Annotated in this window: 46 protein-coding genes, 1 tRNA gene and 1 pseudogene; 15 read left to right on the top strand and 33 right to left on the bottom strand. The window is 60.8% G+C overall.

All coding sequences use genetic code 11. From position 1 onward, the window contains the following. Window positions 1-132 precede the first annotated feature (132 nt). Window positions 133-209: transfer RNA gene (locus BMX92_RS23510), tRNA-Met, on the top strand. Window positions 210-315: 106 nt separating this feature from the next. Beyond that, entirely contained in the window at window positions 316-567 is a 252-nt protein-coding gene (locus BMX92_RS28180) for a hypothetical protein (RefSeq protein ID WP_256213579.1), read from the top strand. A gap of 240 nt (window positions 568-807) precedes the next feature. Here the strand turns inward: BMX92_RS28180 and BMX92_RS28175 are convergent. Next, window positions 808-1,860: pseudogene (locus tag BMX92_RS28175) on the bottom strand (recombinase family protein); the annotation flags it as partial. Window positions 1,861-2,119: 259 nt separating this feature from the next. Between BMX92_RS28175 and BMX92_RS23500 the strand changes: the two are divergent. Both BMX92_RS23500 and BMX92_RS23495 read left to right on the top strand, forming a co-directional pair. Next, window positions 2,120-3,106 carry an AAA family ATPase gene (locus BMX92_RS23500; RefSeq protein WP_093021099.1) on the top strand — a complete coding sequence of 329 codons (987 nt, stop codon included), beginning with the start codon at window positions 2,120-2,122 and terminating at the stop codon, window positions 3,104-3,106. A 10-nt stretch (window positions 3,107-3,116) separates the two neighbouring features. Continuing rightward, the gene (locus tag BMX92_RS23495) at window positions 3,117-5,456 is read left to right on the top strand and encodes a S8 family peptidase (protein WP_093021097.1); all 2,340 of its coding nucleotides are present in this window, start codon (window positions 3,117-3,119) and stop codon (window positions 5,454-5,456) included. A 61-nt stretch (window positions 5,457-5,517) separates the two neighbouring features. Here the strand turns inward: BMX92_RS23495 and BMX92_RS23490 are convergent, their stop codons facing one another. Genes BMX92_RS23490 through BMX92_RS28475 form a run of 4 tightly spaced genes read right to left on the bottom strand, consistent with a single transcriptional unit; the run spans window position 5,518 to window position 7,623 of the window. Next, window positions 5,518-6,441: a fused MFS/spermidine synthase gene (locus tag BMX92_RS23490; RefSeq protein ID WP_093021095.1), complete on the bottom strand. Its 924-nt coding sequence runs from the start codon at window positions 6,439-6,441 to the stop codon at window positions 5,518-5,520. Further along, window positions 6,438-7,103, bottom strand: coding sequence for a YoaK family protein (locus BMX92_RS23485; protein WP_093021093.1), 666 nt, complete (start codon window positions 7,101-7,103; stop codon window positions 6,438-6,440). The genes BMX92_RS23490 and BMX92_RS23485 overlap by 4 nt, the downstream gene beginning before the upstream one ends. After that, window positions 7,100-7,318 carry a hypothetical protein gene (locus tag BMX92_RS23480; RefSeq protein WP_093021091.1) on the bottom strand — a complete coding sequence of 73 codons (219 nt, stop codon included), beginning with the start codon at window positions 7,316-7,318 and terminating at the stop codon, window positions 7,100-7,102. The genes BMX92_RS23485 and BMX92_RS23480 overlap by 4 nt, the downstream gene beginning before the upstream one ends. Beyond that, window positions 7,315-7,623, bottom strand: a complete 309-nt coding sequence (locus tag BMX92_RS28475; protein ID WP_371262520.1) for a hypothetical protein — start codon at window positions 7,621-7,623, stop codon at window positions 7,315-7,317. Before BMX92_RS28475 ends, BMX92_RS23480 begins: the two co-directional genes overlap by 4 nt. Before the next feature lie 113 nt (window positions 7,624-7,736). On the opposite strand from BMX92_RS28475, the gene BMX92_RS23470 reads away from it, so the two are divergent. The 3 genes from BMX92_RS23470 (at window position 7,737) to BMX92_RS23460 (ending at window position 8,654) form a co-directional block, all read left to right on the top strand. Then, window positions 7,737-8,000, top strand: coding sequence for a helix-turn-helix domain-containing protein (locus BMX92_RS23470; protein ID WP_093021089.1), 264 nt, complete (start codon window positions 7,737-7,739; stop codon window positions 7,998-8,000). Window positions 8,001-8,026: 26 nt separating this feature from the next. After that, on the top strand, window positions 8,027-8,332 hold the full coding sequence (locus tag BMX92_RS23465) for an alkylphosphonate utilization protein (RefSeq protein ID WP_093021103.1): 306 nt from the start codon (window positions 8,027-8,029) through the stop codon (window positions 8,330-8,332). Between the two features lie 82 nt (window positions 8,333-8,414). Beyond that, entirely contained in the window at window positions 8,415-8,654 is a 240-nt protein-coding gene (locus tag BMX92_RS23460) for an acyl carrier protein (protein WP_093021087.1), read from the top strand. Between the two features lie 229 nt (window positions 8,655-8,883). Here the strand turns inward: BMX92_RS23460 and BMX92_RS27085 are convergent, their stop codons facing one another. After that, entirely contained in the window at window positions 8,884-9,450 is a 567-nt protein-coding gene (locus BMX92_RS27085) for a hypothetical protein (RefSeq protein ID WP_143066862.1), read from the bottom strand. On the opposite strand from BMX92_RS27085, the gene BMX92_RS28470 reads away from it, so the two are divergent. After that, window positions 9,417-9,956 (top strand): hypothetical protein, encoded by a 540-nt coding sequence (locus BMX92_RS28470; protein WP_177185221.1) that lies wholly within the window; start codon window positions 9,417-9,419, stop codon window positions 9,954-9,956. The two genes, BMX92_RS27085 and BMX92_RS28470, sit on opposite strands and share 34 nt — an antisense overlap. Window positions 9,957-10,262: 306 nt before the next feature. Here BMX92_RS28470 and BMX92_RS28465 read toward each other — a convergent pair whose 3' ends face one another. The 4 genes from BMX92_RS28465 to BMX92_RS23440 all read right to left on the bottom strand — a co-directional run bounded on the left by BMX92_RS28465 (window position 10,263) and on the right by BMX92_RS23440 (window position 12,272). After that, a complete protein-coding gene (locus BMX92_RS28465) occupies window positions 10,263-10,457 on the bottom strand; it encodes a DUF1660 family phage protein (RefSeq protein ID WP_143066861.1) in 195 nt (64 codons plus the stop codon). 508 nt (window positions 10,458-10,965) lie between these two features. Next, window positions 10,966-11,361, bottom strand: a complete 396-nt coding sequence (locus BMX92_RS23450) for a DUF4168 domain-containing protein (RefSeq protein WP_093021086.1) — start codon at window positions 11,359-11,361, stop codon at window positions 10,966-10,968. Between the two features lie 180 nt (window positions 11,362-11,541). Beyond that, the gene (locus BMX92_RS23445) at window positions 11,542-11,847 is read right to left on the bottom strand and encodes a hypothetical protein (RefSeq protein ID WP_093021083.1); all 306 of its coding nucleotides are present in this window, start codon (window positions 11,845-11,847) and stop codon (window positions 11,542-11,544) included. Window positions 11,848-12,071: 224 nt separating this feature from the next. Further along, a complete protein-coding gene (locus BMX92_RS23440) occupies window positions 12,072-12,272 on the bottom strand; it encodes a hypothetical protein (protein ID WP_093021080.1) in 201 nt (66 codons plus the stop codon). 203 nt (window positions 12,273-12,475) lie between these two features. On the opposite strand from BMX92_RS23440, the gene BMX92_RS23435 reads away from it, so the two are divergent. Continuing rightward, window positions 12,476-12,874: a hypothetical protein gene (locus BMX92_RS23435; RefSeq protein WP_093021078.1), complete on the top strand. Its 399-nt coding sequence runs from the start codon at window positions 12,476-12,478 to the stop codon at window positions 12,872-12,874. Between the two features lie 2 nt (window positions 12,875-12,876). On the opposite strand, the gene BMX92_RS23430 is transcribed toward BMX92_RS23435, so the two are convergent. From BMX92_RS23430 to BMX92_RS23325, 21 genes are all read right to left on the bottom strand, one after another. After that, window positions 12,877-16,620: a conjugal transfer protein TraG N-terminal domain-containing protein gene (locus tag BMX92_RS23430; protein ID WP_093021076.1), complete on the bottom strand. Its 3,744-nt coding sequence runs from the start codon at window positions 16,618-16,620 to the stop codon at window positions 12,877-12,879. Window positions 16,621-16,628: 8 nt separating this feature from the next. Then, window positions 16,629-18,053, bottom strand: a complete 1,425-nt coding sequence (locus tag BMX92_RS23425) for a conjugal transfer protein TraH (RefSeq protein WP_093021074.1) — start codon at window positions 18,051-18,053, stop codon at window positions 16,629-16,631. A gap of 46 nt (window positions 18,054-18,099) precedes the next feature. Then, window positions 18,100-18,666 (bottom strand): hypothetical protein, encoded by a 567-nt coding sequence (locus BMX92_RS23420; RefSeq protein ID WP_093021072.1) that lies wholly within the window; start codon window positions 18,664-18,666, stop codon window positions 18,100-18,102. A gap of 32 nt (window positions 18,667-18,698) precedes the next feature. Continuing rightward, window positions 18,699-19,580, bottom strand: a complete 882-nt coding sequence (locus tag BMX92_RS23415; protein WP_093021070.1) for a conjugal transfer protein TraF — start codon at window positions 19,578-19,580, stop codon at window positions 18,699-18,701. Beyond that, a complete protein-coding gene (locus tag BMX92_RS23410; RefSeq protein WP_093021068.1) occupies window positions 19,577-20,173 on the bottom strand; it encodes a S26 family signal peptidase in 597 nt (198 codons plus the stop codon). Before BMX92_RS23410 ends, BMX92_RS23415 begins: the two co-directional genes overlap by 4 nt. Beyond that, a complete protein-coding gene (locus tag BMX92_RS23405; protein ID WP_256213578.1) occupies window positions 20,145-20,993 on the bottom strand; it encodes a type-F conjugative transfer system pilin assembly protein TrbC in 849 nt (282 codons plus the stop codon). The genes BMX92_RS23410 and BMX92_RS23405 overlap by 29 nt, the downstream gene beginning before the upstream one ends. 25 nt (window positions 20,994-21,018) lie before the next feature. Continuing rightward, entirely contained in the window at window positions 21,019-22,113 is a 1,095-nt protein-coding gene (gene traN, locus BMX92_RS23400; RefSeq protein ID WP_093021063.1) for a conjugal transfer protein TraN, read from the bottom strand. Next, complete coding sequence (locus tag BMX92_RS23395; protein ID WP_093021061.1) at window positions 22,110-24,041, bottom strand: hypothetical protein; 1,932 nt, start codon at window positions 24,039-24,041, stop codon at window positions 22,110-22,112. The genes traN and BMX92_RS23395 overlap by 4 nt, the downstream gene beginning before the upstream one ends. Window positions 24,042-24,363: 322 nt before the next feature. Then, entirely contained in the window at window positions 24,364-25,377 is a 1,014-nt protein-coding gene (locus BMX92_RS23385; RefSeq protein ID WP_093021057.1) for a TraU family protein, read from the bottom strand. Beyond that, complete coding sequence (locus BMX92_RS23380; protein ID WP_371262522.1) at window positions 25,374-25,952, bottom strand: conjugal transfer protein TraW; 579 nt, start codon at window positions 25,950-25,952, stop codon at window positions 25,374-25,376. Before BMX92_RS23380 ends, BMX92_RS23385 begins: the two co-directional genes overlap by 4 nt. A gap of 70 nt (window positions 25,953-26,022) precedes the next feature. Then, entirely contained in the window at window positions 26,023-26,259 is a 237-nt protein-coding gene (locus BMX92_RS23375; protein ID WP_093021052.1) for a hypothetical protein, read from the bottom strand. Next, the gene (locus BMX92_RS23370) at window positions 26,256-26,633 is read right to left on the bottom strand and encodes a hypothetical protein (RefSeq protein WP_093021050.1); all 378 of its coding nucleotides are present in this window, start codon (window positions 26,631-26,633) and stop codon (window positions 26,256-26,258) included. Before BMX92_RS23370 ends, BMX92_RS23375 begins: the two co-directional genes overlap by 4 nt. Continuing rightward, window positions 26,630-26,959, bottom strand: coding sequence for a hypothetical protein (locus BMX92_RS23365; protein ID WP_093021048.1), 330 nt, complete (start codon window positions 26,957-26,959; stop codon window positions 26,630-26,632). The genes BMX92_RS23370 and BMX92_RS23365 overlap by 4 nt, the downstream gene beginning before the upstream one ends. After that, a complete protein-coding gene (locus BMX92_RS23360) occupies window positions 26,956-29,478 on the bottom strand; it encodes a TraC family protein (protein ID WP_093021046.1) in 2,523 nt (840 codons plus the stop codon). Before BMX92_RS23360 ends, BMX92_RS23365 begins: the two co-directional genes overlap by 4 nt. Further along, on the bottom strand, window positions 29,475-30,143 hold the full coding sequence (locus BMX92_RS23355) for a TraV family lipoprotein (RefSeq protein ID WP_256213576.1): 669 nt from the start codon (window positions 30,141-30,143) through the stop codon (window positions 29,475-29,477). Before BMX92_RS23355 ends, BMX92_RS23360 begins: the two co-directional genes overlap by 4 nt. Beyond that, entirely contained in the window at window positions 30,143-31,498 is a 1,356-nt protein-coding gene (locus tag BMX92_RS23350) for a TraB/VirB10 family protein (protein ID WP_093021044.1), read from the bottom strand. The genes BMX92_RS23355 and BMX92_RS23350 overlap by 1 nt, the downstream gene beginning before the upstream one ends. Continuing rightward, window positions 31,495-32,202 carry a type-F conjugative transfer system secretin TraK gene (locus tag BMX92_RS23345; RefSeq protein WP_256213580.1) on the bottom strand — a complete coding sequence of 236 codons (708 nt, stop codon included), beginning with the start codon at window positions 32,200-32,202 and terminating at the stop codon, window positions 31,495-31,497. Before BMX92_RS23345 ends, BMX92_RS23350 begins: the two co-directional genes overlap by 4 nt. A 112-nt stretch (window positions 32,203-32,314) precedes the next feature. Next, window positions 32,315-32,950, bottom strand: coding sequence for a TraE/TraK family type IV conjugative transfer system protein (locus tag BMX92_RS23340; protein ID WP_093021040.1), 636 nt, complete (start codon window positions 32,948-32,950; stop codon window positions 32,315-32,317). A gap of 5 nt (window positions 32,951-32,955) precedes the next feature. After that, a complete protein-coding gene (locus BMX92_RS23335) occupies window positions 32,956-33,222 on the bottom strand; it encodes a type IV conjugative transfer system protein TraL (RefSeq protein WP_014076300.1) in 267 nt (88 codons plus the stop codon). Window positions 33,223-33,353: 131 nt separating this feature from the next. Further along, on the bottom strand, window positions 33,354-33,668 hold the full coding sequence (locus BMX92_RS23330; RefSeq protein ID WP_093021038.1) for a hypothetical protein: 315 nt from the start codon (window positions 33,666-33,668) through the stop codon (window positions 33,354-33,356). Window positions 33,669-33,840: 172 nt separating this feature from the next. Further along, window positions 33,841-34,677 (bottom strand): DsbC family protein, encoded by an 837-nt coding sequence (locus BMX92_RS23325; protein ID WP_256213575.1) that lies wholly within the window; start codon window positions 34,675-34,677, stop codon window positions 33,841-33,843. A gap of 314 nt (window positions 34,678-34,991) precedes the next feature. On the opposite strand from BMX92_RS23325, the gene BMX92_RS23320 reads away from it, so the two are divergent. The 6 genes from BMX92_RS23320 (at window position 34,992) to BMX92_RS23300 (ending at window position 39,414) form a co-directional block, all read left to right on the top strand. Next, on the top strand, window positions 34,992-35,429 hold the full coding sequence (locus BMX92_RS23320) for a hypothetical protein (protein ID WP_093021034.1): 438 nt from the start codon (window positions 34,992-34,994) through the stop codon (window positions 35,427-35,429). Between the two features lie 151 nt (window positions 35,430-35,580). Further along, on the top strand, window positions 35,581-35,988 hold the full coding sequence (locus tag BMX92_RS23315; RefSeq protein ID WP_093021032.1) for a helix-turn-helix domain-containing protein: 408 nt from the start codon (window positions 35,581-35,583) through the stop codon (window positions 35,986-35,988). Between the two features lie 18 nt (window positions 35,989-36,006). After that, window positions 36,007-36,621, top strand: coding sequence for a GntR family transcriptional regulator (locus BMX92_RS23310; protein WP_093021030.1), 615 nt, complete (start codon window positions 36,007-36,009; stop codon window positions 36,619-36,621). Window positions 36,622-36,796: 175 nt separating this feature from the next. Continuing rightward, window positions 36,797-36,931 carry a benenodin family lasso peptide gene (locus tag BMX92_RS27075; RefSeq protein ID WP_143066860.1) on the top strand — a complete coding sequence of 45 codons (135 nt, stop codon included), beginning with the start codon at window positions 36,797-36,799 and terminating at the stop codon, window positions 36,929-36,931. Between the two features lie 57 nt (window positions 36,932-36,988). Then, window positions 36,989-37,663 (top strand): lasso peptide biosynthesis B2 protein, encoded by a 675-nt coding sequence (locus BMX92_RS23305; RefSeq protein WP_093021028.1) that lies wholly within the window; start codon window positions 36,989-36,991, stop codon window positions 37,661-37,663. Then, window positions 37,660-39,414, top strand: a complete 1,755-nt coding sequence (locus BMX92_RS23300; RefSeq protein WP_093021026.1) for an asparagine synthase-related protein — start codon at window positions 37,660-37,662, stop codon at window positions 39,412-39,414. Before BMX92_RS23305 ends, BMX92_RS23300 begins: the two co-directional genes overlap by 4 nt. Before the next feature lie 30 nt (window positions 39,415-39,444). On the opposite strand, the gene BMX92_RS23295 is transcribed toward BMX92_RS23300, so the two are convergent. Next, entirely contained in the window at window positions 39,445-41,568 is a 2,124-nt protein-coding gene (locus BMX92_RS23295; protein WP_093021024.1) for an Atxe2 family lasso peptide isopeptidase, read from the bottom strand. After that, entirely contained in the window at window positions 41,569-42,474 is a 906-nt protein-coding gene (locus BMX92_RS23290; RefSeq protein WP_093021022.1) for a TonB-dependent receptor domain-containing protein, read from the bottom strand. It abuts the gene before it with no gap. Between the last annotated feature and the right edge of the window lie 79 nt (window positions 42,475-42,553).

Genomic DNA, 42,553 nt, shown 5'->3' with positions numbered 1-42,553 from the left:
CTGCGCCAATGGTACTGTGGCTCAAGCCCCGGAAGAGTAGGGCGTCGCCAGGCATTATAGCTCGCGCTTTGTTACACACGCACAAAACCCATTCATTTTCTTATATCGCCTCATTGAGGCGACATATGTTGGCGCGGGATGGAGCAGCCCGGTAGCTCGTCAGGCTCATAACCTGAAGGTCGTAGGTTCAAATCCTACTCCCGCAACCACAGAAACCGACATACCGGACACCCCCGACGCGAAAGCGCCGGGGGTGGTGTCGTTTTTAGCGGATTCGCGCCGCTCCAGCCATTCGAGGATCGTCCCGAATTCTCCGTGCAGCATGGCGTTGACTTCACCCCGCTTGGCTCCTGGCGTCAGAACGATGCGCTCGATAAGCGTACGAAGCGCATCGGCCGCCTCCTGCCGCTCCTCTGGATGCGCCAGGGCTTGGGCAAACCGCTCCACCTTGCGGCAATAAATCTCCGAGATATTCGGATGAATGTCCGGGACATCGGCGGGAGCCGCAGCGAGCCGGGCGCGAATTGCGTCTTCCTGCGCCTCGAGTTCGAGCAGTTGATCAACTAGCGAGCGCGTTCCTTTGCCTTCCGTTGCGAGCGTCACCAGTCCCTTGATCGCCTTCAGCACCTTGTCGAGCTCAGCCCGATCTGCGCTGTCTGTGGCACGGCGCTGGCGATTGAGGCGATTGGTTTCTTCGATGCAGGTGTGAATGGCTTCGGCGGCAACTTCGGGGCTCATCAACCGGTCACGCAAACCATCAAGAACACGCGCCTCCAGCTTCTCGCGCGCAATGCTGTTTCCGTTCGAACAGCTTCTCGTGTCTATGTGATTCGAACATGCAAACCGCCCCTGCCCGCGAAGGGTATAAGACCCGCCGCAGCAACCGCAGTAAACAAGGCCGGACAGCAGGCTCCTCGGGCGATGAGTCCGGTTCATCGCATTATGGGCCGAGCGCGTCGCTTCGATGACGCCGGCATATTGGATCGCGATATCTTCCTGTCGCGCTTTTGCGGCCTGCCAGAGTTCGTCGTCCAGGATCCGCAGATGAGGCACTTCGGTAACGATCCACTCGGACTGCGGATTGATACGGGAGACACGCTTGCCGGTCTGGGGATTCTTCAGATAGCGAAGGCGGTTCCAGACCAGCCTGCCGATGTAGAGCTCATTATTGATCAAACCTGTCCCACGCTTTGCGTGACCCCGGACCGTGGTCGATGTCCAGAGCTTGCCGGTCGGTGCGGCTATCCCCGCCTCATTGAGGCGGCAGGCAATTGCATGCGGGCTGAGACCATTGGCGAACTGCCGGAAAACCTGACGTATAACTTCCGCTTCAGCGTCGTTGATCGTGCGCTCGCCGTGAACTGCCTCACCTTCGCTGGAAAAACGACGCACGACATCATAGCCATAGCAGAGGCCGCCGCCCGATTTACCCTTCTCGACACGCCCGCGAAGACCGCGATGGGTCTTCTTGGCAAGATCCTTGAGGAAAAGCGCGTTCATCGTGCCCTTGAGGCCGACGTGCAGTTCTGAAACCTCCCCCTCGGCCAATGTGACGATCTTCACGCCCGCAAACTGAAGGTTCTTGTACAATGTCGCGACATCGGCCTGATCGCGGGACACGCGATCGAGCGCCTCAGCGAGCAGTACATCGAAGCGGCCCATCTGAGCGTCCTGAAGCAGCGCCTGAATGCCGGGCCGTAGGATGACACTCGCACCCGAGATTGCGGCATCCTTGTAGCTACCGACGATGCGCCAACCTTCTCGAGCAGCCTGTTCGCGGCAGATCAAAAGCTGATCCTCGATGGAAGCAGGGCTCTGCTTGTCATCGGAATAGCGGGCGTAAAGCGCTGCGCGGGTCATTTCTGTCTCCTGGATGGGAGAAAACTAACATGATCTGCTTTGGAGGCCAAATATGCGTTGGTTGAGACCGCGAGCACTCGCGGCGATCTGAAGCCCCGGCCCTCTCCACAAGGGATCAATTCCGAACACTGGCTTATCAATGCGCTTACTTTGCTCCGAAATCCATCGTTCCGGAAAAGAGCCTGAGGCTTGCCGGAACATATGGCGAAATTCCGCAAACCAGCTATGCTCCCTTGGAGCAAATATACGGCAAGGAACGATGGCGCGCGGTGAGTTGATGAAAAAGCTGCTGGCAAGCTACGGACGGGAGGAGGAATTCCGCGCCGTCGCCGAAGAAATTATCGGTGAAGAGGAAAAGAAGAACAACCGTGTCCTGGCTCGTTCGCTTCGCCGATCCCTCGATGCTGGCCCAGCCCGTTCTTCCCGTCCAAAAGCCTTGGCGCCGCTCATTCCGTTCCCAGAAGCGGCGGGTGATTTCGTCGAATTGGTGGAGCCGACGCACAACAAGCAGGACATCATCCTGTCTCCGGAAAATATTCGTATTTTTCTTGGGCTGCTGCGTGAATCCCGGGCTGCGGACACGATCCGCCGGCGGGGTCTTGCCGTGCGTTCAAAGCTCCTCTTCTGCGGACCGCCCGGTTGCGGCAAAACGCTGTGCGCTGAAATCTTCGCCGGCGAATTGGGGCTGCCTCTCTACATCGTAAAGCTTGACCGGCTGATCTCCTCCTATCTGGGGGAAACGGCCACCAACGTTCGCAAGATTTTCGAGTTCGCCCGCAAACAACCTTCCGTCCTGTTTTTTGACGAGTTCGATGCTCTGGCCCGCGCACGCGATGAGGATGGTGAGCACAATGAACTGCGGCGCGTCGTCAACAGCCTGCTAATCTTCATCGACCGAATTCAACCCAAGGGCTTTGTGGTCGCTGCCACCAATCTCGACCAATCGCTAGACCCGGCCATCTGGCGCCGCTTCGACGAGGTGATCTGGTTCGATCGCCCTGACACGAGGATGATCGCGCGCTTCCTCAAGATGCGTTTCAAGAATGTTGCTGTGAGCTTCGAGCCGGAAGCGCATCTCGCCGAGCTTGAGGGCTATTCCTACGCTGAACTGGAGCGTCTGTGCCTTCAGGCGATCAAGGCCTCGATCATCGATAAAAGAAAACTCGTCAGGGAGAGGGACTTTTTGGATGCCATTGCCGATGAGCGTCGCCGCCGACGCCGGACTTCCCGCATGACCGCTGTCTGATTCGCCCCGAGTGGCACAATATGATCATTTGCAGCTTGTCCGCTTGCCCGAGCGGATGCCGCGCCGAAAAACTGGCGGTGGTGGCCCGCCGCCGGCGCGCAATCCTGGTGGGCATAGTGAACGCCTAGGGCAGGAACTCAATCAGGCAGTTGCGGTTCAGCAACGTCGGCGCCGCGCCGATGCTGTCGATCCTGCATTGATCCTCCGGGTTCAGATGAGTGGGCCGCTGCTCGAAGAGGAATGGAATAAGGTCGGCCTCACGGTTCTCTCGATCGACGAGGATCGTACGCTGGTTCTGTTCTCTACCAGTGACGAACTGACCGCCTTCCGCGGTAAGCTCGAAAGCTACGGCAGAGGCACTCCGGCAGGGCAGCAGAACCCCTCCTTCGCCGGGTTTATCGCCAATATTGAATCTATCGGCGACGTGGCCCCCAGAGACCGGATCGGCATGCGGGCGCGCGAAGCTGGACTGGTCGATGTCGAGGATTTCCAGCCAGGCCAATCCTATGTCGTCGATATCGAACTATGGGATCTCGGACGCCGCGATCTGCGTGAACGCAAGATCGACGATATCGTGGCCTATGCCGAAGCCCGCGACGGCGAGGAACTCGACCGGCACATCGGGCCTAACCTGACTTTGGTCCGACTTCGCTGCGATGGTGGGCTTGTGCGAGCACTACTGACGATCGAGGAGATCGCGGAAGTGGATTTACCCCCAGAACCCGATCTCCTCACCGCGCAGAATATCGATCTCACTATCGCCGAACTTCCCGACCCGGAAGCACTCGACGATGACGCACCGCTCATCGGCATCATCGATAGCGGAGTAAACGACCATCCGCTGATTGAAGATATCATCGTCGGTTCTATCGCCATTCCCGATACTCTGGGTACTGCGGACGATCATGGCCATGGAACCTTCGTCGGAGGGATTGCTACCTTCGGCGATCTGCGTGCCCAACTCAGCACTCCCAGTTTGGTGCGCCAGGCCCGACTCTGTTCGGCAAAAGTCATCGACAACACCGGCAATTTCCCCAGCAGCCGCCTGGCCCCTCGCCTCATGCGTGAAGCCATCACCCGGCTGAATGAGGAGTTCGGATGCCGGATCTTCGTCATCGCACTGGGCGATCGTACCAAGGTGGTTGAAGGCGGCAAGGTTGGTCCGTGGGCACAGACGCTCGATGAGCTCGTCCGCGAACTTGATGTCGTCATTGTTGTCGCCGCAGGAAACCGCCAACCGCGGCGAGGAATGCGGATCGAGGAAGCCGTCACCAACTATCCAGCCTATCTGATGGAGGATGCCAACCGATTGTGCGAACCGGCCGGCGGCATGAACATCGTGACAGTTGGAGCGATCGCGCATGGCAATGGACTTAGTCGACGCGCCCAAGACAATGTTGGGGTGCGGCCTATCACCGATATGTTCGAGCCATCGCCTTTCTCCCGCGCAGGACCGGGAGTGCGTGGCGCGATCAAGCCGGATTTCACCGACGTCGGCGGCACCCTGATCTACGACGGGCCGACCGCTTCTTTACAAGGCGGCGAAGTTCGCCCCGAGGCCGGTGTCATGTCGCTTCATTACCGTCCGGTCGATCGTTTGTTTGCGGCCCGCTCAGGTACGTCACATGCGGCGCCGCTGGTAGCCTTCAAGGCCAGCCAGATTTTGGCCCGCTTTCCTGATGCTTCAGCCAATCTCGTGCGCGCGCTCCTGGCCGGAAGTGCATCCATCCCGGACGAGAGCACACGGCGTCTCGCAGGCCTTGGTGACGGGGCAGAGCGGGCCTTGTGCGGCTATGGCCGAGTGGACAGTGAGCGGGCGGCTTTCTCCGATGATGCGCGCGTTGTCCTCTACGCCGAGGATGCCCTGTCGATCGATCATTTCGCGGTCTATCAGATTCCAATACCTGAACCATTCCAGACCGAACGGGGCCGGCGCACGATTCGGATCAGTCTCGCTTATGATCCGCCGGTGCGGCACAGTAGGCTGGATTACAACGGCGTCTCGATGAACTTCCGGCTCATTCGCGGTTGCGCGCCAGACGACATCTTCGAGCATTTTCGCCGACGAACGGTAGCGGAAGGCGCCGTGCCCGACATGGCGTCGCGCTTCAACTGCAAGCTTTTGCCCAGTTCGACCCTTCGGGAGAAGTCGAGCCTGCAAACCGCTGCCGTGACCTTTTCACGCGACATCAGCACCTATGGCGACACCTATTATTTGGTGGTGCGGTGTGCAGGAGGGTGGGCGGGAGACGCCGGGCAGCAAGATTTCGCAGTCAGCGTCGAGATATCGCATGAAGCCGAGGTCGCGCTCTATGAGCGACTCCGGCAACGCGCTCGAGTGCGAGTCTGATATCGATGGTTGGGGTCCCTGTGCCACTCGCCCACATTCTGTATCTGTCTGATCCGTGTAGTTAACAGGGGTTCGGGAAATTTTGCCCCTGCGGATTATTCACAATCCAGCGGCGGAGTGCTTGTTTGATCCGCCTAGCTTTGATCGAGTAATTGACTCTGTCGGTAAGGCGAAGACGTTGGGCTGCACTGTCAATTATCTCCAGCGAGGGTGGAAAGCTGGCTTCGGGACTGGCGAAGACGACGCGATTGCCTCTCTTTTCCGCTGGGATTGCGATCGCCCGACCATCGAAACTTGCAGCTATGCGACGCACAAGTGTCGCAAAGGCCGTGGAGTTGTCGCAGAGGTTGGCGACCAGTAAGCCATCAGGGTCGAGTCGTGCGCGGCAGCTATCGTAGAAGGCTTGATGACTTAGTGTTGGGGAAAGGCCTTTGCTGTCGAAACCGTCGACGAACAGGATATCCGGCTTGCCAGTGGACGCAGCGATATAGTCGGCGCCGTCGGCACATATCACGCGAAATCTGTGATCGTCCGGCGGGATGTGGAAGTGCCGTCGCAGGGCAATCACCTCCGGATCGATCTCGATCACCGTGATGTCGCAATCCGGAAGCGAGCGATAGCACGCCTTGGCAAGCGATCCGCCGCCCAAGCCGATCATCTCGATATGCTTTGGCGCTGGCCTGAACAGCCTGAAACCCATCATCACGCGCGTATAATCGAACAGCAGATGATCTGGATCGCTGACCCGCATGCCGCTTTGAACGGTTGACCAGCCGAACAAGAGCGAGAGTATGTCTCCAAAGCGAAACAACATTGGGCCGGTTGGGCCGAAGGGGGCATCCAGCGAAACCGGAATATGGCTGGCGCTGCCAAAACGGTCAGGGAGAGTTGACCCAGGATCCGGACGTTCGAGGCGCAAACCAAAAACGACATCGTAAAACATGTCGAGATCGATGTCGGCAGAGCGCGGGATCCCGTCTGTCATTTACCCGCTCTCCTGATCGGACCTGCGAGCGGGACGGGCCGGTGATGAAGCCATGACGCCAAAAGCAATGCAGCGCCCGCTGCTACCCAGATCGCAAAGTGCCCTACAAGCCGATAGCTCAGAGCACCCAGGATGGCGCCCGATACCAGGCCAATCCATAGCAGCAGATAGGGCAACCACCCCAAGCGATCGCCACCCATCAAAGCGGAAAGCAGGTGCTGCCCGAACTTCACAAGCGTGCCGGTCATATAAGTGAGGCCGATCTGGACCTCTCCATCGCGCTCGAAGAGCGCGTTCTCCGCGCCCATCGCCATCGCCAGCACGGCGGCGGCTGCCCAATTGGCGCCGAACATGGCGAGCAGCGCCGCCGCCGATAGCATGACCGCGATGAGATATATCAGCGCGCTATGCCTGGAACGCTGAATCACACGGCCACAAAACGAACCCAGCATCACGCCGACCACAAACGATCCGATCAATCCGGCCGCCGTCGCCGCGTCCGACAAATGCGTACTCAGGCCGACCGCAAGCCGCGTTGAGTTGCCGCTCATAAAAGAGACGAAAAAACCTCCCAGATAGAGGAAGCCCAAGGCATCGACATAGCCTGCAAGAGCGGCGAAACACGCTGCAACCCCCCATATTTTCCGGCCATACCGGTTCATTCGGCGTGATCTTTACCAAACGGCTTGCTCACGCCGCCACTCGAAAGATCCCTGTCCCACCGGGCAATTTCCTGAAGATTCAGGCTTGCTACCCGGTGCAGGCGCGCGGCGTCCTCAGTTGCGAGCGATCGATTAGCAAGGCCATGTCTGATGAAATCCTTCAGCATCATGTTCTGGAGCAAAAGGAACCCCCTGAATCGCTCTCCCAGCTTCATGACACCTCGCCTGCCTGTCGGCTATCCACGGTTCCGAGGCAGGCTATGGTCATCGCAAACAGCGCCTCTTCCGCCCGTTCGCGGAGTAATGGATCCGAAGAAGCCAGATCGGAACGCAGCCATTGCGGCAACCGCTTGAGCAGCCTGTGAACGGCTTCTCCCTGTGTCGCATCGGGCATGTCTGCGCCCTCAATCGGGGCCAATCCATCTGAATCATTACTTATACTCAACGCAGCCTCTGGCATTCGAACCGTCAATGCGCCTTCGTTCGTAAATCGGGTTTCATCGCTCAGCAGAACGTTCACGGCTCACGTCCCCGGTTCACGAACGAAGGCACATGAACACGAACGCTCACCTAACATACGCATCATGAATTTGTAAGATTGAATTCTGATGTCTGAAGCATCATAAAAGGGGGATGATTACATCACAGCAGCTGCGGGCGGCGCGCGCCTTGCTCGGGATCGACCAGAAAGAATTGGCGGCGCTCGCCGGCGTATCGCTGCCGACGATCCAGCGCATGGAAACATCCGGCGGGCAGGTGCGGGGGGTCGTGGACTCGCTTGTCAGGGTCATTTCGGCACTTGAGCGAGCTGGTATCGAACTCATTGGCGACAACGCGCCCAGCCAAGGCAAGGGTCGTGGCGTACGGCTCCGGGATGCACCAGCGGTGCAACGCTGAAGACAGTCGAAAGCAAGAATTATATGATGCAGCAAAGCGACGATTATGTTTATGATGAAGCAAGCGGCGAATGGATGAGCGCTGCTGACTTGGCGCATCGTAGTGCGGAAGCGGAGCGTATTGAGGTTCGCGATGCCGTCGGTAATCTGCTGACGGATGGCGACAGCGTGACGCTCATCAAGGATCTGGTGGTGAAGGGCGCGAACCAGACGCTCAAGCGCGGGACCGTTATTAAATCGATCCGGCTGACCGGGGATGCGCAGGAAATTGATTGTCGGCACGACGGCATCAAGGGCCTCGTGCTTCGTGCGGAATTTGTCCGTAAGCGCTGATCGCTACGGTTGGGACAAAACTCGGAGCCGACGAATCTATGATCGTCCGCTTTCGCATTGGATACGAAACGCCGGGGGCCATATGAGCGATATCACCGAACGGGTCATAAAGATCGTAGTGGAAAATATGGGTGTCTATCCTGATCAGGTGACGCCCGAAGCCAGCTTTCTCAAGGACCTTGGTGGCGATAGCCTCGACGTCGTGGAACTGGTGATGGCCCTCGAGGATGAGTTTGGCATCACCATATCTGACGAGGATGTGGCGCAGATCACAACTGTGCAAGACGCAATTCTTTACGTCGAAAACGTCAAACCAGGCTGAGTTCCGGCATACACCATCGCCAGCATTGTGATCAACGCCCCGCGGAAGAGTGAGCTTCCACTGAATCGACCGGTAATGCACAGTCCAAAAATCCGTCCAACGCTTGGATCTGACTTGAACAAACTTTTGGATGGTGATCGGATCAAACTGAAACGGATATCCCTCTAATCATCCTTTGCTTTCGATACATTCCTCGTGAGCGGATCATGCCAGCCGGTTCAAAAATGCGCTAGGATATCGCAGGGGGCGGTGGCTGCGGATAGAGCCTGCGCAGCTCCGCAACGCGACGATTTTTTTGAATGCTCGCATGCGCCGCTGCGCCCGATACTCCGAAAAGCCTGCCAATCTCCGCTCCACTCAAACCTTCCTGCTCGTGCAATCCGCGCATCTTTTGCCCAACGGCAAATCTCTCCGCTCGCACTTCAGCCGCCCGTGTGACCATTTGCAAATAGCGGGGCAGTGACGATCCTAGGAGCTCGAGCGCCGGCGGCTCGGGCTTGCCGGTCCACTGATCATGAAAACGCCAGCCATAACGATCCATGACCGCCGCGATCTCGCAGTAACTGACGCGACCTAGATTAGGCGCACGAAGCACGCTCGCCCGGGTGCAACGCGATAAATCGCTCAGCCGCATCTCATCAATCGAAACACTTGCCACGGTCGACGCAGGATCGGTGGGCCGGTTCAAGTGCGCAAGGCAATTGCGCGCGCGAGAGGAAATGACAAGCCATGCTTCAAGTGCGAGAATGGAAGCATCTGCTTGTGATCGAAGCGTTTCCGTATCTTTCTGTAACATTGTTCGCGCCCGGAGGTCTTGGCTTGGTAACCGTCTCAACATTCCATCACCGGAATAACCATATCATTTCGGCGTCATCCCGCGAAGGGCTATCACGCACCCCTTTTGCGCGAATGACAACTCCTCACCACTTAGCGCGCCGCGCGCTTGCCCTTGAGAATTGCCAGCAACGCCCGAAAATCATCGGGTCGTATGACCCTTTCCAGTTGAAAGCCGGATCGATCTCGATGCGTCCAAACCAAATGGGCTTCGATCCGTCCGATCACCGGCAGTTGTATCAGCACGCGTTCGCCGCGATCGATGGCGACTTCGCCAACGCACATGAAACCCTAGTCGGAGATGTTGGCGATGTTCAGCGTCATCTCGCCCAGACGGCGATGCTCGGCGACAACGGAATATGTGACATCGTGGCGCAGGCCGCGACGCGAATCGATCATATGGTGTCCACTCCAAAACCGGGGACACGATGCTCCTGCTTCCATCACCCGATCGACATCAGGAGATAGGAATTCGGTTAATATTCAGTTAATTCAGCGCCGGCCACGCCCGCCGTGATCAGACAATTCTTTCGTGGCGGGTGGGCTTTCCCCGCTATCGTTGCACAATAGAGCAGCAAATCTACGGTCAATCACATGGTTGAACAACAGCAGCAAATCGCGTTCATCCTGCGGCCAATGGCTTGCTGGTAAAGATAGCAGTGCTTGCGCAATGTCCTCTTCGTTTATTCCCCGAAGGCTCACCATAATTAACCTGAACCCTTACTCAAGCTGCGGTTACGATGACATTACGCCACCGGCTAGGGCCCAACCAAATTACAAACCTGAAATGCCAGATGATCGATCGGTGCTTGAGCTTACGGAACCTCGAGCAGGGGTCCACCTGGTCTCGGCAATCTCGCGTACCAGCGGTATGCTGCATCGCTTGCAGATCCCTATCCAATGGCCATCCCTAGCATAAGTATGCTTCCAGTCGGACTGATGACCAAACAGCTTGCAAAGCCGACTCATGCAAGTCTCTCCCTTTCAGGAACGGATCGGTGCATCCGTATAACGATCGCGATTGCCGATATCCTTGCAAAAGACTGGAGCGACCAGCCAGTTCCAGCCGGGCGATACGATTGGCCATTTTCATGTGACGGGCATAAGACTCGACAATGTGAGCCCACTCGCCGGACAAATCCGCAGAACACGCCAGGACTATGCACTTTCTGTCCAATAGACTTCATTTTCCATCGGGCAGCCAATCCAGACGCCATGACCGACGAGCCCTCCTGCGGATTTGAGCCCCGCAATGACGACAGGTGCCGACGTAACTCAGGCCATCCCAGGTCACGCCATAGCGAATGGGAGCATGACGGTTGATCCAGCAAAATAAGAAAGCAAGTCGCATGTAACGGTCCGCGCTGTGATGACAGTTACCTGTCAGCACCATCTCCCATGCGATGTGAGACTATCCGTCCTGCAAATCATCATAGCACGCAAGCTGGCTCTTGCACCATCTGGCACGAAGAGGGCTCTACCGCGGTGCGGAACCAGCCTGAATTTTAACGGCAATCAGCTGGATGCGTTGCTGAAGAAGCGCGTCTGATTGTGAGGCCATTCCAATCCGGTTGAACGTTTCCGGCGTCAATCCCGCAGCCTGGACAGCCGCTGCCATTCTGGCCTGCTTATCGCCGTCGGGCGTCGCGGAATCCTGCTCGATATCCTGCACGGCGAGTGCTGCTTTCACATATTTCTCAAGTTCTGCGTCGGTGACGCTACCCGGCTGTCTCGGAACCACAGGCGTGGCTGGAGGGGAAGCAGGTAGAACGGCCGGACTGGTTGCATCCTGGGCTCGGGCCTCACCAGCGCCCGCAAGGGGGAGCAACGCGCAAAACGCAGCAACCGGCATGATCGATTTGGTAAACATCATCTCGCTCTCTCTGTCGCAGCTCAGCCCAAAAAAATCACGCAGGAGAATCGGTATTCCAACCCCTTCATGGCCCTGCGGTGCCGTGAAGGGGGCGAGACGACATTCGCGCCCCTGCAACGACAAGAACCGGCCGACTCGATCACGGAGCTTTCTCACGAGCCGCTTCCTCTCTCACCAGGCTCATCCTTTGCCCATCACGTGTGCCCCGGGATCGATGATCGTCACGGCGTCTCGCGAGCTGTTGGATATGGCATCCGCCATGCCAAAAAGCTCGACTTTGCCTCCATCATTGTAGATGCGCCCAGCCACTGTACCGCGCAAAATTGCGTGTGCGCCTTTCTCAACCTTCAAATCGCCGGCGATCGTCCCATGGAGGATAAGTCTGGTTCTACGGCATAAAGTCGCGCTGCCTGTCACAACGCCATAAAGGGCGATGTCCTCTTCGATATCAAAGGGACCATTCAGATTTTCGTGGACTGCCTTCACATCCGACTCTCCTCGTTGTTCTAAGCCGCTCGATCCGCCGCGAAACGTCCAGATTTCTCACGAACCAGGAACGCCCTCAGGCTTCGCTATCGGCATTGCAGACGCTGAGCCCATGCTGAAATCCGGCCAGCCCATATATCGCAGTTCTCCCGGATTCCGCCACCGCACATCTCATCTCGTCTTTCCCCCGGCTCGCCATCGCGCGTTTAAGCTCTGCAAGTCGATCAGCCGTTCTCGTCCTGGCCATTCGCCTGCCGATCGATTCCAAGGGCCTCCTCCGCATCCCTCGCCTGCTTCGCGATGCGTTCCTCGTGGAGTTCGCGAGCCATCTGACGCCCAAGAAGACGTGCCAGACGAAGGATGGCGGCATCCGCCTCTGCCGACAGCGCAGGCTTCTCGATCGGAGGCCGCGTCTTGTTTTTCACGGACGTTGACCCGCTCGGCGCCAGAAGCCGACGGATATCGGCCGGGAGAACCGGAAATGAAGAAGCGGAGAGTGAGAAGAGTGACGAGAAGGGGGAAGGGGACGGTGCAATGACGGCACACCCATATCAACAGGCTCGCGAGAAACTGTCGGTTTTTTGCGCTCGCAATCCGTGTTATTCCTCTCTTCGAAAAGGCTTCGCACATGCAGCAGGTTGATCAACTCGAGAGGACGGATCAGGAAATCCCCAAAGAACCGTCGCCGCGCGCTGCGGACTGGTTCTGGCGCCCATGGTATGCGAAAGTCACCTGGGCGTTGACGCTGCTCTACTGGGTCGGCCTCGAGGGTATGCTTGCGGTGCCTTTCGACCGGTTGAACATCTATCTGGTCAACACAATGGTCCTGTTGATCTTCGTCTTTAATCCGATCTCTGTCGTTGCGGTCCTCGGATATGGCTTCCTGAAGGCCAAGGTCGCCTGCGGAGAGTGGATCATTACGCCAGGACCGTCCCCGCAAAGACCGGGGATCGATCCATATACCGATCCGTCCGACCCGCGATCGGGCGAAATCCATCTGCGACACATAGGAGTGATCCAGGATTGACATCACGGATCCCGACGCTCTTTGAAGCTTGAATCCCCGTCAGCCATTCCATTGTCGCGATCGAACAATAGCCGACCGGTACCAAGGATCGACGATTGCTCCATCGATATGACCGGACCTGTGACATCGAGTGTTCCGCGCCCAGCATCGGCCTGCTTCAAGTAACGGTTGCGCAAACCATCATTGCCAATCACTCGCTCACTAAGTTCCTGGGCAAAAGTCTCCTCCGGACGGGCGGAACGAGCGGCCGCTTTCTCTGCGGACGCGATGACCTCTCGGACATCATAATTCACCACGTCGATGGAAGAGCGAGCCGAGACTGCAGCCAATCCTCGGTCCGAAATGTCGGCGTTCAACTTACCGCTCAGCGAGCCTGTGACGCTGCTTTTGCCGCCACCTTTTTCTTCGCTGCCCTTGCCGCCGGAACCACCGCCGCGCGAGGCTGAAGCCGTGAGATCCCCAGAGATGGTCTGACTATCGGCCGTTGAGTGCTCCGCCGACCGCGAAAGCGACCGCTGCCATCCGGTCTGAACCATGATCGCCGTCACATCGCGCTCGAGCGTATCGGCGACCTGCGGCGTGAGCCGCCAGTTGCCGCGACGATCCATCTCGAACCCACCGCGAAGCCAGCTGGCCATGGCGGCCTGACCTTCCTTGCCGCTGCCGAGAAAATGCTCGACCGTATCGGGGCCCGCCTGCTTGCCGGCTTCGAACCGCGTGCTGGTGTCGTTGCGCGCCGACTGGCTGAACCCGGTGCTGCTGGAAACGAGCAGATCATTGTGCGCGAAGCTGAGCCGCGCGTGCCCGCCATTGGCGATTGCACCGAGCTGGCCCTCGTTGATGAGGCCGCCGCGCCACATCTGTACCGCAAGCTCCGGTGTCAGGTTGAGGCTGACATCGCCATTCTGGCTCATCGCGATCTGTCGCTTGGACATCTCGACGCCATGCGCGCGCAGAAGCGCCTGCGCACGGGTGAGACGCTCCTTGTCGACGATCCCGGTCAGCCGCTCGTTGCGGGCGCGGTCGGCGATCCCTTCCGCGCCGCCTTCGGCCATATCGACCTGGTTGCCGGCCGTGCCGGCGAGCGCGCGGATAAAGGAATCGAGCCGCGCAGCCTCACGAACCGATACGCCCGCCGCCGCCGCGCCTTCGGCAAAGCCGGCATTGTCGGCCTGTCGCCGCTGTTCGCCGATCTGCGCATTGCTGCGCACGCCGTCGGGACCGATCTCCCGCTGGGCATCGAGCTTGCCCGAGCGTTCTGCAAAATCATAGCCGGCAGCCTCCCTCGTGCGCCCATAGACGCTGGTACCCTCCCGTGCCGCCTCTTCGGTCGCACCATCGGCCGTGCCGACCTGAACCGCGGCATTGTAGCTCTCCAGCGCGCGCAGCACCTGTGCCTCGTTGCGCCCGGTCGAACGCGACAGCTGGCTGATCGCCGTCGATCGCGCCTCACCGGACAACGCATTGATGAATCCGATGCGCCGACTTGTTTCGGTGACGGAAAGCCCGAGCATCGCGGCCGCCTGCCGCTGCCCCTGATTCCCCCCGGTCCGATGCGCCTGCTCGGTCGCGACATTGCCGCGCTCGACCGCTGCGACCCTGTCGCCGGCATAGTCGCGCCGCCCTTCCATCGCGCCGACCTGCGTCTGCGCCGCAGTCAGGTCGTTGCGCAGCATCTGCTCCTGATCGAAGGCATTGGCTGTCAGCTTGGCGAAGGTCGGATCGGCGCTTGCCTGCCCGATCACCGTGGAGGCCTTCAGTGCGGCGTCCCTGGCATCATAGCCATTGCGCTCGAAATGCCGCTGCGCGCCCGATTGCATCATGTCATAGGCGCGCTGGTCGCCGAACGCCTTCCACTGCACCATGTTCTGCGCGAAGGCGGCAAAGGCCCGCTCACCGGATTGCCCTTCCCCGAAATAGCTCGTGCCGAGTTTACGCAGTGAATCGCCTTGCGCGAAACCATGGATCGCTGTCGTTGCCGCGTTGCTGCGTATCGCGCGCGCGGTGGCGGGATCGCTCAGATCCCGTCCGACAAGGGCAGGGGATAGCCCGCCCAGTTCCCGCGCGGCATCGGTCCGCCCCAAGCCGAACGCTGCAGTTCCCGCCGCGCCGCCGCCGTGCTCGCCCATGACGGTTCCGGCCGCCCCAAACGCCCGGTCCAGGCCAAAGCTGCTGCGCTCGCCGAAATCGCCAAACCCTGACGAAGCCGAACGTCGCGCCTGGGTGCCGCCGGCCGAAGCCTGCGCTTCCAGCGCCGAGGCATAACCCTCGCTGGTGCCCACCGTCGCCGCCGCCATGCTGCCCTGTCCCTGGACGCCGAGCATGCCGGACGTAAAAGCGGTGAACATATTGCCGGAGAAGCGGAACACGGTGAAGACGAAAGCGCCGGCAAGGCCCGCAGCCGCGGTCCGGAACGAGCCGAAGATGGCGAGCGCCTTCATCGCCGCCGAGGGCGCGAGGATCCAGCTATCGGCCGCGACATGGGTGGCGCGCAGTTCTGCCAGCACGTCCATCGCCCGCCCCAGGGTCAACTGATAGATGCCCGCGTCGATGACGCCCCATAGCGCCACGAACACGAACAGCCCCAATGCGAAGCTCGCGACCCTGAGGTTGATCGGCGTCAGGATGAAGAGCAGCGCGATCGGCATCATCATCAGCATGATCGCGAAGACCGAGGCGCGGATCGTCGGCATCCACTCATTGGCGGTCGAGAGCGTGGCGAGCCCGTTTGACTCGATCGCCCGGTTAGCCATCACCCGCGCGGTCGCTGCCGGGGAATCCTCGAACAGGACGTCGCCAACGGTCTGGCCCAGCAGCACGTTGGTTAGGAACTTCTGCCGGCTCATCGATTGTCCGAGCATCATGTCGCCCAATCCGTCGATTTGCTGGCGGCAGCGATCACGCTGGGTCGCCTGGGTCACGTCGAAGCCGGTACGGGCACAGACCTGGTCGCTATAGGCGTCGAACAACGTGCTGTCAGCCAGCCGATCCGCAATATAGCCCCAGGCCGCATCGCAGCTCATCGTCGTCCCGGCCTTTTCACTTGCCGTATTGACCGTCGAAAATGTCGCCGGGCCGGCCATCGCCGCGAACGAGGCGGGAAGATCGGTCGAGGTCCGGAAGAGCTGATCGTCATCGACGCCATAGGCCGGCGAAACACGCGCCACCGGATAGCATTGCCGCACATAGTCTTTCACCGTCGCATCGAGGAACGTGTCGACGATCGGACTGCGCGGACTGACCGCGTTCAGGAACAGATCGAAGGCATGACCGCCGGCACCGAACTCCAGCTTCGCGTTGGGATCGGTGGTATTGTCGTCGATGGTTTCGGCAAGTGCCCGCTCCATGAGGTTGGTGACGCCTGCGACCAGCACGATCAGATTGGGCACGTCGCCGACCGGCTGGTAGGCGTTGCGCACCCGGTCATAGATATGGACCGTGCCGGTCGTGGCGATCATTCCCACGAACAGGCCGATGCCGATCAGCATCTGAAAGCCGAAGGCGACAAGACCCATGCCGGAACCCTTGATGCTCGCCAGCACCGCGCCCAGAGCAATACCGGCCACCGCGATGATGACGACCAGCGTCTCATAGCGCGGGTCGCTGAAGATCATGGCGACGAGGTGGAAGGCATCGACCGTTTCGGAAAAACCGTCCCAGGTGTGATAGCTGGCATCGATCGCCAGCGCGGGCGTGGCGCCCAGAAAGCCGAGGAGCGTGAGAAGAAGGCGGATGAAGCGGCGCATGACGAGCCTCACCGGTTGCGATTGGCATTGGCGCCCGCAGCGTCGCGGGCATCACGATCGCGCTGGCGTACGACGCCGGCATAGCTCGCCGACAGGTTCGCCTGGCTCATCGCCGCCATGTAGGACTGGCGCATCTGCGCACGCTGACGCAGGACCTCGTCGCGCAGCTCGCGCAATTGCTCGATGCCCTTGGTCAGAATGCGGGTCTGGCAAATGTTGCTGTTCTCGGCATCGGCGGCGCCTGCGGTGGTCGCACCGCGCTCCGCATTCTGCAGCGCGAAGTCGATCGACCGGGTCAGATCATTGAGCATCTGATAGGCGAGGGTGAGCGCGACCAGTTCGTCGGTATCGGCGATGACGCTGTCGGTCAGCCCTTGCCGCACGCCCCATTCGAGCAGGCGATAGACCGGCAGGGTCCGTACATTGGCGACGAACTGCTTTTCTTCGGTGGTGAGCGCTGACCGGGTACGGATCTTGGCCGCGACCGTCTCCATCCTTTCCCGCGCCAGAACCAGTGCGCCGCGTCCAGCGCCGTTCACCGAGCAATCCGCGGCGGTAGCGGGAATGTTGAGCGCACGGGTCGGAACGCGGCCTGTCAGGAAATCGTCGGCGCTTTCGGTATCCTGGTGCGGGCAGGCGGGGATGGCCGAGAAGATCGGCACCTTGTCGTTCCCATCCCAGCGCATGTAGACGTCACCGACCCGGGCTCGCATGACGCCCGCCCAATCCGAAGCGCCAACCCGTGAGGCGGCATGCGCGAGTAGCGAGCCGGTCTTGAAGATGTCCGTGACCTCGGCCGGGCAATTGGCGAGCGCGTCTTTCAGATCCTCGGTCGGATTGCCCTTGTTGGCCTGGATCTTCTCGCGGCTCTGTTGCCAGCTGTTGGCATAGCCTTCGCGGATCGACTTGTAGCCGGTCATCTCCTCGACGATGCCGGACATGTTGTCGTCGCCCTTGGCGATCTGGACCATGCGGTTGGCGAGGCGGCAGTCATTCACCTGGATCGAATTCAGGTAATTGGTCGCCGCCTCCATCTTCGAGAGGATATTTCCCATTTTCTCGTCCAGCGTTTCGAGAAGATACTGGAAGGCGACCGCCGGTGCGGCCTGGAGGATCGTCTCCAGCTTCTGGACGAGATAGTCGGGATCGAGAAACGACATGCCGCCCAGAAACATGTCGATGCCGCCGCAGCCCGCCTTCACCTTGGGCAGGGTGAGGCTCATCAGATAATCGTCATGAACGTCGACCCGGCCCGACATGCCGCCCGCCGTCACATAGCCGCGGGTCTGGTCCTCGAAACTGCCGGGCGAAGTATAGGTGACATTATCGAACCAACTCTCGGCCCAGCTTTGCGCATGGGCCGGAACCGCCTGGCCGCACGAGGCGGCGATCAGGCAAAAAGCAAGAGTCGAACGGCGAAGATAATGTCCCATGGCAGGCTTCCTGGCGAGGAGGAAGGGTGACGCCGCCCCGCCATGATCAGCGTCCCTTCGGGCTGGAGGAGGCCGGCGCCCTCACGCCGACGATCCCGGTGAATTTCGACATGGCGCGCACACCCACCGCCGCCCGGGCGCCGGTCAGCATCCGGGCGGCAAGCCAGGCATTGCGCGCGATATTGGCTTCGTGATCGGTGCCGATGGCGATGGGCACCATGCGGTTCGGGTCGGTGACGGGGCGGACCCAGGCGACCGGGTTCCCGACCCAGGGAAGACCGAGGCGTCCCGACCGCAGCATCGCCTCCTGAGCGCCGATCGTCCGAACCTGCCAGCCATACTGCGCGCGGAATGCCTGGAGCTTTGCCCAGAGATCACCGCAGGGCAGGCAAGCCGGGGCGGTGCTGATCTCGATCACATAAAGCGAAGCCTGACTGCGCAGCATGATCTGGAAGTCGGGGGGGAAGTCACGCGTCACCGGTACGCGGGAAAGCCACAGGCGCATGTCGGCGACATTCGATACCGGATGGACAGCGGCCCGCATCGCAGCTTTCCGGTTTATCTGCTGGGCATCGCCGATGGCCGGCACCGCCAGCCAGGGCAGGATCACCATGGCTATCGCAAGCCGAACTCGCCCGTAGCGCCTCACGGCCTCGGTTCCCTTGCATCGATGAGATCACCGCCAAGCACGCGCGGTTCGGTCGAGGAAACCGGCCCATTGGCGAGCGCATCGAAGAACCCGTTCTCTTCGCCGGCACCTGTCAGCCATTGCTCGGGCCGGATATCACCGCTCAGCAACCTGACTGCCTGATAGGCCATCTGCGCGATGTTGGGGTAGGTCTCCACCCCGGCGGCGATCACCATACGCTGGGCACTGTTCCTGCGAATGACCATGGTGGTGGGCGTCACTTCGACCCCGAAACGTTGCCCCAGTTCCGGCTTGCGGTCGAGGTCCATGAGGCTGACCTGCCAACCCATCTCGTCCTGGAAGCGCAGCACGATCGGCCACTGCACCTTGCAGTAACCGCAGGAGGTGCGGGCGAACATCACAAGCGCGAACTCTCCGGCGTGCGCCTGCAGATATTGGCGGCGCACCTGATCCTTCTGGGCGCCGAGCGCATCGCGGGCCTCGCCGACCAGAGGATTGGCGGCTCTCGCATTGAGCTCGGGATGGGTCAGCATGGCAAGCTGGGTGACGCCGGCGAAGGCGCGGGCCTTGCGCCGCGCAAAATCCTGCAGCCGCCAGAAATCGGCGACGGCATTGACGGTGAGCACGGTCGCCGCATAGTCGCGCTGCTGCTCGATCAGTGCGCGAATCTTCGGCGGCGTCCAGGTCGCCAGTTCGGCCATAGGCGGGATTACCGGCTTCACCAGAGCGTCAGGATCGGGCTTCTCCTGCTCTGCCTTGGGCGGTGCCTGATACCACCAGTACCCGCGCGCTTCGCGACCCGCGGCGCCCGTGGATTGCGCGGCCGCCGATCCAGCCAGGAGGAGGGCCGCGCCTGCTATCACAGCGAGCCGCTTCACAGCAGCTTCTCCATCCGGGTGAGGCGATCGATGGCGACCGGGCCATAATAGCGGCTGTCATATCCGTCGGGATGGCTCGACCCGACGAAGATCATCTCGTCCGGAATATGCGGGCTTGCCGGCTGCCAGTGGCTGAGGTTCTTGCCGCTGCGCGTCGCTGGCTTGCTGACGCCAACCAGCCGGTCATTGCAATAATACCAGCCATTGCGGCCCGGGCCGAGACTTGCGGGCTTCTCGACCATGACGATCCGGTCACCGGGCATGCACAGCGCATATTTGGTGACGGCGACGGGCCTGGGGCCGGCGATCGCATCGGCGAGCGTGAAGGAGACGAGATCGCCGCGGTGCACTGGCCCGGCAGAGCGGTGTACCACCCAGGCATCGATCGAAGGCGTCATGACCAGGGTGATTTGCGGCATCGTTACCCAAGCGAAAAGGCCGATCGGCAGCACGATTCCATAGGCCTTGAAGAGCTGCGCGGGCCGCGCCGGTTGTCCAAGGCCGCTCGCGCCCAGCGCTACGGCGGCCCGCAGCGGCAGGTCTTTCAGTTCACGCCAGGCGCGCTTACCGCCGTGCCAGATGAGCGAGAGCATCCCGTACCTCCTCCCTGCCGCCGAGGCGGTCATATTCCTCGAGAAGCCCCGACAAGGCGGCATCGCCCTGAACCAGATGCGCACCGCGAGGGCTCGCCTCGTCGCGCTCGCAATAGGGGAGCGTCGGATCGCCGGGGATCATCGCCAGCGCGGGAACCCGGGCGACGCCATGTTGCCGAAAGACCAGCGGATCGACGATCAGCTGCACATCCCGCATGGCGCAGGCCGGCCCTTCGCAGCCCGGATCACGGCGCAGGATGGCGGCCGACAGTTTCGCCATCGGCGCCACTTGCCGCATCCCGCCCGGCATCCCGCGAAAGGCCATTACCCCTCCGGCACGCTCGAGCTGCCCGGCATAGGTGCGCAATGTCTCGATCGGCATCGATGAGGAGACGAACAGGACCGGCACCCAGTGTTTGCCCGTACCGGGCGATACCACTCCGGCCAGCGCTGCCTGTTCCGGCTGCTCCAGTCCGAGTGCCTGCGCAACCCGGCGACTGGCGGCGTCGCGCTCGGCTGCCACGCGTTCACGCGCGGCCGCGATGTCGGCCTGTGCGCGTTTCGCCATATCCGGATCGTTCCTGCGCGCCTTGAGCCCCTCGAAAGCGCGGCGCTGCGCTGCGGCGTCGGGCCTGGCCGGCAGAACGGGTGAAGTCGATTTCGCTGCCCTGGCCTTGCCGACGGCGCGTTTCATCCGCTCCAGCGCCGCTTCGCCTTCATCCTGGATGCGCGCACGCGCATTTTCGTTTTCCGGTTGATCGCCCCCGGCCTGTTGCTCAGCGGCCCGAGCGAAGGCGGGCGCCGATAGCGACGCAAGCATGAGCCCTGCCGGAAGCAGAACGCGCCTAGTTGCTGATCGTCTGCATATAGGCATCGATCTTGTCCTTCATGTCGATCTGAATTTCGGATTGGGCACGGGCTTCGACGTCCGCATAATATTCGGAGAGGTCCATCCGCGAGAAATCGAGCGCCTGGAATTCCTCGGGCGTGAAGCCCCGGCAATAGGGCTCTTTGGCGGTCCCCCAACCGATGGCGCTGAAGGCCTTCAGCTGCGGCCGCCCCTGTTCCTGGATGATCCGGCCAAGCTTGGTGTTGAAGCAGCAATGGCCGCGGGCCTTCTGGACGCAGATGCCAAGGATCTTCGAGGAGCAATAGCTGCCGACCTCATGGCACATGCCCGAGCCGCGCAGCATGCCCACTTCCATGTCTTGGCTGTCGCAGCCCTGAAGCAGCACCTCGATCATGAAATTGACCGCGAGGCTGATTGCGATCGAGGTGGGATCGATGCCGACGATGATCGCATTGGCGCCGGCGCTCGCGGCCTGGCTCGCGGTCGCGCCCGCCTTGAAGGCTGTGTAGGCGGCTTTCATGCCGGTGAAGACGCCCTTGGCGACCGCAATCTTGGTCGAGATGGACGAGATCGAACCGCCCATGCCGTCCTTGACGATCTTGCCCTTGTCCTTGCAGCAATTGGAGAAGGTCGTCTTGAGCCCGGCAGGACGGCAACGCGCGGCGCGGCCGGAAAATATCTCGATCGTGCCAAGACAATTGCCCTCGGCATCGACGGCGCCATCGGCCTCGACACCCGGATCATCGACCGCCGGGTCATCGACGATCGGGTTGGCGCTGGTGTCGATGCAAGCATTGGCCGAGCAGGCCGGCGCTCCGCCACTGGCCGGCACCTCGCAGCTATATTGATCGCCAAGCGGGCAGTGCAGGGCGCCCGAGACGTCGGCCTCGCACATCGTCTGGCCGATCGGGCACATCCAGCCACCCGATGCTGTCAGATGGCAGCTCGCCGTCTCGCCATCATCGGCTGCATCGCCATTGCCGTTGAGGTCGACCGCGCAAAGCTGCTGGGCCGCCGCGTTCGACGGGCACAATGATATGCCCGCCATCAGCATGAGGGCTCCGGCGAACAGAGACAGTCGTGCGCTCATCGCACGCTACTCGTGCAGACCAGGTCCGCGCCGCCCAGGCGCACGGTCTGCATCATCACCGCCGCCTCAGGGAAATCGTCGAGACAGCCGCAGCCCTGGACGAGCTCCTCGCCTTCACCGGCCGGGCACACATTGCTGTCCTGGCACGCGTGATAGACATAGTCCCAGCCAACGGGATCGGTCTGCTTCGCGCCGGTCACGCCATCGGGCGCGGCGGCCGTGTTCACGTGTTTCTTGCGGGTCTTGCAGATCGGCTCGCAGGCATTGACGCTGCCCCGGTCGGGCAGGACAAAATTGCGCGTCGTCAGGCTATAACTCCCGTCGTCGCTTCTCACCCGGTCAGCGAGCACCGTCTCGGTCGAATGATCGATGATATAGGCACCACGCGAAAGATCCGGCTTCGTCGCCTGTCCCAGGTCCACCATGCACCGGTAGCCTTGCTCGCGCAGGAAGAAGTCGCGGGTGATCTGGGAGGAACAGGCGCCCGTTCCGAAAAGCCGGGTCTGCGGCAAGGGCGAAAGGCCGGTGTTGACGCCGCTTCGAAAGGTGGTGACCCCGTCCACCACTTCGTCCTGTAGCCGGCATTCGTCGTTCGAGGCATAGGCGCCGCAGGTGTCAATGAGCTGCTCGGTCGTCTTGCAGCCGGAGTCCACGCTGGCCTCGATCGACGCATAGGCTTCGCCGCCATCGGCGACCGCGACCCGCAGCCAGATGTCGTGGTCGCCCTGTGTCAGCCGCGATGTGAAATCGAGGCCGGGGTAGACGGTGAAGGCGCCCTTCTTCTCGCATTTGCCGGGCGGCAAGCCTGTCCCGGTCCAGCTTTCCGGACCCGATCCTACCAGTTCGCCATCGACCCGGATCTGGGCCCAGTCGTCAGCACCGAAGCGGGTCAGCAGCACCTGCTGGAGCCGGTCGACCTCCTTGACCCGCAGGGTCATGTGAAAATCGAAGATCGAGCAGGAACCGCCCGAGAGGCTGTTGTCCGCGGGCGAACCCATGACGAACGTGACAGTACCGGCGCTCGAAGCATAGGTCGCAAAGCCGCCCGAGACTCGATCGATGATCTTGTCCGCCGTGATTTCCTCCTGGGTGATCTGCCGGGTGATCGTGCAGCTTCGGCTCACTTCGGAGGTGCCGGTGCCGGTCGAGGAGGCCGACAGCGCTTGGAACACGCTGCTCGCCTGGGAGGCGGCATAGGCGTCGCCGGCAATGGCGTTGGGATTGGCCTTATACGCGGTAGCCCCGATCTGGGGCTGCGCCGCGCAGGCGGTCGTCTGCGCGCCGGTGTAGCGGATCACCGGCCCTTCGATGGATGCCTGCGCAATGCCGATCCGCGCATCGGCGCTGGTGAGCGCGCCGACGACCCCGCCGCCGAGGTCCTTGAGCACGGAGGCCATGTTGCCCCAGACCAGATTGCTGCCGCAGCTGTTGTTGACGCAGTAACAACCGGCGAGATCGGTCAGCTCGACTTCGCTGAGCTTGAGCGACCCGGTGGCAGAGGTATCCCAGCGGAAGAAGCGGCAGGCGTCCCAGGTGCCGGGTGCACAGGAGATGATCCCGTTGGCGCAGATGCCCGAGGCAGGAACGGGCAGGGTCAGCGCTTCGTCGAAGCTGCCGTCGAGATCCCTGTCGCGCGAGATGCTGAGCGTGCCGATATCGCCGGTCGCATTGGGCTGGGCGAGCAGTTCCAGCATTGTCGCGGTTTTCTGGCAGGCCAGGTTGGGCGTGAACGTCTTCGAGGAATCGACCGTCGTAATCGTCTGCCCGGCAAGACCCGGGGTCACGTAATTCTCGAGAATGGCATCGCTGTCCGCGCTTTTCTCGCGCGCGGCGGCCGCGGCGGCACGAGCCCGGTCTTCCGCCGTCTGCGCATGGGAAGGGATGGGCAGGCACAGCGCCGCAACAAGGGCGAGGACAGGGCGCCTCATGGCCGGATCTCGCTCGGTACGATCAGTCGGGATCCACGTCGCAGCCGGAACAGAAGAATCCCACCAGCACGCGCGGCGAGCTCCGCGCGAAACACTGCCTGTCCTTCAAAAACGGTCAGCGTGGCCACGACGACAGACGGCGAGGAGGGGCGCACCGCCTGTCCATCGTCTGTATTCACGGCCACGCCGACCGCCCGACCGACGCCGCAGGGGGGATGCGACGCCGGTCTAACCGCATGGGGTACACCCGGCGCAATGGAATGACGGGCAAGCCATCGGCTGTTCCCGGGCGATCCCATGTGGTCAGGAAAAGACGGGCCGGTCATGGCGTTGAGACCCCGGCGCAGCAGATCGTCTTTTCGAACAGCATGAATTGGGCATTGTCCTTGCCCGGTGCATGCTTGGCACTGGTCCACAGGGCGCCGGGACGGCCGACATTGACGCACTGGCCGCCCTTGACCGGTTCCATCAGCTGGAACTTGTAACGGCTCTTGGTCCAGACGGGCTGGGGAATGAAGGAACAGCCGTCCGCCGAACTGACGGTAAGTGCGCCGAGCCGGCCCATCATGAACACGCCGCGGGCGGCAAGGCCGGCCCAGGCCTCGACGCTGTCCCCGAAATGGATGTCGCCCGCGATCGGATAGGTCGCCCCCCAGCTGCCCATGCACCAGAACAGCGGATCGACGACCTTGCCCGCGGCGGCCGCGGCGCTGTCGGCCATGCAGGCGAGGCCCGCCGCCGGATTGCCGAACAGGATTGCCTCGGGCTGGATGATCGCGCCCAGCGTCGCCGACTGCCAGGTCGGCAGGACCTCGGTGATGAGCGCGACATCGAAGCCGTTGTCCTCGATGCAGGGCAGGTCGGTGAACATGTCGAGCATCTTCCAGACCGGCGCGATATAATAGTGCATCTGCGCGAACATCTTGCGGGTGTTGGTGCCGTCGGCGAGGCTGCTCTGGCTTCCCTGCAACTTGCCGCCGGTGGGCATGATGTCTGCGCCCAGCGCCATCATGCACCCGGGCTCGGTCACGACGTCGACCATGCGGTTGGGTGACCAGAAGCTGACCTTGACGCCAAACCAGAAGGTCACGCCTTTGCGGCACGCGCACAAAGGCTTGGAAGCCGATTGCGCGTCAAGCGCCTTGCCGAGCGGATCGCTCGGACCGACCTTCACGCCGCCGATGGCGATCGGGAAGATGCAGTTCCAGCGGACCTTGGTGATCGGGTTGAACACCGTGCCCGCCTCGCATTTGGACGCTTGGGCCGGGGCAGCGACCGCCAGCGCGGCAAAACCGCAACCCAGCGCCAGCAGTCGGGGAAGGGACAATCCTTTCATCGCGCGGCCCTCCGGTCTGTCTTGCTCCTGTCAACCTCGGTCAGCACCAGTTTCTGCCCGGCCTGCGCGACGATGACCGGCGCCACCGTCAAGCCAAGCCGCGTCTTGACCCGCTCTTCCAGCAGGAACAGCGCGCGGCTGTGCCGTTCGCCGAGCGTGATCGCATCGGCATCACCGGGGCTGCCGGCTGCGAGCAGGATGAAGTCGGCAGGCCTTGCGGTGCGCAGCGCCCAGTCGAGGTCGCGCGGATGCACGACAAAAAGCCTCTGGGGCAGTGATACGTAGGCGAGCGGATTGAAGCTGTAGCCTTTGGCGTAAAGCAGCTTCCCGTCCTGCAGCCGTATATCCTGGTCGAGCGTATAGAAGGGAACCACCGTGCGATTCCGGTCGGCTCGCGCGATCCCAAGCGTCGCCGCCTTCATCGCGGACCAGCGTTCACGCGGTCCGAAGGCGGCTTTCATGTCGGGAACCTGCGCCGCCCGGCCTTCGATCTCGCTTAGCGCGTCGGGCTCGGCGATCGGCCAGGTGCGGCCTATCGTACTCGTCTCCGCATCGAGCGATGACGCCATGAGCATTCCGGACATGATCGCCATCGAAGTGCGGACACACAGGACAGGAGAGCGAGTGAAAACTCCGCGCCGTGATCTAGCGGCCATGGCGCCGCCTCCAATAAGGACGAGGGATCTCGCGATCCTCGCCAAGCGCAGCGCTGATCAGCGCGGCGGTGGCGATGATTGCGGTAATCACGACGAGCAGGCGGAACAGTCCGGGCACGTCCGGCAACTGCCAGGCGATAAAGGACTGGACCAGCAGCAGCCCCTGGCTCCCGACGATCAGGCGGATCGGCCCTGGTGCCGGCGTCGAGGAGAAGATGCCGTTCATGGTCGCCTCCAGCGCCTTGCGAAAGCACGAACATGCCGGGCCAGCGCATCCCAGGGAACGAGGATGAGGCCTGTCGAACCCGCGCCCATGCCGGCACAGATGCCGACGACGATGGCGCCCTGCAGCGGCGCACGCAGGCTCGAGGCGGCCATGAAAGCGAAGAGAGACGCGACCACCATGCTGGTGGTCACCAGGATGGTGTAGGTAGCCCTCGCGAACCGCCGTTCCGCTTCGATCACCGTGACGATCGCATGTGCCACCGCCGCGATACCGAGCGCCTGATTGTTGAGGCTGCGCGCATAGGCGAGGAGCGCGTGGATCTCAGCGCCCGCTTCGAACACAGTTTCGAAGTCCTCATCATGGTCCGGGTTCATCGCGCCCTCCACTGCGACAAGCGCGAGAGGAGCATCCCGCAGGCGCCCGACAGGCCAATCAGCAGCATGCCGCTCGCAAAGCAGGCAGCCGCCACGATGAGCCCTGTGCGTACCGTCCGAAGCGCAGGCTGCTCCAGCGCGAGACCTGCGGTGATCACGAGACCGCCCATCATGCAGGTCTCGATAGCCACCAGGCGCAGCCGCCACTGGAACGCCGCTGCTTCAGCGCGCTTTGCGACGCGGGCTTCGATGATCGCCTCGATGGCGGGGTCATTTTCCCAGTCGATCGCCAGCTGGTCGGGATGAGGTTTGGACTTGTGCATCATGCCGCCCTCCCGGCCTGATGGGCACGACCGCCCAGCACCTCGACCGGATCGACACCGGCCAGTTCGCAGACGGCTTCCAGCGGATTGCGGCCCGCCCGCACCAGCGCCTCGAAGGCGGCGACCTCATTGGGCGCCGAGGTGTTGATCCAGTAGCTGAAGGGATCGACCACCAGGCGGGCAATGCCGAGCCCCAAAGGACTGTCGATGAACACCTCGGAATAATTGGGCTTGGCGTTGCGGACCGATTTCAGCAGATCGAGAACAAAGCCCGAATAGTCGAGGATCTTGTTGTCGACCGCCTTGTCGTAGGTGGAACCCTGCAGCAGGAATTTGGTCGCGGCGTTTTCGAGGATCACCTGGCCCGTGCCGCCGAAGAGCAGCAGGTCGTTCATGCTCTGCAGGACGATGCCGAAGCTGCCCTGATATTTGCGCGCGCGGCGATAACCCTGGCCGAACGCCTCGGCGAGACGCGAGAGATCCTGCCCATCGCTGCGCGACATGAACTGCGCGGCTTCGTCGCATAGGACGAAGCGGGGCTTGTCGCGCGCCGAGAGGTAAAGTTCCTGGGTGACGGCGTTCACAACCACCATCACGATCACGTTGAAGAGGTCGGGGAGCGCCTTCAACCGTTCGAGTTCGAGCACCACGAATTCGTCACGGGATATGTCGAACGTCGAGGGACCGTTGAAGAAATGCCCATACGCGCCCTGGGACCCGAAATCACGCAAGTTGAACGCGAGTTCGCGCGCGACCGGCACGAGATGATCGACGCGGTCGAGCTCGGAGATCGCATTGTCGGGATAGCGGCCGAGCCAGTCGCGGACCGCATCGATGCCGTCCTCGCCGCGTCCGCTATCAACCGTCCATTGTACAGCGGACTTGAGGAGGTTCCATTCCGACGTGCTGACCGGCTTGCGCGTGGAGGCATTGGCCATCTCGGCGACGATGGCGACGGCCATGGCGATCGCCGACTGCTTATCCTCACCGTCGAGCGCGAGCCCCATATCGAAAGGATTTAGGACCAGCTGCTCCTCGCAGATGTCAATATAACGGCCTGAACAGAGCGTGCAGAGCTTGCGGTAGCTGCCGCCGATATCGATGATGCGGATGAGCGCGCCTTGCGCATAATATTGCTGGCAGAGGTTATTGAGCAGGAAGCTCTTGCCCGCGCCGCTCTCGGCCGAGACGATGAAATTGTAATTGTTGATGCGCGGATCGAAGAGGTCGAGCGTGATGAGCTGGCCCTTGCGCCCGACATAGAGAAGGGCAGGGCGGCCGCCGCCGCGAAAGTCGGTCTGCACCGGCGCCATCAGGCAAGCGGCCTTCACTGGCATGCGGAAGTCGCGTTCGAGCAGCTTCAACGTACGCTTTTCGGGGTAGAGACCGAAGGGCAGGCTGGCGGCGAGCAATACCGGCAGCAGGTAGCTCTCCTCCTGCACCATGAAGGGCAGGGGTTCGGATTCCCACAGACGCTTGGCCCGCGCGGCCATTTCGCGCGCCTGGGCGCTGTCACGGCCGAACACCCACATCGTCGGGATCACCGAGACGAACCGGCTGTTCGACGCTTCGTCCAAAATCCAGCCAATCTCCTCGATCTGCTTGCCGACCTCGACCGCGAAACTGCCCGCCGCCTTCTGGGCCGACAGGATCTGGGCGCGCTTGTGGATTTCGAACTGTGAATGATCGAACAGGACCGAGAGGCAATAGAGGAACGGGCCGCCGATTTGATCGCTGTCCTCGGCGCTCCCGCGCATCCCGCCCAGGAGGCGATTGGCCCGCTCCGCGGTGATCCGCCGGGCGGGGGCCTTGGGCGTGAGGCAGCGCGCCACCTGGTTACCGAGAAAGACCTCGGATCCCTCGAAACAGAGGTCCGGTCCGGCCTCGATGATCTGCCGCGCGATCGACGGCGCCGGCATGCCGCCCACGCTTTCGCTCAGGAACACGCCAGGGGCGGGCGCGAAGACACCGTTGAAGATCCGGCGGTAGAAGCTCACCAGTTCATCCTGCATCAGGCGCCGGATGCCCATCTTCGCCAATTGCTCCTCGACCTGGCGGCGCAGGTCGGCGCCGAGCTTCACCCGCGTCTTGATCGAGAGAAACAACCGGAAATCGCGCACCGGGATGGCGTGCAGCGCATCGAGACCTTTGGTGCCCGAACGCAGATACTCGGCTGTCCGCCGGGCAGAAGCCTGGACCAGCGGATCGGGCCGCACCTTGAGATCGAGATAGGCATCGAGCGCCGGGTCGATCAGCGGATCGGCAAAGGTGATGAGCTGGAGAACCGTGCCTTCGGGAAAATGGATGTTGAGAAGACCGAGCAGGGCTTGCTGGACATGGGCGAACATATAGGCCGAAGGGACAAGCTCCCAGGCCTGGCCCCATCCGTCGTCGATGCACAGGAAGGCTTCTTCCTCCTCGACCCAGGCGACCATCGGCAGGAAGTCCGAATAGGCATCGCGCGTAACAGCGGCGCGCAGGCGCTGATAGCTGAGGCTGCCACGAGCCGACTGCGGGGTCATGGCCGGTTCTCCGGATCGAGAGTAAGCGGCACTTCCGAGGCTGGAACCTCGACGCTTCCCGCCGCCGGCTCGCGCACCGTCCGCAGCACCGGCGGGGCTGGCGTCCGACCACCGGGTTCCACCAGATAATCGCCGACCACCCAGGCCGGCCGGTCGATGATCGAATAGACATAGCGCGCCATGAAGAGCCGGTCGGGCCGCTGCTTGTCCGCATAGGGCAGGATCAATGTGCGGATCGTGCGCGAGGGACGCAGCATGGGTGAGCCGGGGCCCTCGATCAGCGCGCCGACATTGCCTTGTCCGCTCTGCGGGGCAACAGCACCTGCCGCGGTCGACATGTCGATCTTGCTGCCCGGCGTGGGCGCCTTGCCCGTCTTACGCTCTGCGAGCATCCTGCGGTCATTGGTGACGGCAGGATCGGATTTGGACGTGCGGCCGGCAACCGCGTCGGCATAGGCCCGGTCGGGATGAATGCACTGGCCATGGTCGCTGTTCTTGCAGGAGAATTTCTCGCTGTAGGGCGACATCACCGATCCCACGGTGGCGCAGCCTGAAAGCCCGAGGAGCGGCAAGGCGAACAGCGGCAGTGCGCGCAGCGCGCTGCGAAAAGTCCCGAAACGGGCGTGTAGCTGGTGTGGCATGGTGCCTCCTGTGGTGGCGCGCATCAGAATTTCACTCCCACGCCGGGTTTGATCTCGAGGGTCGCACCTTCCTGGATCACCACGACCACATCCTTGGCCGCGCCCACCTCGACGATGGGACCGGCCTGACGGGCGAGATCGAGATAGAAGTCGGTGAGCTTGTCCGAGGATTTGGCGAGGCCGCCGGCAATGCCGGTCTTTGCCGCGTCTCCGGCATCGAGGGTTCGCACGGTTCCGAGCGCAGATGTCGAGGTGTTGCCGAAGGTGCTTTCGACCGATTGCGAAATGCCGCTGATGGTCCCGGCGATGAAGGCGCGCGCCAGCGTGGCGCCGGCCCGCGTCACTACCTTGCCCGACAATCCCTTCTTGCCATCGGTGTCGACGAAGAAGCCCTTGACCGGCTGATCGACCACGGAATGCTCGTCGAAATCGACGCAGGACAGCGACACGAGCTGGATCTCGACCCGTTCCTTGGCGAGGCTGCCGGTGGCGTTGCCGATGACAAAGCACCCGGCAAGATTAGCCTTCACCTCATTGGGCAGAACCGCAGGTGCCTGCACCCGTGCGATGATCGGCTCGGGGTTACTGGTTGCGTCCCGGCTCGCCAGCGCGTCGATGCCCGTCAGGAGCCGCGCTTTCATGAAACCAGGCGGTAAATAGATCGTCCGATTCTTTTTTTTGGACGAGGCTGGAGCATCGGCGGTGCCCTGAGGCCCGCTTGTGCCTACGATCTGGCTGGTCGCAGACCCGATCGCGCCGACCGTCTTCTCGACCGGCGGTGCGGGAGGCGCGGGCGGGGCGCTCGGCGCTGAGGGCGGTGCCGGGAGCTTGTCCGCATCCGCGCCGATGTCGCCGACGTCGGGCGGATAGGGCAGCGCAGGCGCGTCACCGGGCAATGCCGGCGGCAGATCGCCATCGACGCCTCCAGATGACTTGCTACCCGGTGTTCCCGGGCCACGCGATCTGGCAACGACCTTGCCTTCCTCGATCGCGCTGACGCGGTCGCCGAGAAGCTGCTGGCCATCGAGGACCTTCTTCAGGTCTCCGCGCAGCTTCACCTCGAGGCTGTCACCGCGCAGTCCCGCGCCCATGTTGAGCGAGGATGCAGGATTGGCGGGCTTCGCCTCCTCCTTGCTGCCGGAGGCCATATAAAGGCCGATGCCCAGCGCGCCGACCGCCACGCCGACGGCGAGCTGGCGCGCGCGCAGCTTCTGCTTCGCCGACAGTCTGGCCCACAGCCCCTGCCAGTCGAACAGGGCCACGGGGCGTCGCGGTTCAGCTTCGTCCTCCTCGCGAGTGCTCCGTCCGGCAAGATGCGCCTGATAGGGCGACAGCGGCTCGGGGGCCTCGACAGGCCCATTGTCCTGCGCGCCGTTCATTGCCCGGTCCCCCGGCGCACCACGACCAGCCGGGCGTTTTCCCCGGCGTTGAGCCGCACCCGGTCCAGGGTCACGGCGAAGATGCGGGATCCGAGCGCCGGATCGATCAATGACCGTTCGTCGAGCGTTACGGCTGCTGCGACCTGAACCCGGTACTCCGAAGCCGAAAGCGCCGCGCCCTCTATGACCACGCGGCGGCTTTCGGTGATCGAAACACCGGGCATCGCCGGCATCAGAAGCGTTCCGCCGGCGGGCGCGACCTCGCTGAACGAGGCGGGAATGCGATCGTCCAGCAGCGCCATGGTGATCGAGACCGCACGGTCTTCATCGGCGAGCGCGGCCATCAGCTCATTATTGGCCTGGGCCCTTTGCCGGGCGCCCGGCATCAGCACCACTGTCTGTGCGGGAATCTCCGCCGGTTCCGCATAGAGCGGATAGGTCGCGCCGTTGCAGTTCACGAAGAATTCGGACGGCTGGGTCACATAGCTGCGCGTGACCTGGCCCGCATCATCGATCTCTCGGGTCAGGAACTTGATCCAGGCGTCCGAACCGCCCTTCTCGACAGCAAGGCCTTTCTCGGCGGAGAACTTGATGTCTTCGATCTCGCCGCCCTCGCACACCACATGGTTGATGTCGCGGTTGGACATGCGGATCCGGCTCGTCTGGTCTGGCAGGGCATGAACGGTCTGCGCAGAGGCCGGCATGGCCAGCAGCAAGGCGAGACCCGATATCACGGCGCACGAAAGGGGGTGGCGGAAGGTTCCGGTTACCCCGGCTTTCGGACATGCAGGGATGGACGCCTGTCTCGAAATCACGTCAGCGCGTTTCGACATCGAACTGCTCCTCGGAAAGACGGGTCAGCCAGAAGCGGCCATTTTCGATGGCGTAGCCGATGCGCAAAATGCCCCGGAATTTGCGGATGACGCCGCCGATGACGCGCACCTTCTCGACCGGCACGACGATTTCATGGGCGGTCCATCGGACCGGCTGATCATTGCGGATGTAAGTGGCGATCGACAGCGTCGGATTGTTTGCCAGTTCATCGAGTATGGTGTTGAGGCTGTCGCGCATCGCGCCATAAGCCGACGGGTGAGCAAGCCCGAGCAGTTCCTGGAACTGACGATCAGCCGAATAGGCGGACCAGGTGCCCGAGAGCGCAACGATGTTGCGCGTTATCGCGACAATATAAGCCTCGGACGGCTTGTTCCCCGAGACATGCAGGTCGCCGGTGGCGCCGAAGGGCACGATGATGGTTCGGGCGTTCTGGTTGGTCGTGTACATGACCGCGCCCAGAACGGCCGTCACACCGAACATTCCGGCGATGGCGACCTTGAGCAGCCGGTTCTCCTCGAACAGGTTCGCCGAGCCCTGCAGATAGCGATGGATGCCGAAGCTTGCCGGTTTACCCAGCAATATGTCCTCGGCCCCTTGCTTGCGCGTGAAGATCCCCATGGCGCCTACTCGAAGAAGCGGGTCTGTGTCGGACCCGGATAATGGGGGAAGGAAACAAGACCCCAGCGCCATGCGAGATGAGCCAGATAGCCCCGGGGCTTGGTCCGCTTCCACGGAATGAAAAGGAGAAGGGCGGCGATGAGCGCCCAGCCGACAAGTCCGCCCACGATCGCGGCCACGAAAACGCTTGAGGTCGCGAGCAGAAACTCGTCCGATCCGAACCACAGGATCTGGACCGGCCGATGCAGATATTGCGGAAGGCGTTCGTCCACTTGCCCTTCTCCTCCTGCTTCATGACACCTGGGAAGGTGCCGGTTTCCGGGAACCGACCATTCGGCTCCCAGCACTTTGCCTGTGCGATTGCGTCTGGCCGGTCAGCCAGCACGCAGCCGCACGCGGCGTCTCAGACGACCATCCCGAAGGTCTGGAGAATGGAGTCCGCCTTGATCAGGCAGACCGCAGCGACGATGGTCGGGATGCCGATCATGATATTCGAGAAGAGGCGTGAGACGCCGAACAGGAAGGCGGCGACGCCGCCCACGAAGCCCATCGGACCCTTCACGCCCTGGTTCACGACGATATCGTAGATATCGTAGCCAAGGTCGCCCTGGGCAGGCGCCGAGAAGGCATGGGCGGGGCCGCCCACCAGGGCCATCACGCCCAAAGGGAGACCGAGATTGGCCACCGCCAGGGCCTTGTTGCTCAATGTACGCATCATGGCATTACTCCGAAAATGGAACCGTCCAACCCAAGCCTGCCGGCATCGAAGATTCGCTGTCGGCCGGGGCGTCGGTGGACGGCTCCCTGAGCCCGCCGCCGCCGGCATCCTGGTTCATCCGTCCGCCCGCGATTGGGCGAGGCCGGATGCCCTCCTGAGGGCGCACACCTGTTCAGCGTCGCGCTTCGGACGCGGCCTTCGTGAGCGCCGGCTTCGCATGCCGGTCGAGGAACGCCTCGAGCTCAGCCTGTTGGAAACCCGAGATGAGCTTGCCGTCGGCGATCAGCGTCGGCGTGCCCGACACCCCGACCTTCGCGACCAGTTCCGCATCATCCGCGACCTTGTCATGCCCTGCGGCGCATTGGCGCAGCAGCGGCGGGGTGTGGCCCGAATAGGCTGCCTGAAACGCTGCCTCGCGATCGGGTGAGCACAGGATATGCTCTGCCTTGGCAGCCGCCGTCGGGTGGATGCCGCTCACGAAGAAGATGAGGCGCCGGACCGGTTTGCCTTCGACTGCCTTCGCCTTCCAGAAGCGATCGAGCGCCTGGCAATAGGGGCAGTCCGGATCGGTGAACTCGATGACGGTCGGTGCATCCGCCGGGCCGATGGCCAGCGCCTTGGTGGGATCGATGGCCTCGATGCGCCGAGCCGCTCCCTGCTCCTGCGCCAGGGCGGTCAGATTGATGCCGTTGCGATCATAGACAGTGGCGAAGAGCAGATGTTCGCTCTGCGGCGCAAAATAGATGATCTTGCCACCCGCTATGGCCTGATAGATCTGTCCTTCGACCGGCGCGGGGCCGAAATCCTCGAAACGCAGGTTGGTGAAGGTCTGTTGCAGCTTCACCTGGGCTTCGGCAGCAGCGTCGCGAAGCGATGCTGCTCCCTGCGTGCGTGAGGCAGGCGCGATCTCTTGGGGCGGCGCGTCTTGCGCCGCCGCGCCATGGAGAGGCATAATGCCTGTCACGAGAGCGACGAGTATTGCCGCGGAACTGGAACGCGTTCTGGTCATGACCGCTAGTCTCCCTGAGTGGGGATGAGACGGACACCGGGCTGCCGATCGTTCGGAAATTCTCGCCCTTGCTGCCGTCTCGACACGGACTTGAGTGGCGGAACATCCTTTCTCTGCACAAGGGATGAGGAATCTCAGTTCCGGTTTAAGGCACTTCATTTCCGGTTATCGGAAAATCACTTCCGCAAACCGGAAGTATATTTCCGGTTTCACCTTCTGTTCCTTGTCCCGGATTCGATCACGTCACGCGGAATCGGTAGACTCGCAGGCATATCGACCGCGAAAGAATCGCTGCCTGCGTCGGGAGAACGACTATGGGGAGTCAGCAGTCCAGGGCGTACAAGCTTCAACTGTCCGACGAGGGCATTCATCTGTTCCTGCAGTGCCATTGCCGGCTATGCCATCTCGCCGGGGATTTTCTGCCTTATGGAACGACACTGTTCATTGCCGTCGATCTTCTCCATCGATGTGCGGCGGACGATCTCATCGCGGAATTGCTCGACCCCAAGCTGGATCGTCTTGGCGGACGTAAGGTTCGACATGTCGGCACGTCCAACGCCCTCTCACGCCTCGTCGACGACATTATCGAAGCAGTGCGCCAGTCGCAGGCCATCCATCCCTCGCCCCAGGTCTGGAGACTCTATCTCTCCGCCCTGGTCCACATGCAGGCGACCGAAGACATCAAAATCGTTCAGTGTTTCCGCGACATGCCAGTCAAGACCGGACGTCCTGCCCATCGTTCTGCGAGATAGTCGCGTAGGCGGGACAATTTCGAGCGGTTACCGGAAATTAGTCTCGCAGATGCAATGATCTGTGGCTTGACGATAGGTTTTATTTACAACAAATTGCCGCGAATAGGCGATGTGAGTTGGACTTTTGAGCCGCTGTCAGGGAGACCTGCAGATGACGCTTCAAAGTCCCCAAGCGATCGGTGGCGACATATTCTCATCGATCAAGGAGCTTTCCGGAAAGCTCGTCGAACGGTGGCGCCGCAGAGACAGAATCTCTCAGCGCAGCCTGGGAAAAGCTGTCGGCCGTACTGAACGCTGGATTCGCGAACTCGAAGGCGGGGCCGGGACGGCCTCGCTCGAGGACCATATCCGCTGCGCGCATGCGCTACGCAGGTCGTCGTCTCACCTGTTCATTTTCCTTCTTGCAGTGGAGCAAAAGATGGCCGTCCCTCACGAACTGCTTCTCCTGGACGACCTGTGGGAACTGGAACGCGACATTCTTGACGTCGTGAGTCGCCATCACGCAGTCGCGGTGGCCCGCCTGGCTTCACGGGGCGGCACTGCTCCGCGGCCAGCTTGATGAACGGCGTTGTCCGGCATGTCTGCCGAGCCCGTCCTGGCCGAAAGGGCCTATCTGCTCCTCAAGGCCGATATCATGGCTGGGCGGTTTGCCTGGGGCGGTATCCTCAACGAGAGGGCGCTGGCCGTTGAATATGGCGTATCCGTGTCCCCCCTGCGGGACGCCGCGCAGCGCCTGGTCGGTGAGCATATGCTCGAGATTGCTGTTGGCGGCGGCTATCGCTTGCCGGTGATGTCACCCGACGCCTTGCGCGATCTCTACCGGTGGCACGGTCACCTGATACGCCTCATACTCAAGGCAAGCCGTCCGGCCGCTGCCTTCGAAGCGCAGTCCTATGCCGAGACGGAAGCGGATGGGCGCGCATTTGCGACAGCGGCGACGAACTTGTTTCTGGCGATCGCGCAGGCCGGCGACGATCATGAACATAGAAGGGCGCTTCGATCGGCGACGGAACGACTCCACATCGCCCGCCTAGGAGAAGCTCGGGTGTTGCGAAACCTCGAAGAAGAGCTCCGGGCGGTCGGGATCGCGACCATTTCCGGTCGAGGTCCCGACCGCTTTGAGGCTCTGTGGGCCTATCACCGGCGACGAATTCGTCGCGTGGGCAGGATATGGGAAGCCATCTCTTTATAGCCATGGTAAATGAAATCAGATGGTTACATGGTGCCATCGTCGCCGAAAATGGCTTTCGCAAGGGACGGTACCGGTTAGTTGCGCACTTGCGACCTTATAAGATCGCTGATCACGCATTTCCTGATTTACCCTCCGGGAGCTGCAACTTCGCAGCATATCCAAGAAGGAGGTAAGTATGGAACGCGACAACCATCCGGAAACCGACCTGATCGACCTCGGCCTTGTGGTCGAAGAGACCAAGGGATCTGGCAGCAGATACAATGACGGAATCGGCGGTCTGCAGAATCAACCCGGTCTCGCGGACGACTGATGCGCGAGGGCACGTGAGCCCACTAGGGCACGCGTGCCCTTCATCCAGGAAACAAAGATGCAATTCATGCTCTGTGACGATCTTTGCTTTTGCAAAAGTGCTGGCGCCGTCATATTTCTAGATGCGCGCACTGGCCGTTATTTCGCGCTACCCAGCCACTTCGTTGGAGCTTTCTCGCGCTGGATTGATGGCTTTCAGCCATCCTGCGACGATGTGCAGATACTCGAACATCTTGCCCAGCAAGGGATACTGGTGGAAACTGAGCATCCACCGCAATGCTTCAACATCAAATTTGCATCCCTTCCACCACCGGCGGTCGAGATTGGCCTTGATGGTCGATTTCCTTCCTTTCAACTCGCGGTCTGCGCGATCGCAAGCCGCTTGATTTGGACATGGCGCGTGCGCCATCATTCATTCTCGAGCCTGATAGATAGAATTAAAAACATTCGGAGTTCATCTTCCCGCAAGACGGTAAGAGGGGCGCAGCGCGATCTTGTTCGGTTGGTGCACGCTTTCCGATTTTCAGATTTGCTGTTGGGTAGTCACGATCGTTGCTTGCCTCGATCCCTTGCACTCGTGGCCACCTGCCGGAAATACGGCCTATCTCCGTTGCTTGTGATTGGCATCCAGGCTGCGCCGTTCGCAGCACATTGTTGGGTTCAGGACGGCGATGTGGTCGTCAATGAAAGTCCAGATCGCGCGCAAATGTTCACGCCGATATTGGTAGCATGACAATGTCGCGGTACCTGATCCTCGCCTTCGGTCAAATTGAAGAATGTGAACAGATTTTGCGGCAGGTTGCTGCCAACACTGCGCTTAGCGAAGTTTATCGCGGCGATCACATCATTATATTTGCTGAAAGCCCCGAAAATATTCTTCCACTGCCGACAGGAGGTGGAGCCATAGTGGGGACATTGTTTTCTGGGCGCCAAACTTCAGGGAAGGTCGCTCAGTTTGAAGAGAATGAGACTATCGAAGTTATTAGAGATCCCGTTAGGTCGCTTCGAGATGATTATTGGGGCGCCTATGTCGCAATCATAGATCGATCAAGAGAAGTAAAAATCCTGCGCGATCCTACAGGCGCTCTGCCTTGCTATTATACGACGCGCGGCGAAATGATTGCCTGCGCATCGGATATTTCAACTCTGATCGGCGCGGGATTGGTTCGCCCATCAGTAAATTGGCGCTCTGTAGGAAAATCTTTGTACCATGTTCAGCTCCCCTCTGAGGAGACAGGGCTGTCTGGTATTAACCAACTTCAAGGCGGTTGCATGCTGACAATAGGTACGGAAGGAATCAAACAAACCCTTTTCTGGAGCCCGTGGGATTATGTCGCGACCGACCGTCACGCAAATTCCGAGCAATGTGCCGCAGATCTTTTTCAACTCGTCAGCTCGACGATAAAAACATGGGCTTCCTGCTATTCCCATCCGCTGGTTGGCCTCTCTGGCGGTCTAGATTCCTCCATTGTCGCGGAATGCTTGGCTCGAGCAGGTATCGAAGTTACATGCGTGACTGCGGTCACCAACGATCCAGCCGGTGATGAGCGCGTATATGCCAGGCAGGTCTGCACGGCGATCGAGGCGAACCTCATCGAAGCGATCTATCTTGAAGCGGATATCAATATCAGCGAATCGACCGCCGCAAATATTCCAATTCCTTCCGGGAAATCGCATGAGCAGGCATATAATAAGATAGTGCGAGATGCGGCCGCCAGTACGGGTGCAGATAGCTTCTTTGTAGGCGCTGGAGGAGATAATGTATTTTACTCAACTCATTCTGCTCGTCCGCTTATTGATCGATATGAAGATCAAGGATTGTCAACTGCGCTGATGCAGACCGTCCGCGACATTTGTCAGATTACTGGTGCGAACATTTGGGAGGTTATCACAGAAGCATTGCGCATTTCTCGAAAATTTGCACCGGGCCTGCCTTGGCAAGTAGCAGAAACATATTTGCATCAAGACTTCCTGAACTCAGTGCGTGAGGATCCTATTGAACATCCGTGGTTTTCTCCACCCGAGTCTATGCCAGCCGGCAAAAAGGGCCACGTCGCGCAGATATTACGAGCCCTCCATCATATCGAGCACCGAGACAAAAATCTTTCGATTCCGATGATCAGCCCATTGCTGTCTCAACCTGTGATGGAATTTTGCTTGAGTGTACCAAGCTGGTGGGTGGTTGAAGGTGGATGTGATCGCGCAATTGCAAGAAAGGCGTTTTCGAAAAGGCTTCCTCGGGCAATTTTACGTCGGCAGGGGAAAGGCGGTCCCGACGGCTTCGTCGCGCAATTCATACAGGGCCATCGCCGCTCTATCGCGGACCGCTTGGTCGATGGGCAGCTTTCCGCGAATGGCCTGCTTGACCGCAACGCGATTGAAACGGCTCTGCGGTCCGGTGGACACATTGCCCCCTCCGATTGTCCCAGAATCATGGCGCTTCTTGATGCCGAGGCGTGGGTGAGAAGCTGGTCGACAGCATAAGAGCAGGCTATTTATAGAAATGTCGCCCCGTCAATTTTCCGACGACGGAAGCCGTGATAGCCATATGCGTTTCATTGCCAACCAGCTGGTCAATTCCTTACTTGGATACGCAGTGGCCGGTTGGGTATCTTGCAGCCAGAAGTCGAACCAGTCGAGATTTCGGCGATACACCGAGAGGCGATGCGCCGGCTGCGATTTAATGTGATCCTCATTCGGGTAGATGTACATGTCGCTCGGGATTTCGGCCTGTCTGATTGCCGTAAACCCCGCAAGCATTGCAAGATATTCGCTATCGGCGGCTTGAAACAAGATGGGAAACTTCACGCGCTCCGCCTGATCAATCAGCGATATCTGGTTCCAGAAATCAGGGTTCTTGTCGATCAATCGTGGCCACCCGCCTTCGTGATAAGACTGTGCGACCATGGGCCCCAGAAATGCATCTTGAGTGGGCTCCCACCCACAGCCCGATACGGAACCGGCGGAGAATAGCACGGAATGAATGGCTGCGAATTGCACGGTAGTGCATCCATCACTCAACCCCGTAATTCCGATCCTCCTTGAATCGATAAAGCCACGGCTGATCAAAGAGCGAGTTGCGACTTCAATGGCTGAAAGGATGTTCCTGCGTCCTGCAAAATCGTGATTGAACGCCGAGACCAAGGCGCCAACACTGGCTTGTTTGCCAACGATATCCTCATATGTAAGGTTATCGACACTTAGGACAAAATAGCCCCGGTTGGCAAAAACCTGGATTGGATATTCGTCGCCGATCCCTCCGCGAAGAAAGCCTTTGGTTCGATATTGTACGACGATTAAAGGATAGCGAAGTCCCTCGGTGTATCCGACGGGATAAACCAGATCGCCATAAAATGGGACGCCTTCGCTATTGCGCCAGTTCATCCGCTCGACTTGGCCCATGGCCAAGTGTGAGAAATCCGGGTTCGGATCGAAAATCTGCTTTTCCCTCCTGTGGTCGAGGTCAAATCTAACGAAATGCCTTGGTTCTCTTGAACGCTCGCGCAGACAGGCCAAGTCATCGCCTATTGGCTGACATTCGACGAGATAGTCGCTGGTCAGCAGAAGTCGCTGGACCCGTCGGCTCCCTGGAAGCCACTCGTAGACGGCGGTCAGGCTATTGGCCCAGCCTTCCCGCCGAAAGAACCGCACTTTCCGTCCATCCGGCGCCCACCATAAAGGTGCCAACCAGCCTATACGGCATTCCTCAAGCAAGCATGGATGACGGCGGCCTGCCCGCGTTTCTACAGCGATACGAAAATCCTCGGGGAAGCCGGAGGCGTCAATCCGTTCGCCGAAGGCGCTGTCGCCCGCCCGACTGATCGTTAAATCTATCCGGTTTTCATTCGAATCGGATTGAATGAAGTCGTTGATCACCGCCTCGCTGGCCGGCATCTCTAAGCCCGTCTCAAGATCAACCCCGACGTAAACACGGTCCGAACCGGGTGTTTGAGGGCGAGCGCCCCGCACGGGAAATGCGCGCTCATCATAGCGCCATCCCGCTAGGCCTTCCCGGTCGATCGCTGCGCTGTTGGTTTTTACCCCAGGGCGAATGACATAGTTGATCTCGTGACCACCGGGCGAGATCTGGAAATCATCGACATCCACACTGGCGTGAGTGACCTGCACAACCGTCCCGCTCGCGAGATCGGCCTTCCAGATCTGCGTACTTCCGCCGATCCGCTTAAGGTAGAAAATTGATCGCCCGTCCGGTGACCAACGCGGTGCGGTCGGCAAGGGTGCCCCAATATGGAAAGAAGCCCAGTTATACCGAGGGGGAGTATCAAGGATGAGTTCATGGCTGATGTCGACGAGTTCAGGCCGGGCCGGGTGCAGCGCAGACATCACCACAATGCCCACACAGTAACGGTTTTCCGAAGGATTGCCTTGGTGAAGCTGGAACGCGATCCGGCGACCGTCAGGGGACAGCGAAAAAAGGGAGCGATTCCGGTCCGGGCGTGGCGCTGGTCCAATGTCACGTAATCCCGCCAACGCTTCTGGCGTGACTGGCTCACGCCCCCTGCCTATCTCCTCATTCGGCAGTAAAGAAGCGCAGGATTGCTCAGCTCGTGCCGCAGTTGAGAATAAGCATAGTCCCAAGACCGCAATCACGCAGGCGGCATGCAGTGCCCGGCTCATTCACCACCTCTTCCGCAAGGTGATGCTGGCCGTGCGACCGTAGAGGGAGTGATTTACCGAATCGACGAGAACCTGCGCTGCACGGTTGGTCCTGATTGAAGGGGGCTTGCTATTGAAGAGATTTTGTATCCCTACCTGCCATTCGACATTAGTAAATATGCCACTGGCGGAGTTACCGCGGATCGTCGCGACGGTGTCGAACGTCGTAAAGGAACCGACGATCACCGTCGGCTCGAACCGATTGTCGTCTGTTTTGCCGACATAATTAACTGTAGCAGAAAGGTCGACATTGTCCTTCTGCCAGTTTGCAGTAATGCGGCCCCGCCAATGTGGCGGCGTGAAGATTATTCCTACCTGCTCGACGAGAGGGAGGCCCGGTATCACCTCGCGTGTACTTTTCAAATAGCTGGCTGATCCATTGATTGTTGCTCTGCCATATTGCTGGAAATCGTGAGTATACGCTGCAGAGAAATCGATGCCTTCCAGCTTCTGGACGGATATATTTTGCAGATAATCCTGTACGATCGCTGACACTGACGATGGGTCGAATGCTCCATCTGTGAAATTCTGAAAGACCCCGGTTATGCCGTTGATGGAATCCAGCACTTCGGCGGATGTTGGGTCCAGTCGTGTGTACTGATTGTATACGGAATCGAAAAGTTTGGTAAATTCCACGATCGGAGACCCGACGCGGTTATAATAGCGGGTATTAAAATATGAGACCTCGGCCTTGAATCCTTCCATAGCTTCGGGAGTTAGGGCAACTGACACGCTCCATGTCGTTGCGCGTTCCGGTTTCAGGTTCTTGTTGCCTCCGAAAAGATATAGGACGGGGAAGCCATTTGATGGAGCGGGGTCGAACTCCGAGCCCGGCAACAGCTGCGCGTTGCTAGGGTCAGGACCCATTGATATAACCGGCTCGATCTGATTCAGGCTCCGCGAGGAGATTGAAGATGAGCGACCTGTATTGGCTCACGGACGAGCA

Origin of the sequence: Sphingobium sp. YR768, assembly GCF_900111125.1 — a bacterium.
Lineage (GTDB): Bacteria > Pseudomonadota > Alphaproteobacteria > Sphingomonadales > Sphingomonadaceae > Sphingobium.
The sequence above is the reverse complement of the archived record's forward strand: the minus strand, read 5'-3'. Positions and strand labels throughout refer to the sequence as shown.

What these genes read in the sequence shown, in the direction of transcription:
- traN (WP_093021063.1), bottom strand. Translation starts at nt 22,113, where the DNA reads ATGAGCGCACGACTGTCTCTGTTCGCCGGAGCCCTCATGCTGATGGCG.
- BMX92_RS23395 (WP_093021061.1), bottom strand. Translation starts at nt 24,041, where the DNA reads ATGAGGCGCCCTGTCCTCGCCCTTGTTGCGGCGCTGTGCCTGCCCATC.
- BMX92_RS23410 (WP_093021068.1), bottom strand. Translation starts at nt 20,173, where the DNA reads ATGCTCTCGCTCATCTGGCACGGCGGTAAGCGCGCCTGGCGTGAACTG.
- BMX92_RS23420 (WP_093021072.1), bottom strand. Translation starts at nt 18,666, where the DNA reads ATGGTGATCCTGCCCTGGCTGGCGGTGCCGGCCATCGGCGATGCCCAG.
- BMX92_RS23290 (WP_093021022.1), bottom strand. Translation starts at nt 42,474, where the DNA reads ATGGGTCCTGACCCTAGCAACGCGCAGCTGTTGCCGGGCTCGGAGTTC.
- BMX92_RS23340 (WP_093021040.1), bottom strand. Translation starts at nt 32,950, where the DNA reads ATGGGGATCTTCACGCGCAAGCAAGGGGCCGAGGACATATTGCTGGGT.
- BMX92_RS23355 (WP_256213576.1), bottom strand. Translation starts at nt 30,143, where the DNA reads ATGCGCGCCACCACAGGAGGCACCATGCCACACCAGCTACACGCCCGT.
- BMX92_RS23380 (WP_371262522.1), bottom strand. Translation starts at nt 25,952, where the DNA reads ATGCTCATGGCGTCATCGCTCGATGCGGAGACGAGTACGATAGGCCGC.
- BMX92_RS23360 (WP_093021046.1), bottom strand. Translation starts at nt 29,478, where the DNA reads ATGACCCCGCAGTCGGCTCGTGGCAGCCTCAGCTATCAGCGCCTGCGC.
- BMX92_RS23470 (WP_093021089.1), top strand. Translation starts at nt 7,737, where the DNA reads ATGATTACATCACAGCAGCTGCGGGCGGCGCGCGCCTTGCTCGGGATC.
- BMX92_RS23315 (WP_093021032.1), top strand. Translation starts at nt 35,581, where the DNA reads ATGACGCTTCAAAGTCCCCAAGCGATCGGTGGCGACATATTCTCATCG.
- BMX92_RS23320 (WP_093021034.1), top strand. Translation starts at nt 34,992, where the DNA reads ATGGGGAGTCAGCAGTCCAGGGCGTACAAGCTTCAACTGTCCGACGAG.
- BMX92_RS23345 (WP_256213580.1), bottom strand. Translation starts at nt 32,202, where the DNA reads ATGCCGGCCTCTGCGCAGACCGTTCATGCCCTGCCAGACCAGACGAGC.
- BMX92_RS23325 (WP_256213575.1), bottom strand. Translation starts at nt 34,677, where the DNA reads ATGACCAGAACGCGTTCCAGTTCCGCGGCAATACTCGTCGCTCTCGTG.
- BMX92_RS23500 (WP_093021099.1), top strand. Translation starts at nt 2,120, where the DNA reads ATGGCGCGCGGTGAGTTGATGAAAAAGCTGCTGGCAAGCTACGGACGG.
- BMX92_RS23450 (WP_093021086.1), bottom strand. Translation starts at nt 11,361, where the DNA reads ATGATGTTTACCAAATCGATCATGCCGGTTGCTGCGTTTTGCGCGTTG.
- BMX92_RS23300 (WP_093021026.1), top strand. Translation starts at nt 37,660, where the DNA reads ATGACAATGTCGCGGTACCTGATCCTCGCCTTCGGTCAAATTGAAGAA.
- BMX92_RS23370 (WP_093021050.1), bottom strand. Translation starts at nt 26,633, where the DNA reads ATGAACCCGGACCATGATGAGGACTTCGAAACTGTGTTCGAAGCGGGC.
- BMX92_RS23375 (WP_093021052.1), bottom strand. Translation starts at nt 26,259, where the DNA reads ATGAACGGCATCTTCTCCTCGACGCCGGCACCAGGGCCGATCCGCCTG.
- BMX92_RS23385 (WP_093021057.1), bottom strand. Translation starts at nt 25,377, where the DNA reads ATGAAAGGATTGTCCCTTCCCCGACTGCTGGCGCTGGGTTGCGGTTTT.
- BMX92_RS23480 (WP_093021091.1), bottom strand. Translation starts at nt 7,318, where the DNA reads ATGAAGCTGGGAGAGCGATTCAGGGGGTTCCTTTTGCTCCAGAACATG.
- BMX92_RS23425 (WP_093021074.1), bottom strand. Translation starts at nt 18,053, where the DNA reads ATGGGACATTATCTTCGCCGTTCGACTCTTGCTTTTTGCCTGATCGCC.
- BMX92_RS23405 (WP_256213578.1), bottom strand. Translation starts at nt 20,993, where the DNA reads ATGCTTGCGTCGCTATCGGCGCCCGCCTTCGCTCGGGCCGCTGAGCAA.
- BMX92_RS23330 (WP_093021038.1), bottom strand. Translation starts at nt 33,668, where the DNA reads ATGATGCGTACATTGAGCAACAAGGCCCTGGCGGTGGCCAATCTCGGT.
- BMX92_RS23310 (WP_093021030.1), top strand. Translation starts at nt 36,007, where the DNA reads ATGTCTGCCGAGCCCGTCCTGGCCGAAAGGGCCTATCTGCTCCTCAAG.
- BMX92_RS23485 (WP_093021093.1), bottom strand. Translation starts at nt 7,103, where the DNA reads ATGAACCGGTATGGCCGGAAAATATGGGGGGTTGCAGCGTGTTTCGCC.
- BMX92_RS23305 (WP_093021028.1), top strand. Translation starts at nt 36,989, where the DNA reads ATGCAATTCATGCTCTGTGACGATCTTTGCTTTTGCAAAAGTGCTGGC.
- BMX92_RS23460 (WP_093021087.1), top strand. Translation starts at nt 8,415, where the DNA reads ATGAGCGATATCACCGAACGGGTCATAAAGATCGTAGTGGAAAATATG.
- BMX92_RS23465 (WP_093021103.1), top strand. Translation starts at nt 8,027, where the DNA reads ATGCAGCAAAGCGACGATTATGTTTATGATGAAGCAAGCGGCGAATGG.
- BMX92_RS23350 (WP_093021044.1), bottom strand. Translation starts at nt 31,498, where the DNA reads ATGAACGGCGCGCAGGACAATGGGCCTGTCGAGGCCCCCGAGCCGCTG.
- BMX92_RS27085 (WP_143066862.1), bottom strand. Translation starts at nt 9,450, where the DNA reads ATGTTACAGAAAGATACGGAAACGCTTCGATCACAAGCAGATGCTTCC.
- BMX92_RS27075 (WP_143066860.1), top strand. Translation starts at nt 36,797, where the DNA reads ATGGAACGCGACAACCATCCGGAAACCGACCTGATCGACCTCGGCCTT.
- BMX92_RS23295 (WP_093021024.1), bottom strand. Translation starts at nt 41,568, where the DNA reads ATGAGCCGGGCACTGCATGCCGCCTGCGTGATTGCGGTCTTGGGACTA.
- BMX92_RS28465 (WP_143066861.1), bottom strand. Translation starts at nt 10,457, where the DNA reads ATGAGTCGGCTTTGCAAGCTGTTTGGTCATCAGTCCGACTGGAAGCAT.
- BMX92_RS23430 (WP_093021076.1), bottom strand. Translation starts at nt 16,620, where the DNA reads ATGCGCCGCTTCATCCGCCTTCTTCTCACGCTCCTCGGCTTTCTGGGC.
- BMX92_RS23490 (WP_093021095.1), bottom strand. Translation starts at nt 6,441, where the DNA reads ATGACAGACGGGATCCCGCGCTCTGCCGACATCGATCTCGACATGTTT.
- BMX92_RS23435 (WP_093021078.1), top strand. Translation starts at nt 12,476, where the DNA reads ATGCAGCAGGTTGATCAACTCGAGAGGACGGATCAGGAAATCCCCAAA.
- BMX92_RS23365 (WP_093021048.1), bottom strand. Translation starts at nt 26,959, where the DNA reads ATGATGCACAAGTCCAAACCTCATCCCGACCAGCTGGCGATCGACTGG.